This window comes from Anabaena sp. UHCC 0187 (assembly GCF_009712035.1).
Lineage (GTDB): Bacteria > Cyanobacteriota > Cyanobacteriia > Cyanobacteriales > Nostocaceae > Dolichospermum.
On sequence record NZ_VILB01000001.1, the window covers coordinates 57672 to 114285 of the forward strand.

Genomic DNA, 56614 nt, shown 5'->3' on the forward strand with positions numbered 1-56614 from the left:
CAGCAGCGTCATTTGTTTTAGAAGCAGCTTGACGAATTAGAGCTACACCAGTATTTTCGATGTGGTCTTCTAATTCAATTTCTTTAGCGATGGTGACACCATCATTAACGATTTGTGGTGCGCCGAATTTCTTTTCTAAAACTACGTTACGACCTTTAGGCCCAAGGGTAACAGCTACAGCTTCAGCTAGAATATCAATACCACGCTCTAGAGCGCGACGGGCGTTTTCGTTGTAAATAATGCGCTTTGCCATAATAAGTCTAAATCCCAGTAGTAAATTAAATTTTTCTGATTTTCAAAGAAATTGGTGAGTGGTGAACAGGTAATTAGGAAAACTCCCTACCCATCACCCATGCCCAATTAGCTGACGATTGCTAAAATGTCTTTTTCAGAAAGCAATACATATTCTTCTGTAGCCAGCTTGATATCGGTGCCAGCGTACTTGGAGTACAACACTTTATCGCCAACATTAATGTCCATTGTTTGACGAGTACCGTCGTCATTACGCTTGCCAGGGCCAACAGCGGCGATTTCGCCAACTTGGGGTTTTTCCTGAGCATTATCGGGTAAAAACAAACCGCCTGCGGTTTTTTCTTGGGGTGCGCTTACTTTGATGAAAACGCGATCGCCCAGGGGCTTAACGGTGGAAACGCTTAAAGATACGGCTGCCATACAAAATTTCTTGCTAAATTAGCACTCTCGACTCATGAGTGCTAATCTAGCTTCTTATCGGACATAATAGCAATCATGACTTGTGTACGGGTTTCCGAACTAAGGTCAGGGTGGCGATACTTAAGTGCAAATATCCAATTATTTTAGTTGTCAGGGTTTGTTGCGTAAGTAATGAATATTTTTATATGGACAACTTTATTTGCAAACTTGGGAAATTGTTATAGAACTGTAATCAGGGATCTACTCAATGAGTAACAGCACAGTGATCCACGAACAGGCATCTCATCCCTAAAACTACTAGGGAACAGAGAACAGGTGAAAATGACAATTCCCCCTTCACACAAAAACTATAGCTTTTGTGCGGCTAAAAACAGATAAATGCTCAATTCTGTTACAAATCGGCTAGTCTAGAACTTAGGAATGTTGTAAACCAAGGCTGGAGGAGCGATAACTCCATCTTTTACCACACAGTTATTCCATAGGCATCTTCACAGCCCAAGCCAAAAACTTGCGTGTTTGTTGTTCTAGAACGATAATGGTAGTTTACCTAGATGGGGTCTGGTATCGCCAATTAAATCCAGAAGTCATTAGAGTAGGTCATCCAAGACCAGTAAATTGGCAATTAGTATGGTGAAAAAATCTGTATTTTTAACCCATGCTTGGCCAAAGAATTCCCCGGTTGATTTTGAGCCTCTGATAGAGGCCTCACATCCGAAGGATAAGTAAAGCAGCAGTATGCCAATGAAAGCGCGGGTGAGTTTTGAGCTAGGGTCATCTTGAAAAAATATCAACTTGTGAATCACAAGGATGATAATTTAGTCAGGGTTTGTTAGCCTGCATCTTTCAAACGGATCTATAATAGCGCATTATAAAGACTACTGCTATACGTATCCTTACTAGACTTTTTCCATCCACCTGCTAGTCTGTTGAAAGTGACTAACACTTTTAAGACTTCGGAGCGGTAAAAATCAGTTAAGTGGGACAAAAACGACAACATCCGAAGTCATCCACCATACAGGATAACTATATCAATACCTTAATGGATCGAAGCGCGATAAGTGCCACAGTTATGAAAGAACCCAGCATGAAAGACCACAAACGACTTCTACTTATTGATGATGACCCTAACCTCATCTTGCTGGTGAAGGATTACTTAGAGTTCCGGGGCTATGAAGTCATCACCGCTGAAAACGGAAGAGAAGCTCTGGACATTCTCGAAACTGAAGTTCCAGACATGATCATCTGTGACGTGATGATGCCGGAAATGGACGGATACACCTTTGTAGAACAAGTGCGACAAAACGAACGCACTAGTTGGATTCCCGTTCTCTTCCTCTCAGCTAAGGGTCAAAGTGCAGACCGAGTTAAGGGTTTAAATAAAGGCGCTGACGTATATATGGTCAAGCCTTTTGAACCTGAAGAACTCGTAGCACAAGTAGAATCTTCACTTAAGCAAACTGTTCGTTGGAAAGAACACCAAACCAAGGGCGGCGAGAACGGTTCTCGCATCCAAGTTCCTTTCGATGTCCAGTTAACCCCAACCGAACTGAAAGTAGTCCAGTTCGTAGCTAGGGGTTTAGCAAACCGCGAAATCGCTGAAGAATTAAATGTTAGTCAGCGGACTGTTGAAAGCCACGTGTCCAATATGTTGGGCAAAACCAATCTCCACAACCGGACTGAATTAGCACGGTGGGCGATTGAAAATCAAATGGCTTAAACAATTTTAGATTTTGGATTTTGGATTTTGGATGATTCATCTAAAGTCTAAAGTCCAGAATTTTTGATTGGTAATTTGGAAAAAATTATGCTGGAGGTTGAAAATTTACATCTTCATAAAGTTGCACCATTGTTCCCTCAAAGTTAATGCTGTGTAATTGAAATGAACTTTCTTCTCCTGCATAAGACTGTAATACCCAAAGTCCTTGATCATTGCGTCGAAAACATTCAACTCTAGGTTTTTTCGGATTAATTAAAATATATTCTTGTAAGGTTTCTAAAGTTTGATAATCGGCGAATTTATCGCCTCGATCAAATCCTTCTGTAGAATCAGATAAAACTTCAATTATTAAACAGGGAAATCTTTTATATCCAAGTGTCTCTTGATCACGTTGGTCGCAAGTTATCATAATATCAGGATAAAAAAATCTATTTAAAGATTCAATTCTGGCTTTCATATCAGAAATATATACCCGACAACCAGAACCACGCACATGATTACGAAGTAGTGTAAACAAGTTTACAGCAATAGTAACATGAGCTTCTAACGCGCCAGCCATTGCGTAGATATATCCATCAATATATTCATGCTTAACGGGGCTGTTTTCTTCTAATTCTAAATATTCTTCTGGGGTGATGTAAATTTGGGGAGAAGCAACCATATTCAAAACCTCACAAATAAGATTATAAATTATTAACCCCTGCTATTCAAACTAAACTAGCCATTTGTAACAGATTAACAGAATCTTGATTTAGTCTTTGCATAAATTCCTTAGTTAATTTTACCATTGCCTCATGGGTATCACCATATTTTTGTTTATATGTTAAGTGGATACTAAAATCTAAACTTTCAGCAACTTTCGCTCTTTCCGGGATTTTATTAGCGAAAGTTGGGGGGAAAAAAGGATTCACAATAATAAAGTTTAAATTCTGCGTTTGAGCAACTGTTCCATTATAACGAGAAATTAAAGTTCCTATGGGGTTGATGTGATGTTCATAATCTTGATTAAACATAGAATTTTGGCTCTGCCGGACTTAGTATGCTAAACTAACAAGAGTAGGGAACAGGGAACAGTTTCAGCTATCTGGATATCCTCAATTTCCCATATCCGACAAGGAAAAATGCAACTGTTTTGAGACTCCATTTGCCAAAACCTTGCACTTTTTTGTTTAAAAAATCCGCAAAACCCTTATGAATAAACGGTTTTAGCTTTATTCAGCAACCCCTAATTAGTATCTTTTAAAAATTCCAAAATTGCTGCATTCACCACATTAGCAGAACTGGTTAAGGCATCATGATTACAGTTTGGCAGAATTTGTAACCGAGAATTGGAGAGATGTTGATGTAATTTTTCCCCATGACTAGCAGGAAACCAACTATCTTGATCACCCCATAATACCAAAGTTGGACATTCAATATTTTTGAGATTCTTTTGAATATTACTCAGCATACTTGGCTGATTTGTTCGCAAATTCTCAATTTCTTTCGCAGCAATTTGTAAATCTTCGGCAACTTTTACCAAAGTACCAGGAATTTCAATGAATGGGTAAGTAATCCAATAAATATCTTCCTCGGTTAATAGTGAGGGATTATATATTACCTTACGTCGTTCTGTTCCCATAACTTCTCTGACTAAAGGTGCAAACCAATATGCCAGACGTAAATCATCAACTGCATGGATAATCTCTATTGGTGTTTGTGCCAGTAAACCCATAGCCCAGTGAGGTAAGGTTTCTGTAAAAATAGGGGCGTTAATCACTACTAAACGTCCAATTAAATCAGGATTTTTACCAGCTAATCCGAGAGAAATTAATGCACCGATAGATTCGGCCACAATGATGGGTGGTTCATCACATAAAGCTTGAATAATTCGTTTTAATTCAATAATTTGATGTCCATTTTCTTCTCGACGAGATACAGGCTTTTCCGAAAAACCAAAACCTTTAAAATCGCAACAAATTACCCGAAAATGTTGAGATAATGGTTCAATACTATGCCGCCAATTATAACTCCAACTACCTAAACCATGTAATAAAATTAGCGGTTTACCTTGACCTTTTTCCCCATAGGCTATGTGAATTGGATAACCTTGAGAATCATGAATAACTAGATTTTGCCGCCCTTGAGGAAAATTATCTTGCCACCAATCTTTCATAATTTTATAGATAAATAATTTAACTGCCAGTGAAAACTTGCCATAAGATTCTGAGTAATATCACAGGAATGGATATTAGGACAATAGCTAGGAGAAATAAGCCCACACCAAAAATAAAGATAAATGATTGATCTGCTTTTTTATTGTGGTGCGGAGATTTTAAAGATTCTTCCAATAAAATGATATTGTAATTATTGGCTTTCCAAGCAAAATCAAACAAGTCTCCTAGCATGGGAATAGCCCCAACTAAGCAATCTACAATCACATTCATCACCATGCGTCCTAATGTGGCTCTAGATACGCCAATTTGTGCGGCTTCCATGATAATATAAAATGAAAATATTAGTCCTAAAGCATCACCACCTATGGGTAATAATCCCATAATTGGATCTAAACCAATTCCCACTTGTGTTCCAGGAATAGTAACTATATTATCTAATAGTCCACTAAGTTGACGTAAACGCTTTAATCTAGGTGCATAACCATCAGGTGTAATTGCAAACTGTTCAGAAGAATTAGGCATTATTAACGATTTCCAATTGCTTGATGATCAACTTTCTTATTATCTCATTTCTCTAACTCAAATTTTTTCATATTTATCTGGTAAATTTGTAGCTAGATTAACCGTTGCTTAACTACAGTCAAAAATCCGATTTTTAATTCTTAATTTTGAATTTTTAATTGTTTATGTCTTCACCGACAGTTACATTTAATTGGTGTCCAACTAGCAGAACAAAAGCACTCATCCATAACCATAACATTAAAACAATCACAGCCCCCACTGCACCATATACTTTATTATAATTGCCGAAATTGCTCACGTAAAGCCGAAATAATGCCGAAACAATTGCCCAAAAAATGGCTGCTAAAATTGCCCCTGGGATAAGTGGTGTATTCGCTTTCCATTTGCTTGGTCCATAGCGATAGACAAAAGCAAAAGCGGTGGCAACTGTACATAATGCTAAAGGCCAACGTAAAAATTGCCAAATATGCAATAGAAAGACTAAATAAGAATTACTGCCGACGACAATTCCCAAGAGTAAATCACTGATAAATACCAAAAAAGAAGCAACTACTAATAATAATATAGTGCCGATAGTTAAGCCCAGAGATATCAATTTTGAGTGCCAAAAAGGGCGCATTTTTTTGGGGTGAATTTTCTCAATTCTATCTAAGGCTGTCATAGCTGTATTAATCGCCCCGGAAGCAGTCCAAAGGGCAAGGACAAAACTCAAAGAGAATAAACTACTATTTTTAGAGTTGGCAATTTCATCAGTAGCAAAATCACGGATTAATATCCAAGCATCTTGGGGGACAATTTTACTCAGTTCTGTTACTAGTTGAATAAATGTATTTCGTAAAGATGCTGCAAATAAGCCAATTGCTGTTAGCAAAGCCAGAATTGCCGGAAATAATGATAACATGGCATTAAAGGCTATTTCAGCAGCTAATCCTAACAGTCTTGTCTCAATTGTCTTCGCAAAAGTTTTTTTCAATATGCGCCATGTCAGGTGACGAAAAAAGCGAAAAAAACGAGGCTGAAGCATGATTTTCAGTACCCCAATTTTAATAAAAGAACCTGATAAAATTAATTGAAATTCAATATATCTTGAAAATACTTAGGGTGACTCTGGCAGGGTTTCTAGAGGTGACTTTTTCACTGATTTTAATGTGAGTTTAAGTTTTGCATTTGCTTTAGTTTCTGTTCCTATTTGGGTGTTTATTCTATCTTCACCAATTTGCCATTTTAATTGTAAGTATTTTGTCATGGCTTGAAATCGCTGCTGAATAATCACTGCTGGTTCGGTTGCTTCTTTGTTAACTATCACTTCCAGATTTAAATTAGGATATTCCTGTAAAATTTGTCCAGCCTGGTCTAAAATCTTAGTATTAATTGGCGTTACTAATGATTTATTTCTTTCAAAAGAGATAATTCCTAAATCAGTGCTTATTCTTTGCATAGAAACTTTAGCAGACTGATAATCAAGCTTACTTCTAATATTGTCTGCCACAAGAATTTGAGCATCTCTATCAATATTTCTTGGACTCAGATAAATTAACCGAATTCTTAATGGTTGGAGGGGACTGGTAATTAACTCATAATCAATTAATTTCGCTGGCTGGGGCAGTTGGATATTACCCAAAGAAGATTCAACTTCTTGAGAAAAATTTGCTTGGGACTGAGCAATATTAATCACAGGTTCAACGGGCTTTTTCTCGGCTAATTTCCGTAAAAGTTCGTTTGATGCCGTGGGAATTTCAACTAACTTAAAACCTAATAATTCTGGTGATTTATGCAAACGTTCTGCTAACATTTGAATATAACTTTTTTGTTCTTCTTGTGTATATTCTTTACTACTAAATATCTGAAGTTGAACTGTCAATTTATTCTTTTGCTGTAAAGTAGAAATATTACTGATATAAGAACGTTGTTCACCATTGGGAAAAGTTGCAAAGTTTTTCTGCCATATTTCTGTTGCTGCTCCCCGAATTGTATTTTCCTGTTGTTGTAAAGCAATTTCTCGCCTGAGTTGGTTGAGAGATTGATTGAGAGGAAAACTAATGATGCCAATGGTAGTAAAAATTAATAAAAATCTGCCTGGTAAACTGCCAATCTTTTTGATCTTATTGTATGCAGGTAATTTCTCTAAAATATTCTGCATCCACAAACTTTCTTTATCTGTTGCCCGCCATTCCTTAACTTTTGCTTTGACATAATTATTATCAATATCTAAACTCAAAAATACCAGCATAGAGGTAAAAGTAATTGCTACTAAGTTGGTAAAGAATAGTAATCCCCCACCACTAGCTACCTGTAGCCCTTTCACGGAATCTAGGCTAATTGCTATACCAATACCATAACCAACTACACATAAGGGTGGCATTAAAGCTACGGCAATAGCTACACCAGGAATTGAAGTTGCTACCCCTCTTGGTTCTTTACAAATTGCCACTGAACCCACAGCACCGGAAAATAAAGCAACTACCAAATCTAAAATATTGGGACGAATTCTAGCGGCAATTTCGCTAGTCATTTCTTTAAATGGTAATAAGGAGACAAGTAATACAGCAAAGGAAATAGCTACAATACAACTCAAAACCAGATTGACAAGCGCCCGCATAGCTAAGATCACATCACCGGTAGCTAATGCTAGTCCATTGGCCAGAATACCTCCCATTAATGGAGAAATTAACATTGCCCCAATAATTACCGCTGGACTGTTTAACACCAATCCCAGGGTAGCAATACCGGCTGCAAACAAAACCTGAATCCAATAACTGACATCTTCCAGGGTTACGGATCTACATATATCCAGGTATACTTGTTCTTTACGAGCTTGACTAATCCCCAAGTTGTTTGCAAACTTATCTCGAAACATATTTATTTAAGTGCTGACTAGATTCAGTTATCAGTGAAAATGAAAATTGATAATTTTTTCTCTAGTTTACTACCTTATTCGTTTTACCAAAAAGGTTAACCTAGCTACTACAAAAACCTTCTATGACTCAAGACCTAACACAAAAATGGTTAACTGAAATTCAGTCTCTGACGCAACAGATGACGCAATTTCAGCGGGAACGAGATGAAGCTTGGGAAAGTTCACAAAAATGGCGACAACTTTATAACACCGAAGCAGAACAACGGCGTGCAGATGCAAAAATGCACCAAGAAGCCATAGTATCTGTCAAAGCTGAAGTAAAAAAGTTTTCAGGTATCAATTCTGAAGCAGGTGCTGACAACACTATAGCTATTCAGCAACAAATTGCCCAATTTAATTCTATAGAAGAGCTACAAACCCAATTATTAGAGGTTATTCAAGAACGTGATTGTCTATTACAAGCTTTGAAACTTGAACAAGAAAACCACGCTCAAACTCGGAAAAGTCTAACTACGGCTTTAGGTGATGCCATTGATAGTTTAGCTAAAGCCCGTTCTGAAGGAGAGGGAACAGGTAACAGGTAAGAGGCAGGGGGCAGGGAATAGGTAAGAGGCAGGGGGCAGGGGGCAGGGGGCAGGGAGAAGATGTTTCTCAATTACCAATTACCAATTACCAATTACCAATTACCCATTACCTATTTAAAATCCCATTGCTTCAGCTACAGCTTTAATATCTGCGGGAATGCCCTGTTTAAATTGGGCATGACTGTGTTTAATGGCTGTATCTGGGTCTTTTAAACCATTACCAGTGAGAACACAGACTACCGTTGCCCCAGTGGGAACTTCGTCTTTTACCTGTAACAATCCTGCCACAGAAGCCGCACTAGCAGGTTCACAGAAAATCCCTTCCGATGATGCTAATAGACGGTAAGCGTCGAGAATTTCCTCGTCAGTGACAGCCCGGAAACTGCCTTGGCTGGCTGTTTGGGCTGCTATAGCTTTATCCCAACTGGCTGGATTACCAATTCTAATGGCTGTGGCTAGGGTTTCAGGATGTGCCACTGGTTGACCATTTACTAAAGGTGCAGCGCCAGCGGCTTGAAAACCCATCATTTTCGGTAGGCGATCGCATTTACCATCTTGATGATATTGACAAAAACCCATCCAATATGCTGTGATATTGCCCGCATTTCCCACGGGAATACACAACCAATCGGGAGCATCACCTAAAGCATCAACAACTTCAAAAGCGCCAGTTTTTTGCCCTTCTAAACGGTAGGGATTGACAGAATTCACCAAAGTGATGGGATATTGATCTGCCATTTCCCGGACAATTTCCAGGGCGCGGTCAAAATTGCCTTTAATTGCCAAGACTTCAGCCCCATAAAGTAACGCTTGGGCTAACTTACCCAAAGCCACATAGCCATCAGGAATCAGCACAAAGGGTTTCATTCCCCCACGTCTAGCATAGGCAGCAGCGGCGGCGGAAGTGTTCCCAGTGCTGGCACAAATCACAGCCTTAGCACCTGCTTCTGCTGCTTTAGAAATTGCCATGGTCATCCCCCGGTCTTTGAAGCTACCAGTGGGGTTCAGACCATCATATTTGACATACACCTTGACCTGTCTGCCAATACGCTCGGCGATCGCTGGCACGGGAATCAAAGGTGTGTTACCTTCCAACAGTGTCACCACGGGGGTTTTGGCGCTGACAGGCAAGTATTGACGATAGGCTTCTATCAGCCCTGGCCAGGGTTGGCAATGAGATTTAGCAGCAGACAGGCTCAAAGTCACGGGATTTTTAAATTTCTTAATTAAGGATTTGGAATTGGGAATGCTTTCGGTATAAGTATCCCACTTTTCAAGTCTATATGTTAGTTGTGGAACAGCGTCATAATGATCGGAGTCCCTTATCACTACATTTGTAACCTATTAGAGTATATGATGAAAACTATACAATATTTTAACAAAGCTTAAGATTAGTATATTATAGTATAATCTCTAATGGTGTGAGCTAAGTTTGTAATGCCAACAACTATGTCTACTATGTCATCCAGTGTTTCCGAATGCGAATCCCACGCTAACTTAGTCAAGAAGTTAACAAGGGCCTACTATCGAGACGATCAGCAAGCGAAGTTCATAGACTTGCAAGCAGAGGTAGATTCCCTTTTAGAGCAATTGCAAAATCTCAAAAGCGAACGAGTGGAAGCTCCTAGCGACGAAGAATAAATTACCTATCGGGTAACTATTCAAATCCCTGATTAGTTTGTGACCAACGTTGCAGACTATAGCCCTGTTTCTTTTCTACCAGTAACGCTAGAGATTGGTCATCAGTAAGTTGAGCGATCGCTATTAGCGTTTGCTGGTTTGCACGGGCAAAATCACTATAAATTACTTTGCTATCCGCCGACAAAATCACAGTCCGGGGACGTTTTTCCTGTTCTCCTGGCTTGGAGTTATTACCATCGGACTGATTTAAAGATGCTATAGCTGTAGCAGAAATGGTCAGGACAATCTCCTGCTGTTGATCATTAGTTAAATCAGCCAACTGAACTGGCCAATCAGCCATTTTTGCTCGCATTTCCTGTAAATCAGGAATAGTATTAGCAGTAATATCACCTGATTGTTGTAAAGTTCGCCAGATGGTTGGTAGCATTGACTCTACTAATTGGGGTTGTTGTTGATATAAATCTTTGACAGATATCGGTGAAGGTTCTACCCATTTTAAAGCATCCACAGTTAGGGCTAAAGGTTGAGGTTGGAGAGACTTAACCTGACTTTCAGGAAGACTAGAACCAGCAACTAACAGGCTTAAACCTTGATCATGAACTTGTACAGCTTTAATAGTAACAGTAGTAACTTCTTGTTCTCCATTAGGTTTCCAGACAATAATTTGCATACTTGGGTCAGACCTAATACCCAGAATTTTTCGCCAAAATTTTCGAGGTTGATTCTTGAGTTGGTCAAAATTAGTAAATGGATAACGTAACCAACTTGTACCATCTTGAAATGCACTAACTTCCACCTGATACCACACTTGATTATTAGTAATTTTCAAATCAGTTTGCAGAGATATTGGCAACCAATCCTGCTCATTAATCTGACTAATTTGGTGTACAGTCCCAATAATGCGACTTTTATGATCATTAATTGTGTCATCATCAAGTTTAGTTAAAAGACCTTGAATATAGTTCAATGTTTCCGCGTCAATATTTGGTTGTGCTTGCAACCAAGCATTAGTTCTTTCTTCCCCCCGTTGGACTTTAAAAATTAGTGCTACCCAAGCTAAAACCGCCCGACGATTGGGATTGAGTCGCAAAGCTACAGCAGCCCGATTCCAAATTCTCCCTTTATCGGTTTGTAGTAAATTAGCAATTTCTTGAGCATAACCAGGTGAAGTTTCAAATACCTGTAAAGCCTTTTCCCAACGACCATCAATAATATCTGCTGTCACTTGTTGATTAGGACTTGCCCAATTTTTATCAGCTTGACTTTTCGTTAATTCCGAATGTAAACGAATTACATCTATTTGTGCCTGTGCTGCTGCTGAAAAAGGCTGTTTACGCTGTTTTTCCATAGATTTTAACCATGTAAAAGCAGGAGTCCAGAGTCCATTTCTAGCTAATAATAGAGATTGTTGAAAAGCAAATTCATTAACTGCGGGTTTCTGGAAGTTAATCGCTTCTAAATAAATAGAATTAGTAACTAACTGACTAGGTTTGACTTGATAGACTTGCAAATTTGGTTCTATATCCACCGTTTGATCAATAATTAACTCTTTTGTATTATTACCCGTTATCTGTTGCCATTTAGGTAATTGCCCGTTACGGGTTTTCCAAAGCAACATCTGTTGTAAACTTTTTAAAGTAGGATTATAATGGACAATTTGACCATAGATAATATTATCTTTCTCCTTTTTGTGTTCACCCCGCAAATAAAACCAAAATCCTGGGGACAGGTTAGCATCTACAAAAGCTTTCACCTTAGTTAAAGGTAAATATATCGGTGCTTCCTGATTATCAGATTCAGAAATGGCTGTAACTGAAGGGGACTCTATAAAAGTTTTTGATAGCCCAATAATAGGCAATTTGGTAATTAAATAGTAATATTTTTCTGACTGAAATTTATATTCTAAATCTTGGGAAAGTTGATAAATCCTCAGTTCTACCAATTCTTGACAATTAGATTGGCAATTAGTCCGTTTTTGGAAAATTGGTAATAAAAAAGAATCTTCTGACTTACCATCTAAAGGCATAATTTCGCCAGCTAGGCGTTGTTTTTGCGTTAAACTGAGTTGAATAGCTGGGAATGTTTGGGGTATTTCCCGCTTACCTGTAGATATTTTTGCCCATTTTGGTAAATATTCATTCACCCAGCTAATCTGTGCGGGGTTGAAGATAAATAAAACACTAATCCAACCAAAACCAATAATTGCACCAGCAATGCTAAACAAGAGACTCAGCGCTAAAGTAGAGGACAACCAACTACGCCATTGAGAACGTTGTGACGTTTTTTTAACATTCTTCTTTGTGACACCTGGAGAAGCCTGATTCAGCTTAGTATCTTTTGGTCTGCGTTTGCGGGGTTTATTCGTCATCTGACTATCACTAGCACTGGTAATTTGAGGTTGTTCAAAATCATCAATGATAGATTTTGACAAACTTTGTGCAATTTTGCCAGTGTAATCGTGTAAAACTTAAAACTTCGTGGAGATCCCCGATTCTTGAAGAAGTCGGGGATCTTATGATCTTATTGTTGATTAATAATATAGGAATCATAAGTGATATTTGATAGCTTGCGTGGCGTAGCCATAAAATTTTAAGTATTGTAGGTTGGGCAATGCCCACCGTAGGGAGTTTTTGGTGGGCATTGCCCACCCTACGTATATTTCAAAAATAAAATATTAGTCCTAGAGAAAATGGGTATAGTTTTTTTTCCTAAATTATCAACAGGGGAAAAATAAGCAATAAAAAAGGTTTGGTTGACAACCAAACCTTGACTTAAATCCAGTGCATAACAACATCCCGAATTAATCTAACCTGTATGATCTATTCTTCGCATCTTCCTATAGTATGTATGCAAATTTCCTAAAATCTGATAAGAAATCATAATTTATAGCCAAAAATAAAGGACGGGTTTGATCCCGTCCGCAATCATAGCTTGAAAGTAGTAGTACACCTTAAAATTTCCAAAAATATTATGAATAGAATTCAATAGGTTGTGAGGAGAGGAAATGAAGCCAAAAATAACAAGAACGTGATTTAGTTCTTGCTCGTTTTGCCAGCATTATCTATCCATACAATTATTTAAACCTATCATAGATATATTTTTTCGTCTTGCCAAAATGGCAAATTGTAATGGGTAATTGGTAATTGTCAATTCTTTTTACGGGATAAATCCAGGAAATTCGCTAACTTGTAAACTATGCGCGCACCAACATTACCATCCCATTCAGCATCACCAACTTCACAAACATCAAAACCAATAATTTCTCTACCACTATTTGCTACTTCCCGGAATAGACAATAAACTTGTTCTAATTCCAGTCCTCCAGGAACAGGAGTACCTGTATTCGGGCAAAGTTTAGGATCTAAACCATCAACATCGAAGCTAATATAAACTTTTTCTGGTAAATGACTGATGATTTCTTGACATAAATCTAGCCAAGTTTTACCAGAATATAGTTGTTGTTTAATGGCTGAATCATAATAACCAATAATCCGATCATTTGATTGATTAATTATTTGCACTTCATCATGACAAATATCCCGCACACCTACCTGCACCAATTTAGAAATTTGCGGTATTTTCATGGCATTGAACATAATTGAAGCATGGGAAAATTCAAATTCCTCATAGGCATTACGTAAGTCTGCGTGGGCATCAATATGTAAAATTCCCCAATCATCATATTGATTAGCTAAGGCTTGGAAGTAACCTAATGGTGAACTGTGATCACCACCAATGACAGCAACTCGTTTACCTTGATTCATTGCTGCTTGAGACTGAGTAAATAACCATTGATTTACCTGTTCTCCGGCTTGGTTAATGGCTGCAAGGATAGGAGTTAAATCTGGTGAATCCGTGAGGGATTTACCTTGGGCTTGACGTTCAATAATTTTCGCTGCTTCCTGACGATAATAGTTATTTTTTTCAATCATTTCCTGGGGAATTTCTCCCATAAATATGCCCTGTTTCCAACCATCAGGATGATCAAAATCAAATAAATCTATTTGCAAGGAAGCATCTAAAATCCGCTGTGGTCCGTTCGCAGTTCCTGCACCATAGGAAACGGTGACTTCCCAAGGGATAGGGAAGATAATTAAATTAGCAGCATCATAATCATGAGGTAATCCGAGGAAGTTACCATTTATTTCGGCTACGCTATTGGGATTATATTCTTGTAGTTGGTTATTCATTGCTGAGAGGATTTGATAAATTTAAATTACAAAGATGCAAAATTACAATTATAGAGTTTTTAGTGATAATCCTGTTCCCTGCTATATAATATTTCTTTGCATTTAGATTAAGAACGACGGGCATTTAAACAACACCATTCTTTTCTTTTCCAGAGAGTAGCCACAATCCAACCATTCTGTTCTAAAGCATCAGCAACAGCTTTGGATTGTTCAAGTAAAATACCACTGAATATACCCCAAGTTGTAGATTTGGTAATTGCGGTCATTTCTGGGAGTAATTCAATAATTACATCAGCTAAAATATTACAAACAATACCATCTACTGGCCGATCAATTATTTTCCTGACCATGTCTACACTCCCTTCAATGGGGATTAAACAATCAGGACGGATATCATTAAGAGCGCGATTACTAAAAGTGGATCTTACCGCTAAAGGATCGTTATCAACAGCATAGACTTTACCAGCACCTAATAATATTGCTCCAACCCCTAGAATACCTGAACCACAACCAATATCGGCAATAACTAAAGGTTCTCGTTTTTCTTCCGTACCTACAAAGGATTGGGGAACTTCACTGAAGCGCATTTCTAGGGATTCCAAACATAATTGAGTGGTAGCGTGATTACCCGTACCAAATGCTACACCCGGATCTAAACGAATTACCAACCGATCTAAGGATTCCGGTAAAGGTAGCCAAGCGGGGTTAATGAGGATGCGATCGCCAATTTCTTCGGGTTGCCAATGTTGTTTCCAGCTACTAGACCAGTCTTCCTCGTCAATTAAACCCCAATGGAGCATGGGTGAAGGGAGTCCTACACATATTGCATCTTGACGCAGCCATAGTGATAAGGCAGCTAAATCTAATAATTGTGCTTTAAAACTAGGCAAATAAGCCTTGACTAATGAGACATTGCCTTTAATTTCCACTGCTGTACCACGACAGCCAAAGTTTTCTAACCGCCAAAATATAGTATCTTCTAAATCTGGTTCAGATAAAATATTCAGTTCCCACCAAGTGTTTGCCATAGAATTTTAGATTTTAGATTTTAGATTGGTAAAAACAAACTATGATTTTTATGACTAGGATAATTAAGATAATCATCCTAATCAAATAAATCACAAAAATCATAGTTAAAGATGATTTTTATAATTCTCAAATTATTTAATCATCTTCATCAAATAAATCCCAAAAATCACAGTTAAAGTGCGACTGTATAAGCGTCCCGAATGCCGTCTACTTTTTTAATTTCTGTTAAAATGCCATCGGGTAAGGGATCATCAATGCTCAGAGCCATCACAGCATCACCACGCACGATCTTCCGACCTACCTGCATACTGGCAATATTGACATTGAAACTGCCGAGTAGAGAACCAAGTTTACCAATAATACCTGGCATATCCCGGTGTAGGGTAAACAGCATATATTTGCTAGGAGGGACATTAATGGGGAAACCATCAACGTCTGTTAAGTGAATTTCCTTGTCACCCAACAAAGCACCAGTAACAGAATGTTTACCTAAAGTCCCCGTGGCTTCTAGATGCAATGAACCAGCATAATCTCTTGCTGAAGCGTCCCTTGTTTCAATGACTCGAATTCCCCGTTCTTTGGCTTCTATGGTAGCGTTGACATAATTTACCCGTTCCCGCAGGGCTTGGTAAAGTAGTCCTTTCAGGGCGGCGATAACTAAGGGTTGACTTTTATTAGTTGCCAGTTCTCCTTGTAGTGTAACATTAAGTGTTTCCACTCTGCCACCTGTGAGTTGACCAACTAAGTTCCCCAAGGTTTCCGCTAATTCCATGTAAGGCTTGAGTTCTTCTAGGATATCGGGACCAAGTCCAGGAATATTCACAGCGGAACGGGCAGGTAATCCTAATAACACATCCCGAATTTGTTCAGCCACATCTATGGCTACATTCACTTGGGCTTCGGCAGTGGAAGCACCGAGGTGAGGAGTAAGAATAACATTTTTACCGAGCGATCGCAATTCAGAATCACCTAAGGGTTCAGAATCGAACACATCCAAAGCAGCACCAGCAATTACACCATTTTTAATTGCCACTGCTAAAGCCGCTTCATCTATAATGCCACCACGGGCGCAGTTAATAATTCTGGTGGTGGGTTTCATTAACGCCAAAGTTTTAGCATTGATGATGTTGGCAGTTTCCTTAGTTTTGGGAATGTGCAAGGTGATATAGTCGGCTTGCTGGAATAGCAAATCTAACTCTACCAATTGACAACCTAGTTGTTCGGCTCTTTCGCTGGAGATAAATGGATCGTAAGCTAGGAGTTTCATACCCATTGCTCTAGCTACACTGGCAACATGAGAACCAATTTTCCCTAACCCGACAACGCCGAGGGTTTTTTTGTATACTTCCGAACCAACAAATGATTTGCGATCCCATTCACCACGTTTTACTGAAGCGTTAGCATCAGGAATGTGACGAGATAGGGATAACATCATGGCTAAAGCGTGTTCTGCGGCAGCAATGGTATTACCTTCGGGAGAATTGACGACGACAATCCCTTTGCGAGTAGCTGCGGGAACATCAACGTTATCCACACCCACACCGGCACGGCCAATAATTTTTAATTTGGTGCCAGCTTCTATAATTTCTTGAGTAACGCGAGTTCCTGAACGGATCATCAGCGCGTCATACTCACCAATGATGGCTTTGAGTTCATCTGGCTTGAGGCTGGTTTTGACATCAACGGTGGCAACTTGGGAAAGAATATCAATACCAACTTGATCAATTGGATCTGAGACAAGAACCTTAGACATAATAACTTGATTTTGGTTGACAGGGTTTGCTGTACAAGACTTTTTAGTTTAGTGCTTATCTGTGGCACTTGTGCAAAAATTATCTATTTTTTGAGGAGTCAGGAGTCAGGAGTCAGGAGTCAGGAAGAATAAAGAAGAAAGAAGAAGTTGGAAAAAATACAAATATTCTCCTTATTTACCAATTAGCAAACTTTGGTAAATTCTCCTTTCTCCAGATAACATCTCTTTTTCTATTTGTCTTTACCTCTAAAACCCTAATTCCCGTTTTTGGTAATTGCTTTAACCTATTTTTCAATTCCTCCCAAGAATTAACTAATTCATGTTGCACATTATAAGTAGCGCATAATTGAGCAAAATCAATATTTTGAGGAGTGGCAAAAAACTCTTCAAAGGGAGGATTGAATTGAGCAATGGGTAACATTTCAAAAATACCTCCTCCATTGTTATTAATTAAGACAATCGTTAAATGTCCAATAAATTTATTTTTAATTAAAAAACCATTGGTATCATGTAATAAGGATAAATCTCCTGTTAACATTACACTACTTTGCTGATGATGTGCAATTCCTAAAGCTGTGGAAAGTGTCCCATCAATGCCATTTGCACCCCGGTTAAAATAAGGGTTAATTTTTAAATTATTGGGTTTCCAGAAAAATTCTATATCTCGCACTGGCATACTATTAGCAATAAATAGGGGTGTTTCTGGTGGCAGGATTTGGGAAATTAACCAAGCGGTTTTACTTTCAATTAATTCATCTAGATTTTCAAAATAATCATCAATATTTTTTCTGACTTGCTTTTCTGCTTTACACCATTTTTGTAAATATTCACTTTCTGTTAACTTCCCAATTTCCAATTTCCCAATTTCTGTGACTGACATTCTTAAATGTCTAGTTTTTCCATGTAAAGGATCTAAATTTTGATCACAATTATCAATTATCAAACGTTGCGGTTTAGTCGTATTTAACCAATTGCGTAATTCTTTACTTGTGGGCATTTCTCCAATTTGAATTACCATTTCTGGGGTTAATTCTTTCTTCAGTTGCTGATTTCTGAGAATAATATCATAGGTAGAAATTAAGTAGGGATTTAAGTCTGCGTAATTTCTCACAGGGGAAAGTCCTTCAGCTAAAACAGGCCATTGGAGAGATTGACTTAAATGTGCGATCGCTTTACAATACTCTTCCGGGTCTTGTGGTTGAGCTACACCAGCAATAATAATCCCTTTTTGCTGATATGTAATGGGTAATTGGTAATGGGTAATTGGTAATGGGGTGGAAATTATTCCCGCAAAGAAATCTTCCACATCTAAAGTAAAATCCGTACCATCGGGAATGGGCGCGAGGGGATCACGAAAGGGTATATTTAAATGTACTGCGCCGGAATTAGGAAATTGACAACGTTCCCAAGCGTGAATTACCGTTTGTCTGAGATAACCTAACATTCCTATATCTACGGAAGGTGTAGCTAATTCCCCTTGCCAATTGGGATAATTACCGTATAATTTTACTTGGTCAATAGTTTGGCCAGAATGACAATCGCGTAATTCTGCTGGTCTATCGGTGGTTAATATTAATAAAGGTACGCGACTTTCCCTAGCTTCAATTACCGCTGGATAAAAATTTGCTCCCGCAGTTCCCGAAGTACAAACTAATACTACAGGTTTTCCCGTTGCTTTAGCTCGTCCCAACGCAAAAAAAGCCGCTGAACGTTCATCTAAAATCGGAATAGCTTCAATATGCGGTATTTGTTGGACAAAAGCCACAGTTAACGGTGTAGAACGAGAACCAGGACAGATTACAGCACAATTTAAACCCAAACGTTTCAGGGTTTCAGTTAATACATAAGACCAAAGTTGATTAAGATTATTAAAAGTAAGCTGCATTGATTAGAGATTATGGACTGTATTCATTTAACAGGAATTCGTTGCTACGGCTATACTGGGTTTTTACCAGAAGAACAGGTATTAGGACAATGGTTTGAGGTAGATGTTAAATTATGGTTGGATCTTTCTCAACCTGCTAAAACAGATAATATTGAACATACTATAGATTATCGCCGCACCATTGGCTTAATTCAAAATTTGGTGAAAACCTCAAAGTTTGCATTGGTGGAAAGACTCGCTGGGGCTATAGCTGATGGTATTTTAGAGGATAGCGACGATATTAATCAAGTTCAGGTGATTCTTAGTAAACCCGCTGCACCTATTCCTGATTTTACTGGCAAAATTAGTATTGAATTGACTAGAAGTAAAGTCTAGTATGTGAAAAACTTTTCTGTCAGAATCAGGATGTCCAGGATTTAAGGATTTACAGGATTTTTGGAATACACATATTCCAACTTCTTCGATAAATTCGGGATTTATTGCTAAAATTGCGGTTTACCTGTAGAACAGTTAGAAAATTTAGGTGCTGCGTTGTTTAATATTTCCGAAGTTGCTGATTTAGTAACTTGGTTAAATCAACAAAATCATTAGAACTAATAATTTGTGGTGTTGGGTTAAGAAACCCAACCTACTTTATAACCTACGAAAATGCAAAATTGGCATAGCAAATAAACCCCAAGCCAAACCAGTAATCAAACCAAAAGGAGTAACAATATAATTATTAAAATCCCATAAACCGAAAATCTGCGCTGCTAATTCCAACGGATAAGCCATCATCAACACACTAGCAAAAGCCGCACCAGTCCAACCATATTGACTTAACCAAAAAACACCTTTTCCATTAGTTAAACCATACAAAATTCGAGTTATCAATAAACCTGATACCGTTCCATAACAGCGCATACAAACCGCCATAATAAAAGGTGGAGATAACTCCAAACCCATAGTAGGCTGCGGACACACATGATTACCCATAAAGTAAATAATGTCCGCAATCCCCGGAAGCAAAAACACACCGGACGCAGCCAAAAAAGGAGCAAGAGGGGGACCAAAAACCATACCAGCTAACAGGAAATCAGCAAAAAAACTCACCCAATTAACCCGTAACCCTCTTAACAAAACTACACTTTCCATATTCTCTCTGCGTCCTCTGCGCCTCTGCGGTTCGTTCCCTAACTTATATTAGCAACATAAGGACTCGTTAACTTATCCAACTGCTGAGTTAACAAACTGAGGAATAAACCCACATCTGTAACCACACCTACAGACTCTATTGAACCGCGATCGCTCAACTTTGTCACCACAGCCGGGTTAATATCCACACAAACCATCTTCACACCTGCGGGAGTCATATTCCCCACACCGATAGAATGCAGCATAGAAGACAGCATCAAAATCATATCCGCACCTTCAATGATTTTAGAATATTCCTGTTGTGCTAAAATCAAGTTCATTTGGGTATCGGGTAAAGGACCATCATCCCGAATTGAACCAGCGAGAGAAAATGGAATGTTATTTTTCACACATTCATACATCACCCCACTTTTCACTACTCCCGCTTCTACAGCTTTAGCAATGCTACCAAAACGGCGAATAGTATTAATAACCTTCAAATGATGTCGGTGTCCACCACGTACAGCCACACCCCTCTTCATATCCACACCCAGGGATGTTCCTAGCAGGTTTTGTTCCATGTCATGAACAGCGATCGCATTTCCGCCCAAAAGACCTTGAACATAGCCTTCTCGCACCAAGCGACAGAGATGTTCACCACCACCTGTATGAATTACCACGGGTCCAGCAGTGACAACTACTTTACCGCCACTATCCTTAATTTTACGTAATTCCCAAGCCACTTGTTCGACGACTAATTCCACCCGTCTTTCGCTGGAAACACCGGAAGACATAAAGCTGAATTCTTGGGAGTTGCGTTGTTCTCGTGATTCGGCTTTGCGGACGGTGCGGATACCAAAGACATCAACAACTACTTTGTCGCCGATTTCTAAATCACGGAGGAGTTTACATTTTGCTACTATACCATTGGCAGTTTGAGAAATAGCGATCGCCCCATCCATGCGTTGATTTTGGACTTTCAGCCATTCCCCATTTACCCGAATTTCAGTCGGATAAATCGTGCTTACATAGAAATCATCAGGAGCTACACCCGCTTGAATGACAGGTTCTAACTTAGTATCGCGCTCATCTTGGGGTAAATCCACCGCACCCAAATCAATCAATTGGGAGATGATTTCTTCCATCACTTCGTGAGATGGTGCAGATACCCTCACCTCAGCCGCAGATGTACTTTGACGTTGTTCTCCCAAATTGAATTTGAGAACTTGGAAACTTCCCCCCATTTCCACAATCAAATCTAAAGCGCGGTTAATCAAACCTGCATCTAGCAAGTGTCCTTCCATGCGAATGACACGGCTTTCTACAGATACATTAGCGTGAATTTCCTCACCAATAGGTTCTGTTACCCGCAAAGTCAAGCATTTAGCCGCACCACCAGCTTTGAGAAATTCTGTTAATGGTGTTTCAATGACTTGGAAACCAACTTCCGCTAACCGTGATTTTAAACTCTCACTGGCTTTGTTCATAATCACGATGCTATCAACATTCACCGCATTACAAGCGAAGTTAACAGCATCAGCTTCTTCAATAGCAATTCGCTTTTCTGGTGCGACGCGCATTTCAATCACGCGGTTAGAGTAGGAATCAAATGCACCGGGATAATACAGCAAATAACCATTTGCCAAAGGACAGAAGCAGGTATCAAGATGATAAAAACGCTCATCCATTAAGCGCAGAGAAATCACCTCAATGTCCAGCCATTTAGCCAAGTAGGGGTGAGAATCTAATTCTGACCGAAAACCATATCCAGCCCATAACCAGCGCCCTTCTCGGTCTAGGAGTGCGTCACCAGCACCTTCAAAGGGAAGGTCTTTGGGAAGTGTGTAAACATTATAACCATTTTGTTCAAACCACTGTTGAAAATACGGTTCTTCACCCTGACGTTCTTTATGTAAGAAGCGGCTGAGAACGACGTTTTCACCAAGGACTAAACCCGCATTGGCACTGAATACCATATCAGGCCAGCCTTTTTCCGGGGCAACTAAATCAACAATGGCGTGATTTTTGATAACATTGTATAATTTATTCCATTGCTCTACGGCGCGATCGCGTGAGGACTTATGAATATTCCCTTCCATCCAAGGATTAATCACATAATCCACATCATAATGGTCAGGAGCGCACATCAAAAAACGAATTTGGGAAACCATAAAAATCTTACTAACTTCTAAAATGCTACTAATGTCTTCTGGATACAGAGTTTTGGTGATCCAATTCTGTCAAATCTGCTACTTAACCTCTACCTTTTGCTCTTGGTAGGCTTTACAAGGATATCGTTATTATTCTATTACTACTAGGGACAATGTGAGCGGTAGGAGGGAAATGGTTGTGTTTGAATGCAATATTAACTTGTTAATTGATGGGTGACTCTGATTGTTGGCTGGACTTGCTCTACAATAATTAAATTATGGAGTTTTTTATTATGCCCCCTACCCTAAAAGCAGTCTATCGTAACGGCACATTCATTTTGGAAACAGCCTGTAATTTACCTGAAGGTTCTGAGGTGGAATTACTCATTCAATCAAGTTCTATTGTTTCACCTCCCATTTCCGATGTAGAAAGCAAACAACGTTTTCTCAATCTTCTAATTTCACGAATGCAGCAAAATCCAATTCCATTAAATGCACCTTGTTTCACACGGGAGATGCTGCATGAACGCCGTTGATACTAATATTTGGATTAATGAAACATACAATATCAGCAATCAAACTCTTACTGAAGCCATTTTGGATTAGTTGAATCAACTTTAAAAAAATCTATAATCTTTTCTTTTTCAGAATCACTAATATCATCTTTAATGTTTTGTATAAATTTTTCTTCAAGTCTATTATTAGCACTTTTTACAAGCCTATGCATTCGTTTCGATAGTTCATATATAAATTTATTAGTTAAAACGATATTTTTTCCAGAAAACTTACTTAACTGATTCTTCTTAACTTTTAGTGCATCTGGTCTTGTGATAGTTCCGGCTGTATGAACTATAGAGTGGCGTAATTGCCAAAGACATTCCAAATCTTCTATATCTTCAGAACTATAAAAATTAAGATTATCAAACCCAAAAGCTTTTATATATTTATTTACCTGATCTGGAGTGTGCCATCCTTTCAAAGTATCAGCTAGTATAACTCCTGTAGATGCACTATCTTCTCCTCTATATGCCAGCAGATGATTTGAGCCTATTTGTACAACTCCCTCATTATCTTTGTACCGACTATCCACATTTCTAAAAAATTTATCTCCGTTGAAATCTTTTAAATATACACTTCTCTCAAAAACTCCTGCGAAAAGATATTTTTGGTATGTTTCAAAATGCCCCATCAGAGACGCTAAAATTGAATTTAAGAAAATCTGAATCATTACATGACTTTCTTTAGTTAGTTTATTATATGCTTCAGGAGATTCCGGGTCAGGATACCTGGGAAAATTGCTTTTACAATGCTCAATAGAGTCTTTAGCATTCATACAAAATTTTAGAAAAGCAGTAGCAGGACAATTAATATAATCTTCGTGTTTTAAATGTCCTTCTGCTTCGTTAAGAAACAGATATTCTTTTATGGGCTTTTCTCCGATCATAATTTAAGTGCTTTGATACTAAACAGTATTATTTTTATCATTATATTCTAAGGTTAAATTTTAGTCAATTTCAATGAAAAACCTCTCGTAATTCAAAATAATAGCTGAGTGGTGTTTGTGTGACACCGTAAATGGTGCTATAGTAGTGTCATGTCTACCGCACCACTACTTCATGTTGTTATAGATACTAACGTTGTATTCGAGGGCTTAACAAAACAGGGATGCGCTGCTGGTTTGGTCGTTGATACATGGTTAGCTGGTTTACTTGTAGTTCATGTTTCTAATGCCTTAGCTTATGAATATGAAGATGTTTTGTCTCGTAAACTCTCAGAATCTCGTTGGTACAAACTGCAACCCGTTTTAGGGACATTGCTCAGTTATGCTCATTTCACAACAATTTACTACACATGGCGACCAAGTTCACCAGATGCAGGAGATGATCTTGTAATTGACTGTGCTATGAATGCAGGTGCAACAGTTATTACATCTAACATTCGTGACTTTCAAAATGCAAAACAATCTTTAGGTTTACCAGTTATGACACCCACACAGCTAGTAATTAAATTAGCCTCTGGAGAAATTTAGCAATGAGTAGATTAACACTGAGATTACCAGAAACACTACACCAACAGTTAATCCAGTTAGCTGAAACTGAAGGTGTTTCTTTGAATCAATATATAGTTTATGCTTTAACTCGTCAAGCCGTATCCACAGAGTTTATTCAAGCAACACCAGAAAAAGAAATAATTGAGCAAGAACAGAGTTTTAAAACACTGTTACAAGGTTTAGGAACAGCTTCCAAAAATCAAATTAAATCAGTTTTAGCTGAACGTGAAGTAGTACAACCAGAAGCAGAATTAACTCCTGAAATTATTACTTCTCTTCAACAAAAAATAAGTAATGCAACAAGAGTTTAAAACAAAAAACAAGTAATGGTGGGTTACACCGTTGCTAACCCACCCTACCAAGATTGAAATATTTGCTGTTATGAAAACTTACTTGTTAGGTTGAGGAGTCATCCGCAAATAAGGTTTAATTTCTTCATAACCTTTAGGAAACTTAGCCTTGAGGACTTCAGGATCTTTCAAAGAAGGTACAATCACCACATCTCCACCATCTTTCCAGTCTGCGGGAGTAGCAACGCTGTAATTATCAGTTAATTGCAGAGAATCAATGACGCGCAAGATTTCATCAAAGTTGCGTCCAGTGCTGGGAGGATAGGTAAAAGAAAGACGGAGTTTTTTATTGTTGTCAATAATGAAAACTGAACGCACGGTGACAGTAGCCGCTGCGTTGGGGTGAATCATATCATAAAGTTCAGAAACCTTACGATCTGGATCTGCTAGAATTGGGTAATTAAGAGTGGTGCTTTGGGTTTCTTCAATATCCCCCACCCAGCCATTGTGAGATTCTACATCATCAACGCTGAGAGCGATCGCTTTCACATTGCGTTTGTCAAATTCTGGTTTTAGTTTGGCAACAGTTCCTAGTTCGGTGGTGCAAACTGGTGTAAAGTCAGCGGGGTGGGAGAATAGCACTACCCAGCTATCACCAGCCCAGGAGTAAAAGTCAATTTCCCCATGGGTAGAGGCTTGAGTAAAGTTAGGTACTGTATCACCAAGACGAAGAGTCATGCAAGATTCCCTGTATTTTAAAAAGACATTTATATTCTACTGTGACATGATCACATAGAAAGCCAATTATTCCATTGGGCTGTCGCGGTTTGCAACAAAATTTTAAGTTTATTAAGAAATAACCTCTTGATATGCTTGAATCATTTGCAGGGCGATCGCATCCCAGCTAAAATTTTGTAAAGCGTATTTTTGGGCATTTAATCCCCGGCGTTGAAGTTCTTCGGGATTTGCCAAAGCAGTTTTTAATAAATCCACAATTGAGTTCACATCTGTAGTTCCCACCCAACCAGACTCACTATCTATCACTTGCTGATATATATGCACTTGGTCAGAAATAACCACAGGTGTTCCTGCTACCATGGCTTCAGCGACAGCAATGCCAAAATTTTCGTAATAAGAAGGTAATACAAATAAATCCGCAGCTTTCAACAAACTTCTTTTCGCTTCTCCCGTGACAAACCCTGTAATTGTCGTCTGAGAATTTAAAGGTGAATTGGCAATTTGTGATTTAATTTTATCTTCATAAATTGGATCTTGAGGATTTGTCCCTGCTAAAACAAAATGAAAATCAAAACCTGCTATTAATAATTTCTCTAATGCTGGAATTAATAATTCTAAACCTTTTTTAGGATCAATACGAGACATAAATAAAATCACAGGTTTATGACTAGGAATATGCCATTGATTAACTAAATCACTGCTATTTTCTAGGGGAGGAATCACACCCAAAGGAATAACTAAATCTTTTGTAGTTACTCCAAATCTGTTGGAGATTTTAGACTCTTGGGCGCTAGTAAAATGAATTGCTGCTGCATTTGCTAAATTATCATGTTCTATCAATTGCACATAAAGCCGTTTTAATTGTTTTTTCTTTTGTAAATCAGCAGGATCTAGAGTTCCTAAAGGACGTAAAATATAAGGTAACTTTTGTTGACGACATACTATAGCTGCGGCACTACTTATAGGAGAAAACAAGGCATGAATATGGGCAATATCAAACTCATTAGCGTGTTTTTTTAACCATTTTAATAAATCCAGTGAAAACTTATATCTGCGAAATGGTGAACAACGAAAATAAATTATTTCATAACCATCTTGTTTGATTGGCTGATTTAAAGGGACATTCAGGGGTTTTTGTCCAGAATCACCATTACTATCGGTGGTGAGAATGGTAACTTCTACACCTGCTTTTACCAATGCTGGGGCTAATCCTAATACCATTTGACTAGGACCACCATAAATCAGAGAAATTGAGGGGAGAATTTGGAGAATTTTCATGATCTATTGATCTAACTTGCTGTAAATTTGTCCATTATTCCAGATTGATTGGATAATAGTCCCTAAAGTTTTGAAAAACCCTAAAATATAGAAAAGACTGCGAGATAAAATTTTAATAGGAGAACCACTTTTATTACAAGGTGGATTTCCCAGAACATGACAATCAAATATCCGAGAACCAAAACGTAAACCTTGGGTAAAAGTGAGGTTTTTCAGACACAATAAAAAATGGTTATGGTAAAAATTTAGTTGATACTCAAGGGATTGGGTACTAATATTATGACAACCGCCACTTTCTTCTCCTAAATGTACTAAATAAGCCTCTGGATCATACCAAATTTTATATCCTGTCTTTCTTACTTGCAAACAAAAATCTGATTCTTCCCGAATGGCATTACCGCGAAATCTCTCATCAAACCTTAAATTGTATTTAGTAAATATTTCCCGTCGAAAAGACATATTACATCCTCTAGCAGTCAAAACTTGCTGAGGTTTAGTAGTATGGACTAAATCAAGATGATATAAAAAAAGTGCAGGATCAATTGCTGCTGGTGGTAAATATTCAATTTCTAATTTTCCCCCAGATGTAGCCAATTTTTCTCTATCTAAAACCCGTCCGGCTACAGCACCTATTTCTGGATTTTCTAGATAATTCTTGACATGGGTAGTTAAAAATTCTGGACGTAACTGCACATCATCATCAATAAATAAGATAATATCACCGACTGATCTTTTGATGGCATAATTTCGCGCCCCTGGTAAACTTGCCCAATCTAAGTTAAATAACTTAATTTTGCCAGCGGTGGCCATTTCCTCTAGAAAAACTTGAGTTTCAGGTTCATGGATTTTGGTTTGATCTACCACCAAAACTTCAAAGTTGGGATAGTCTTGTTTTAAGATATCTATAATGCTATCACAAAGGAGTTTTTCTCTTTTGTATGTGGGTATAATGACTGAAATCAAAGGATGATTATTCATATTTTTTTTATTTCAGTAAAACTCAACTACTTTTTTATTTTTAGGCGCTTTTTCTCAACAGGTGCTTCAGAAATAATATCTTCTGTTTCCTGTCGATCAAGTAATGGTAATTTAAAGAGAACTCCGGCAAAAAACCAATAATAAACAGCGACGGGATCGACATCTAGAGGATAATAGTAAGTATTATAACTGATAAATAGAATAAAAGTTGCCATAGAAGCCCCATAAATGCGGAATACACGGTTTTTAAGCCCTCTATATGTCTTAAAGGCACTGACTGTTAAAGTAGTAACTAAACCTAGAAATACGAGTACACCAACAATGCCTACTTCATACAAGACTTTGGGGTAATAAGTTTCTACAAGTTTAGTATCACCTAAGACACGAGCGGAATTAGTAGCTCTTCCTAAACCAGAACCGATAAGGGTATCGACATTTTTCCAATTCTCATGAAATTGATCAACAATAAATGCTTGAGGTGGTGAGGCTTCCCAGCGCGTGGTAAAACTATCTAACCTTTCTTGGACAACAACGGGGTTAGTGGCTATTGCTATTCCTAAAATCAATGCCAGTCCACCACCTAGGGGAATAAACCGCTTGAGATTGCCAATTTGACCAGTTAACAATAGTAGTAGTATGAAGCAAACTGGTACTAAAGCTAAAGCAATTCTCTGTCCCGAAATAACGGCATTGACAAAAACTAATGCTAAAGAACCTAAACTAATCAGTCTCCAGAGAATGGAAGGATCACTAAAACCGGTGGCAAAGGTGAAAAAAGTGCTAGAAATTAAAAACCATGCCCACTGCCAAGGGGCGACAAAAGTACCTGGAAGGCGAATTACCCCTTGTTGGGGACTATAGACAAGCGCACCGCCAAAATAACACCGGGCATCTAGGGTAGCTTTAAATAAGGCTGCTCCCTCCAAATCAGTTGTGCCTTTACATACGCCAGTTATTAATAATGTGTATTGAATAAATCCCAGCACACAACAAACGAGAATCAGAACTACTTGCAGCCGAGTTAATAATAGAAAATCCCGTTTATTGCGAATAAGATGATAAGCACAAGTAATTAGGGGTATGTAACCCATAAATACTTTTAACCCTAGAATTCCCACTCCTATAGGTACTTCCCCTGGTGGGTGTTTTGCTAATTGCTGGCCACCATTAATAAATACTAGTGTCAATAAACAACAAATCCAGAGAATTAGTAGGGGGGTTTTAATGGCTTTAGGAATTACAAAGGGTTGATTCTGTTTTTTATAAGTTTGCCAGATAGAAATTAGAGCGGGAACGTAAAAAGCATCTTTAGCCAATTGCATGATGGGACTATTGCCCAAGGCGTAGATTATTGTGCCACCAAAGGGTACGTAAATAATGAAGGCATATAGAGCAGGACGAGGGTATTTGTAGGAGAGGGTGATGATAATGATGCCTAAAGCGGCAGGAATGGCTAATTTAACTCCCGCTGTGAAAAAAATCATCATTCCTAAGAATAAAGCACATCCTGTGGTACTACTGACGATGCTGGTGAATTCTTTGCGGGCTTTGGTAGCTTGGCGTTTTTGGGCTAATTGTTCTTTGAGACTAAGGGTAGGAGCCTCTACTTTGGACTGTTTTTTTGATTTAGGGGATTTTTTAACTTTTGCCATATTTACAGTCTCCTGACTCCTACCTCCTGGGTTTTTAAGCTAGGTGTTCCTGAACTTGTGAGACTAATTCATTTGTCCAATGGTTGACAAGTTCGGCATTTGCAGCTTCTACCATGACTCTAATCACAGGTTCTGTCCCAGAGGCACGGACAAGGATTCTGCCATGATCACCCATTGCTACTTCGGCTTTAGCGATCGCTTGTTGCACGGGTTGACAACTTTCCCATCCTAGTCGTCGCTCACGATCTAATACTCGCACATTCCGTAATATTTGGGGGTAGGTTTGGAAACTTTGATCTACCATTTCTCCCAGGGAAAGATTAGCCTCTTTGACGACGGCAGCAATATGCAAAGCTGTTAATAACCCATCCCCAGTCATGGCATAATGACTGCAAAGGATATGTCCTGATTGTTCTCCCCCCAACATTCCCCCAGTTTTCCGCATTTCGGCATGGACATATTGATCACCGACAGCGGTACGAATTAATTTACCACCTATTTGTTGCCAAGCCCGTTCAAATCCTAGGTTAGCCATGACGGTGGAAACTATCAGGTTATCTGGGAGTTGTTGCTTTTGTTGTAAATGGCGACCCCACAGGTAAAGAATGTAATCACCATTAACTGATCTGCCCGTATTATCCACAGCTAAAACTCGATCTGCATCACCATCAAAGGCAAAACCCATGTCGGCGTGATGGGCTTTAACAGCGGCTTGGAGAATATCTAAATGTGTAGAACCGCAATTAACGTTAATGCGATCGCCATCTGCCTCATTATGTAAGCAAATAACTTCCGCACCCATTTCTGTAAATACCGCTGGTGCTAAACCTACCGCTGCACCCCAAGCTAAATCTAAAACAATCTTCATCCCCTGGAGAGTGAGTCCAGATTCTAAAGGTGTTTGGATGGCTTGGCTATATGTTTTAATTAACTCTGGGCGGGAATAATGTCTACCGCAATTATTTATACTAAAACTTGGGGATAATTTACCTCGTAATCCCGCTTCAATTTCGCCTTGCAGGGCTTTGGATAGCTTACCACCATCTGCATCAAAGATTTTAATTCCGTTGTCTTCTGGGGGATTGTGGCTGGCGGAAATCATGATTCCCCCAATGGCATTAGTAATGCTGGCCAGATAGGCTACGCAAGGTGTGGGACATAATCCCAAATACCACACTTCTAAACCGGCAGCGGTTAACCCAGCACTCAAGGCCATGGCTAACATATCACTGGAGTTTCGGGAATCTTGTCCGAGGATAATCGGACCCGAATGGGTTGCATGACTACGAAGGACAATCCCTGCCCAAAAACCCACTTGTAAGGCTAAAGGGGCATTTAGCAAGTCTCCCACTTTCCCCCGAATTCCATCTGTACCGAATAAAGCGTTGGTTGGTAGCGGTATGGAATTTAACATCCAACTATTTTCCACATTTGTCACCAATTCTGAAATACAGCCTTGAGTCCGAGCCATTGATGAAACCATAAATTTAATACTCCACACAATCACACAGGAGAATAGCACTTTCTTCTATCATTCTCGACGTTGGTGAAACGCCAGCGCAACTTATTGCTTAATGATTTTTAATATAAATTCTCATCAAATAGTTTTAATGTAACGTTTTAATGGGGTTTTTTAATCATTGTGTACAGAAAACTCCAACAGTTAATTTTTTTACAGTTGAGAAATTTATTATGAGCAGCAATTTAGCAAGCAAATTACGTGTGGGAACTAAGAAAGCACACACTATGGCAGAAAACGTGGGTTTTGTCAAGTGTTTTTTAAAAGGAGTTGTGGAAAAAAACTCCTACCGCAAGTTGGTTGCTAACTTTTACTTCATTTACTCGGCTATGGAAGAGGAAATGGAAAAACACAAGCATCACCCAATTCTGAGTAAAATTTATTTTCCTGAACTTAACCGCAAGCATACCTTAGAGCAAGACCTTCATTACTACTATGGTTATAATTGGCGAGAGCAAGTTAAATTATCTCCTGCGGGTGCGGCTTATGTAAACCGGATTCGGGAAATTTCCGCTACTGAACCAGAATTATTAATTGCTCATTCTTATACCCGTTATCTAGGTGATTTATCGGGGGGGCAAATCCTCAAAAACATTGCCCAAACCGCGATGAAACTGGGTGAAGGTGAAGGAACTGCTTTCTATGAGTTTGCAGATATTACCGATGAAAAGGCGTTTAAGGCTAAGTATCGAGCCAATTTAGATGCTATGCCTATTGATGATTCTACAGGCGATCGCATTACAGAAGAAGCAAATGCCGCTTTTGGTGTGAACATGAAGATGTTCCAAGAGTTGGAAGGTAATTTGATTAAAGCTATCGGGATTATGGTTTATAACGCCATGACACGGAAGCGGACAAAGGGTAGCACTGAATTGGTAACTGCTGAGTAATGAGTTGAGAAATATTAATTTTTCTCAATTTAAAATATATGGGGTAACAGCCTTGTGATTGTTTTCTATGAGTGAAAGCAACCGGAGGGATGTCACCCCAATTTAGAATCATCTAAATCACATTCAGCCATAAATTGCTCAATACTTTCAGGAAAATCACCATTTTCAACTTTTTTCGTAAATACTTGATAACAATCTTTTTTATCACCTTCCTTGCGGGGAAAACCTAACCAGAGAATAATAATTATTTTTTGTTCTTTAAATGCTCTAAAAAACAATCTATATCTTTCTGGAAGTCCCATTTTCTTGAGACGACCATATTTTTGTAAAGGTTTCTGTAAAATAAAGTGAGATGCAAAAGGATCTTGGGTAATTTTTTCTTTAATACCTATATTCAACGCTTTTAATAATTTTGCATCTTGATGTTGGATAAATTCTTCTTTGGGTAATTCATCTTTTAATTTCTTGATCTTTTCGCGCAAGTCTACCCATTGAGTGTTAAACAACGGGTAGAAAAATATTTGCCAATCATTACAAGTAAATACAGCCATTAATCTAAAACTACATCAGCTAATAAATCATCTATTTCTGCACTCATTTCTTGAGTGTATGCAACTAATTGGGAAGGATTTTGGATAGCATCCTTCATGAGAAAATCTAAAAAGAGGCTTAACATTACGCTTTCATCCTCGTTATTTTCTGCAACATCTTTCGTGTCTAATCTCACTAAAAATGTGTTATCCGATAACACTTCTATATAGCCTGAAGTATTAGCTAAATGGGGATAGTCTTTAAAAAAAGAACGAGGGAGACGAAAACCATCTTGATTACCGATTTTCGCAGGGTTGATGGCATAAATTTTATCAGCCATAAGATAATTCTTGAGCTAAGTTATAATTTATGTTATAACATATATTTGATGAACTCTTGTTGTAAATCATCAAAATCTACAAAAAACACATCTATTTCTTGACGGGAAAGGGCTAAAATAAAATCACGGCGGTTTAAGATGGCTATTTGTGCGGCTTTTGAAAAATGATATTATATATAGTATCAAGTTTTTTGAGAATGAGAACTACTTACAAATGGAAAATTGTGATCTTATGACTAAAGTAGAATTTACTCTTCCCATTGATAGCATCACAGATACTATCAGACAAGAAGCAGAAAATAAAGCCAAACAAGCTTATATTATGACACTTCTTCAATATGGAGAAATTAGCAGTGGTAAAGCTAGTCAATTATTAGGAATATCTCGATTAGATGTTATAGATTTAATGTCTAAATATGAAATATCTCTGTTTGATGATAGTATGAGTTTAGAGGAATTTCAAGCAGAAGTAAATCAGGCAAAAATGAAGTTACAAGCCAATAATTTATGATTATTGTTTCCGATACAACCCCATTAAGTGAACTTTCTAAAGTTGGTAAATTAGATTTACTTCATGCTGTATTTGGAAAAGTAATAATTCCTCAACAAGTATATGAAGAATTGACTACAGGTAATCATCCCGCCGTTTTAGCTGTAAAATCAACTTCATGGCTAGAAGTTCGTTTTATAAGTAATATCCAACTGATTGAACAATTGCAATTAGAAACAGATTTAGATTTAGGAGAATGTTCTGCAATTATTTTGGCAGAAGAATTAAAAGCAGGTCAACTTTTAATTGATGAAAAAGCTGGTAGAAAAGTTGCTATTAGTAGAGGTTTGCCAATTATTGGTTTAGTTGGAGTAATTATTTTAGCAAAAGACCAAGGATTGATTGATAATGTCAAAGATATTTTAGATGATTTAATCAGTAAAGGAACAAGAATCAGCCCCAAAATTTATAATTATGCTCTAATTACAGCGAGAGAAATTTAAAATACACTAAATTGATTTTTTTGGGGTAAGTTTTAACGAGCTTAGTTTTATCTTAATGAAATTAGGTTAAAATCCGAATATTAGCTATTTTAGGTATAAAAACTAGATTATGGCAAATCCAGAGCATTTAGCAATATTGAATCAAGGGAAAGAGTTTTGGGACGAGTGGAGATATGAAAATGAGCAAAATCCAGATATAAGACCTGATCTTAGTTCTGCTGACCTGAAAGGGGCTGACCTGAGTGGTCTTAGACTGAGTGAGACTAACCTGATAGATGCTAACCTATGTGATGCTGACCTGTGTGGGGCTAACCTGTGTGGGACTAACCTGAGTTATGCTAACCTGAGTGGGGCTGACCTGAGTGATACTCTCCTGTGTGGGGCTAACTTGTGTAGGGCTAACTTGAGTGGGGCTAACCTGTATATAGCTGATCTGAGTGATGCTAACCTGAGTAAGGCTAACCTGACTGAGGCTAACTTGCGTGATGCTAACCTGTATGGTGCTAACCTGAGAGAGGCTAACCTGAGTAAAGTTGACCTGAGTGGGGCTAATTTAGCCATGTCCCAAGTAATTGGTACAAACTTTCACAATGCAAATTTGACAGGTACTTCTATAAAACATTGGCAAATTGACAGTGAAACCAACCTGGATGGAGTAATTTGTGAATATGTTTATTATAATTATGAGTATCTGTCAGTAAAGACAGAAAGACGACCCATAAATGGTAACTTTGCACCTGGAGAATTTGCCAGTTTATATAAAAAAATCATAGAAAATACAGATTTAATTTTACGCAAAACTCTTGAAAATGATAATACTTTTAATAAGCTAGAAAAAAATATTGATGTAGATAATACTTTTAATAACCAAGGAGTTCAATTTTTTTCAACGCAAAAACTTCAAACTTGGAAAAGGCTAAGATTTAGATCAAAACACGAAATCAAAATTGCTGAAGCATTAGACAGAACTGGAGTTTTATTTTTACCCAACTCATTAGCACGACTTACCACGGCTAAAGGTAGAGAAAATAAAGAAGCTGATTTTCTCATTTGTTATAACGGTAAATGGGGAGTTTTAGAAGTTGATGGACCATTTCACACCCCAGAACGCAGAGTTGAAGAACAAGAAAGAGAACGCATTTTTAAAAAAAACGGTATCAAAGTTGTAGAAAGATTTGATTTTGAAAGATGTTATAACAATCCTGATGAAGTAGTGCAGGAATTTTTCAAAATGATAGAAATTGGATATTCTTAAAACTTCCTTCCTTCTTCCTTCTTCCTTCTTCCTTCTTCCTTCTTCCTTCTTCCTTTCTTCCTTCGTGTACTTCGTCCCTTCGTGGTTCATTTACTCCATATTCTTCCATCACAACGGAAATAGTGTAAAATTGAATTCAAAACCATACACAAAACATGGCTACAAAAATCCCCGTTACCGTCATCACAGGCTTCTTAGGAAGCGGTAAAACCAGCATTATCCGTCATCTCCTCCAAAACAACCAAGGACGACGCATAGCAGTATTAGTCAACGAATTTGGCGAACTGGGGATAGATGGTGAATTATTGAAATCTTGTCAAATTTGCCCCGAAGATGAAACAGCAGAAAATCAAGAAACTAATATATTTGAACTGACAAACGGCTGTTTATGCTGCACCGTTCAAGAAGAATTTTACCCGACAATGCGGGAATTAATTAAACGCCGCGATAGTATAGATTATATTATCATTGAAACCTCTGGTTTAGCTTTACCAAAACCCTTAATTAAAGCCTTTCGTTGGCAAGAAATTCGCAATGCTGCTACAGTAGATGCAGTAATTACAGTAGTAGATTGTGCTGCTGTTGCTGCGGGAACATTTGCTAGTGATTTAGATGCGATCGCTGCCCAACGCCAAGAAGATGATAGTCTAGAACATGAAACACCATTACAAGAATTGTTTGAAGATCAACTTGCTTGCGCTGATTTAGTAATTTTGAATAAAACTGATTTAGTTGACGCAGAAACCCAAGCACAAGTTTTAGAATTAGTTAAAAAAGAATTACCTAGAGAAGTGAAAATTGTCTCTAGTGATTATGGTAAATTAGACCCATCTATCTTATTAGGATTTGCAGCCGCAGTTGAAGATAATTTAGATTCTCGTCCTAGTCACCACGACACAGAAGAAGACCATGATCATGATGATGAAATTAACTCAACTCACGTCATTTTAGACCGGACATTTGACCCAGAAAAGCTACAAGCAACCTTAGAAAAACTGGCACAAGAACAAGAAATTTACCGCATTAAAGGATTTGTGGCTGTTGAGAATAAACTCATGCGGTTAGTTATGCAAGGTGTAGGAAATAGATTTGATAAATTTTATGATCGTCCTTGGAAACTAGAAGAAGCAAAACAAACCAGTTTAGTTTTTATCGGTCGTAATTTACAATCTTCAGAAATAGAATCTCAATTAGTAGCTTTGTAATATGAATATCACAGATTTATTTAACGTTGCCAATGTTTTTGTTTTGCCTTTTTGGGCTTTGATGATTCTTTTACCTAACTGGAAAGTAACTCGCAAGGTAATGGAATCTTATCTGCCTTTTGTGGTTTTAGCTGCTGCTTACTTGTATTTATTCGTCACCAGCATTACTCCAGAAAACGCCGCTGCTTTATCAAATCCTCAATTAGCAGATATAGCCAAGTTTTTTAGTAGTGAAACGGCTGCTGCTACAGGTTGGATTCATTTTCTGGTAATGGATTTATTTGTCGGTAGATGGATTTATTGGGAAGGACAAAAAACCGGAATTTGGACAATTCACTCGATAGCTTTGTGTTTGTTTGCAGGTCCTTTAGGTGTGCTTTCTCATATTTTTACCTATTGGATTTCTAAAGCTTTTTCTAAAGGTTCTGAAGGGGTGACAGAAAAAGCTGCTGTTAATTAAATTAATGTAGGGGTTTAGCAATGCTAAACCCCTACGAAATACTGTAATTAAAATTAAGCTGCTACAGCTTCTCTTTCTCTAAATTTGGCATCTAACCAACAGCGCGGTAGTTTTTCCCCAGAAGGAAATACTAGTTCTTCCTTTTTATAAATGTCTGTTTCCTGTTCTTCTTGTCCTTCTTGGTCTTGGGCGTGGACAGTTTCACTGGTGGGGTCTAATAGTTCTTGAACATCAACTATTTTCACCAAATCACGGCTATCTTTGATTTGTAAAAACATCTTGATCAACCTCCATTATTGAAATATGTAAATTTGCACAATGGGAATAGAAACCAGATCCCCGACTTCTGAATATTGGTTCATAATTTATTGACATTATCGAAAAAGAAGTCGGGGATCTTAAATTAGATTTCCCGTTGATATTTTTCGACAATATCTACTAAGGTAACTTGACATTGCAAAGGCAATAAATTAATTAAAGATAGTTCATTTCTGCCACCACCAACTTTGACAGTGATAGATTCTAAAGCGGCAATTACCTTATCTTCATTAACGCTTTTAGAAGTAATTAAAGGATACAATTTTTCAGCCACAACATTATGCAATTTGGCATCTGATAGATAAAGATGCCATTTGGCAATATCTATATAAACACTTTCACCAATTTCTGCGGCTAGGGTTTCTAGTAATTCTGTGGTATTAGTTTTAGCCATAAATATAACCTCATTGTTAGTAACATCGGGATATCTTAGCTTATTTCATATTATTACTCAATTAGCTAGACTTGATCTACTACCACAGGTGAGAATTCCCTAGCTTGTTTTTCTTTCTTTAGGTAGATTTCGGTGGTGTCGGGTCGTAATTAGCGATCGCACCAATGTAAATTAGATGCAGCAGCAATACTCCTACCCAACCAATTGTTAACCCAGGTAGCCATTCCCAGGAAGTAGTTTTCAAAATGTGGAAAAACCACAACCCAGAATTGACAGTTGCACAAATACCGACATGAACAGCGAAATTCATGCGATCATCTAGTTTACGGAAATCTGGATCTTTGCGATCTGGTTTGCGAGGCCAACGAGGAGGCATAAATATAAATGTTTGTAACAGCAGTTAACGCACCTTATTCATTGTAAGGTGTTTGGGGTTGACTTGCTCAGGTACGCAAATAATTGTTAACTGATGACTCTTATCACTAATCTGGGGATTACAGCAATTTTCGGATAAATAAATCCATTTTTTGGCTCACGCAGAGGCGCAGAGACTCAGAGAGGAATTAAGAGTTTGGTCTATTTGAAAATTGCTGTAAAGGATGTTGATGGTGTTCCCCAGATGGTAATATAGGCTATGAACTCTGCACAGTTGACTCTGCATAGCAACTATCACCAAATTCGCTACCTCTGGCGCTAGGTACTAAAGTCCAACCTGCTTTAAAGAGTTTTTGATAGGTTGCCCAACCCTTAGAACCACGAGGAACGCGATAATCTGGAACTGAAAATTGCGGAAAAGCTGTGTAAGGCCGCCAAGGTTGTCCAGGTGCAGTTTGCAAGTACAAAATCTTTTCATCATCGCCGCTAGACTTAGATAACCAGCACATTTGTCGAAGCATAATAAACTCCTTGATTGTTTAGCTGAAATATCACAAGGACGCTAACTGCGGATATTTAGTGGTGTGGGAAGTTGCTGTAAAAATGTTTTTCATTCCCAATCTAAAATCCCGAATGGGTATGACAGGTTTTTGTGATGTCATACTGGATTGTGATAAAGTTGTTTTGTCCTTATATTTAAGGCAGTAAAGATTATTTTTGTCGGGTGAATTATTTAGGAAGGCAAACTCCTGTAGGTTGCTGTTTATGAAGATGGAAAGATGAACAAGAACAATGGTTTTTTGGGTTCTTGGTGTTTTTTACTATGTGAATATTTTTATCATGTTATCCACGGTTGCCAGAATTGGATGTATCCATAGTTACGATTTTACAAAAATTATTAAAAATTTATGGGCAAGGGAATTTATCAGTTAGGAGTTAAGAGTCAGAATGCTTGTCAAATCAGGATTTAAAAGATTTGAGCTTTTTTGAATATCAACCATCGCCGTTATGATTTAAGATAGCTATATATTTGTTTTTCTATTGATATAGATAAGCGCAGATAATGAATAAACCAGTTATTTGGATCAATGGAGACTGTCTGAGTCCCCAAAACCCTGCACTCCAAGCATATCCCCAAGCCCCAGCCCTTTGGGTTTGGGATGATGCTTTAATAGGAGAATGGCAAATTGGGCTAAAACGCCTGACTTTCATTTATGAATGTTTGCTAGAATTACCTGTAGAAATTCGCCGGGGAAATGTGGCAGCAGAAGTTTTAGCTTTTGCAAAAGAACATAATACTAATCTAGTTGTAACTACAGATAGCCCCAGTCCCAGATTTGATGATATTTGTCATCAAATAGAAAAGTCTGTAAAATTAGAAGTTTTGGCTAGAGAACCGTTTTTTGAATATGATGAATATATTGATTTAAAGCGGTTTTCCCGGTATTGGAAAGTAGCCCAAAAATATGTTTTTCAATAAGAAAATAAATCTAGTTTATCGTCAATTCAAGTTTCTCAATCTGTTTAGAATTTTAAATTGTTTATAGTTGTATCAGTTGAATGACATACAAAATTTATCACAAAAATCATGTAGCACCTTTACTGTTTCTTTCTTCTTCTTTTCTCCTGACTCCTGACTCCTGACTCCTGCTATATTATAGCGATTTATAAAATGACAACTAAACTTACTGACGTTCAAAATCTCCTCTCAGATTTAATTTCCCGTTACTCTTCTCGTGTGGATTATTTGATGATTCGTTTGGAAGAAGCCGAGGGAACAGATATTGTTTTGCGTGGTGATAAAGTGGAAACTCTCAGCGAAGGGATTTCCATTGGTGGCCATGTTCGCACTTGTTATAAAGGTGGCTGGGGTTTAAGTAGTTTTAATAAATTAGCAACCATTGAAGAACGTATAGAAGAAGCCATTGCCGCAGCCCGGATAGTGGGTGATGAAGAGACTATACTTGCAGCGATTGATCCCGTGCAAGCCGTATGTAAATTACCTCTATTGGGTACTGATCCCCGTCAGGTTTCGCTAAAGCAGAAAAAGCAATTATGCGATCGCTATACTGACCTTTTGAAAACAGTTGATCACCGCATTACTACTACCTCCGTTCATTATAGTGACAGTACCCAAAGAGTAATTATTGTCACTTCTGAAGGAACTTTCATTGACCAATCTTGGGTAGATATGGAAATGCGCTTTGCTGCTACAGCCAGGAATGGAGACACTGTTCAAACTGGCAGAGAAACCACAGGTTCTCGCAAAGCCTACGAAGACTTAACTAATTTAGACAAGCAAGTTAAAGGTGCAGCAGAAAGAGCAGTTACGTCTTTATCTTTACCGCCTGTCAAAGGTAATACTTACACCGTAGTTATTGATCCCATTCTCAGCGGTTTATTTGTTCATGAAGCTTTCGGACATCTTTCGGAAGCAGATATGGCCTATGAAAACCCCGATATTCTCGAAGTTATGACTTTAGGAAGACGTTTTGGACCCCAAGAACTGCAAATATTTGATGGTGCTGCACCCCAAGGACATCGCGGCAGTTATTTTTACGATGATGAAGGTACACCGGCGACGACTACCCAATTAATTGAAGATGGTGTATTAGTTGGTAGACTCCATTCCCGTGAAACTGCTGGTAAATTAGCAGAAAAACCCACAGGAAATGCCCGTTGTCTCAATTATCACTATTCCCCCATTGTGAGAATGACAAATACCTGGATTGAACGGGGTAAAACTCCCGTCGCGGATTTATTTACGGGGATTAAAGAAGGTGTTTTTGCCCAAAATTGGTTAGGGGGAATGACGAACGGGGAAATGTTCACTTTCAGTGCTGGGGAAGCTTGGATGATTAGAAATGGCAAAATTGCTGAACCTGTGAAAGATGTCACCCTTTCCGGTAACGTATTCCAAACCCTCGCAGATATAGAAGCCATTGGTGATGATTTTTACTGGGATGAATCGGGGGGTTGTGGTAAAGGTGGACAAAATGGTTTACCTGTTGGTTGCGGTGGTCCCAGTTTGCGAATTCGGGATGTTGTGGTGGGGGGGGAAAGTTAAATTTTAGTCTCACGCAAAGGCGCAAAGGCGCAAAGGAAGAAAGAGGGTATTTAAATACCCTTTTTTATGACTACATCTATTTGTTTTAATAGTGATTCTAGGGTTGAGGAATTATCTAGATTTATGTTAGCACGAGCGATTTTTTCAGCAATGGGTAATTGACTGTTAATTCTCGCTGTTGCTTGTGCTGGGGTTAAATTATTTCGTTCTATTAATCGCTGTTGTTGCTGTTGTGCTGAACAAGATACAACCCAAATTTCATTAACTAGATTTTCTAACTTGGCTTCAAATAATAGGGGAATGACCAAAATTAAAGTATTTGCAGAGGATTCGTTAATAGCTTTATCAAAACAATTTCTTACATAAGGATGAATTATACCTTCTACCCAATGACGTTCTTCTGGATGATTAAAGATAATTTCTCCTAATTTTGCTCTATTTAAATTACCATCATTTAATATAATATCCTTACCATATTTTTCAGCAATTTGTGACAAAATAGGAGAACCTACAGATACAGCATCTCTCGCATAAATATCTGCATCTAAAATCGGTACATTGTAAGCCGTAGCTAAATAATTAGCAACCGTACTTTTACCCGTCGCAATACCACCAGTTAAACCAATTAAATTTCTACTCATTAGTCAGTTATCAGTTGTTAAATAAAGATATTTAAACCTCTTCCTTTTCCGTCTCTGCGACCTCTGCGTCTCTGCGGTTCGTTACTCTTTTATTACATATTTAATTATAGCATTAGTTAACCCTTCTAAAGTATATTCTTCCGCTTCAATATCTACCCTTCCAAAGACAGAATGACAAGTTTTTGAAGTTTGAGGACCAATGGAAGCTATACAAACTCTGGCTAAATTTTCCGGGTTGTAGGTAAAAATATGTGCTGTTAATTGAGAGAAAAATAAGACAGTTTTAGAACTAGCAAAAGTAATGACATCTATGGTATTATTAACCAAGGCATATTCAGCCGCAGCCGGGATACCTTGAGGACAGCAAGATTCATAAGCAGGAACTTCAATTACTTCTGCACCTTTCGCGGTTAATTCTTTAACTAATACTTCCCTTCCACCACTTTCAACCCTGGGAAATAATATCTTTTTATCTGTTAGTGATTCGGGAAAGTTTTCCACTAAGGAATCAGCAACAAAGTTAGGAGGAATAAAATCAGCTTGAATATTTTGCTTTTGCAAACTTTGGGCGGTTTTTTCACCGACAACGGCAATTTTTACCCCAGCTAAAGCAGTTTTATCTTGACCAGATGTTTCTAATCTACTAAAAAAGTATTCTACACCATTACTAGAAGTGAGAATTAGCCAATTGAACGTTGATAAATTTAAAATTGCCTGATCTAAAGCTTCCCAACTGCTAGGGGGGCCAATTTCCAAAGTTGGCATTTCTATGACTTTAGCACCTGCGGAGGTTAAGCGATCGCTAAATTGATTTGATTGTCCCACGGAACGGGTAACTAAGATGGTTCTACCAGCGAGGGGGAAAAGATTTTGATTCACGGTTGTTGCATTAATAATTTTTGATTTCGCGCAAAGACGCAAAGGGGCAAAGACGCTAAGAAGAGATTTTTTTATATTACAGGTAGTCACGTAATCGGACAACTTCACCAATGACTATAACTGCGGGAGAGAGAGATAAACCAGCAGTTTGTTGGAGGATATTTCCCAGTTCTCCTGTCCAGATTTGTTGGTTTGGTGTTCCAGCCCAACGGATTATAGCAATGGGTGTAGAATAGGATTTTCTATATTTTATCAGTTGATGGATTATTTCTGATAAATTTTTTCCTCCCATCAAAATTACTAAGGTTTCTAGGCTTGCTAATGCTTCCCAGTTTAAGGTTTCTGGTTCATGGGCTGTACAGACGGCAAAACAACGACTAAGAACGTTATCTGTGAGGGGAATTCCGGCTAATAGCGGTGCGGCTAATGCAGAAGAAATTCCGGGAATTATTTCAAATTCACAACCTGCTTTTTTTAATGCTTCAATTTCTAAAAGACAGCGACCAAATATAAAAGGATCTCCTGATTTTAGTCTAATAACTTGTTGTCCTTCTAAGCAATATTTTACCAGTAAATGATTAATTTCAGTTTGGGAAGTGCTGGGTTTACCACCCCGTTTACCAACATCTATTTTTAGACAATCAGCGGGGACACAATCTAATAATTGACTATCAACTAAAGCATCATAAACTAATACTTGAGCAGTTCCCAAAAGCCGATAGGCTTTAACTGTTAAATATTCCACATCTCCAGGGCCAGCACCAACAAGATAAACTTTACCCATTTCTGTAATCATGTTTAGTAGTTACTCCTAAATAAAGGTTGTTATATTATAATAAAGTTACTCAAACATGATATAATCCTTATGAAGTCTTTACAAGACTACACCACAGTTATTCGTCCTGATGACAATGGTACTTATGTTGCTTATATCCCAGCAATTTCTGGTTGTCACGCTTGGGGAAAAACACCAGATGAAGCACGTCTTGAACTGAATTATGTATTTGAAATGATTCAAGAAGAATACACAGAAAAAGGTTTAGTTATGCCAGATGATATTGAATTAGTAATAGCAAATGCCAGCTAAAGCAAGTGAATTAGAAAGAGTTGCCAGAAAACTCGGTTTTAAAAAAGTCCGTCAAAAGGGTAGTCATGCACGTTGGCAACATTTAGACGGACGTGCAACCACTATTCCTATTCATCGAAATTCAGAAATTGGTGGTTGGTTATTTCATGAAATTCTCAACCAGTTGAATATTACAGAGGAAGAATTTAATCAACTCAGATAATTTTCACCTACACCTTACCGTATAATTATACTGAAATGATTAGCCCCAACGAGTATCTATGAGTCAGTGTCTTAACCCCGACTGTTTACAGCAAAATCCACCAGCGACGATATTTTGTCAACGTTGTGGGAGTAAACTAGTATTACAAGAACGGTATCGTGGTGTGCGGGTTATTGGAGAAGGTGGATTTGGGAGAACGTTTTTAGCAGTAGACGAACAAAGATTAGATACTCCCTGTGTGATTAAGCAATTTTTACCCCAACAGTCGGGAAGTGCGGCTTTAGAAAAAGCGACGGAGTTATTTAAACAAGAAGCTTTTCGACTGCGAGATTTAGGGAAACATTCACATATTCCTGATTTACTAGCATTCTTTCCTCAAGAAGGAAGATTATATTTAATTCAGGAATTTATCGAAGGTAAAAATCTGTTAGATGAATTACAACAAAAAGGAAAATTCAGCGAGTCGGAAGTTAAACAGATATTAATTGAATTATTACCTATTTTACAATTTGTCCATGATAACAAAGTCATTCACAGAGATATTAAACCAGAAAATATTATTAGAAGTTCTCAAACTGGTGCTTTATTCCTAATTGATTTTGGAGTTTCTAAGGAAGTTGGTGGCAGTGTTCTGACTAGAGTGGGGACGATTACGGGAACGCCGGGATATGCACCACCAGAACAATTTCGCGGGATGGTTTTTCCTAATAGTGATCTTTATAGTTTAGCTGTTACTTGTATTCGTTTATTAACGGGATGTTTCCAAAAAGCTGATGATTCTGATGCACTTTTTGATTCTATGAGAATGCAGTGGATATGGAAACAATATGTTTCTGTGAGTCAGGAGTTAGAAATAGTTTTAGATAAGATGTTGCAAGATTTACCGATTAATAGGTTTCAGTCAGCAAATGAGGCTTTAGCAGAATTACAAACTCAGAAATTTCCAACACTATCAAAATTATCAGTTTCTTCTAAACCTGTACAAACAGTTTTACCAAAAATTAATTCCCCAAAAATACCCTCATCCTTTATAGAAAATTTAGGTAATTATGTATTTTTAGAAATGGTAAAAATACCAGGGGGAAAATTTATTATGGGTTCACCACATGGGGAAGGAGATGATTCTGAAAAACCTCAACATCAAGTTATAGTTCCACCTTTTTTTATGGGGAAATATCCTGTTACTCAAGCACAATGGGAAAGAATAGCAGCTTTACCGAAAGTGAAGATTGATTTACACCCTCAACCCTCCCACTTCAAAGCTAAAGGTGTAAATCTTCCAGTTGAAAGAGTATCATGGCATGACGCGCAGGAATTTTGCGCCAGAATAAGTAAACATACAGGTAAAATATATCGCTTACCTAGTGAAGCAGAATGGGAGTATGCTTGTCGTGCTGAAACCACAACTCCTTACTATTTTGGTGACAGTATTACCTTAGATTTAGCAAATTATAGTAAATTTATATTCGGAAAAACCACAGATTTAGGAAAGTTTCCTCCCAATAATTTTGGCTTGTATGATATGCACGGTAATGTATGGGAGTGGTGTGAAGATGGCTGGCATGAAAATTATATAAATGCGCCTATTTGGCCTAATAACAGTATTCCTTGGATTAGTAGCAATGATGTCCATGTAATGCGCGGTGGTTCATGGGGTAGTGATGCTGAGACTTGCCGTTCCGCATATCGTCACTACAGCAACCCATACGACAGGTGTTATGACTACGGTTTTCGGTTGGTAGTTTCGGGTGGAGGGACTCTTTAATTCTTTACCCTTTCAAATACTTTTAATCGAAAATGTCAGAATCAGGATATCCAGGATTTTAGGATTTACAGGATTTGATTTTCAGCTAAATCCCTACACTGGTTTAAAAAGAAAATCTCTTCCTTTTCTTCTTTGCGTCTTTTCTTCTTTGCGACTTTGCGCGAAATAATTGTCTGATAGCGAAGCGTGGCGTAGCCATATCAGGATATCCACCGATTAAAGGATTAGCAGGATTTTGTGTGAAGTTTGATTTTTGGGGATGTGAGAATTTTTGGATGTTACCTGAATTATGATGTAGGAAAGATATGATAGTTCATCAAATAAAAATCCTGTAAATCCTCAAATCCTGAGTATCCTGATTCTGACAATTAAAAGTTATAGACTTCAAGAATGTATTTATTATATTTTGAGGTTATGTTATTTTAAATTTGTACCCATAATTGGAAAAACAAATGCGTAAACAAACCATTCAATATACATCACCATTAGATGCTTTAGTTGCGGTTACAAAACGGTTAAGTATCTATGAAAACCAACAAAAAATGGATTCTGAAGAATTTTTTTACCAATATAATCAAGGTATATTATCAGATGATGCCCTATTTATAGAATGGGCAAATGATTACCGTCACTACCTTGCTTTACGTCAGGAAATAGAGCAAAGATTTAACTATGCTGCCTAATATTCTATCTGATTACCTCAATCAAGTTGAGCAGGCAGTTCTTATGTACAGTAATGTTTATGTCGAACGTTACGAAGAGGAAATTTTGACTCCCAACCGAGCTAATATCAGAATTTGATTGCGTTTCAATCAGACACATTTACTGGAAATAAATGAAGCTATCGTAGTCGCAGACAATCAATTACAATTTCTCGATTACCGTTACCATTTTAAAAACGAACATAATCACCTGATTTTTCGTTATGATAGCACCCCTCACTTTCCTAATCTGCCGAACTTTCCCTATCATAAACACTTACCAGATGATGTAATTGCTTCTGATAAACCTGAAATCTCTCAAGTTCTAAAAGAAGCAAATGGACTATTAATTTAACATCAATAATCCCAAAAATCATCAAAATCCCAAAAATCACAGTTTAGACATTTTATCCAACAAAGCACTAACCTTTTTAGCCCTTTCTGGTTGACGCTGTTTTTGCAATAACTCCTTTGCTTGAACTAAATTACTTTTCGCTTCTACTTCCTGTTGTTCCTGCATGAGAATATTTGCTAAACGTAAATAAGCATCAGGATTTTTAGGACTGCTATCAATTACTTCACAAAATAACGCTTTTGCTTCGGCAATTTGTCCCTTCTGATTTAAAATATCTCCTAACAGCAAACGTACCATATCATTGGTAGAGTTGATAGCAATAACTTTTCTTAAAGCTATTTCGGCATTTTCAAAATCTTTGGCTTGATAAAAGTTGATGCCTTTCTGAAATAAATTCGAGGTAATCAATGTTTTGATACTCAAATAACCAAGAATAGCAAGACCAAAAATGACTACAGAAATAGCGATAATATTGGAAGTGGGAAATGTTTCTAACATGAATTTAAGCTAATAAACAGGAGACGGGAAAAATGAGATATTCAATGAAAAACAATTTCCAGATAAATTGATAGAAATTAGTAATGGCTTGTTTGTCTTGTAAATCAACCCCATTACCTTGCCACCACATCACAATTAAAGCTACTGTATGGGTAATTAAGATGAAGATAGTGTTAACTTCCGCAAGATGGAATAACGCTACTAAAATCATGCCTACATAACAGATTGTTAATACCCAAAGTGCGAGACTAAATACTTTTTGTTGTCCGAGTTGGAGAGTGAAAGTTGTGATATTATAAACTCTATCTCCTTCCATATCAGGAATATCTTTGAAAATAGCGATCGCAAATGTAAATATCAAGATAAACACAGTTAAAGCCCAAACTGCACCCGGAATACCTTGGCTTCTTTGCAATACCCAGCTAAAATGCAAAAACAAACCTAAATTAACAATTGTTCCCCGTACCGAAAAAATACATAAAGCAGCCCAAAAAGGAAACTGTTTTAACCGAATTGGTGGTAAAGAATAAGCCGTACCAATTGCTAAACTTATCCCTACCATTCCCAATAAAAATGGTCCCGTTAGCCATGCTAAAGCTAAAGCGATAATACCAGTAATAATAACAATTAATTGTCCTTGTCCTCTGGTAAATTCTCCCGAAGCTAAAGGTAAATCAGGTTTATTGATTTTATCAATATCAATATCTTCCAATTGATTCAAACCAACAATATAAATATTGCCACAGATACAAGCAATCCATGTTGCTAAAATTTGACTAATATGCAAACCAGAAAACTTTGTCGAAGTGACACCCAGGGTAATTAAATATAAACCCAAAACACTCAAAGTTGTTCCCATAATTGTATGGGGACGGGAAAACTTCCAAAAAGCAGAAAACCAACTTCCTGGAAAAATAGCAGAACTTTGTTTATAAAATTGATTCATCTTTTGCTCTTTTTTATTCTTAAGCACCTAAAGGAATAGAACTGATACCATTTCCTTAAGAAACTGCACCAAATTTCCTAACCTTGTCTTTTTCTTCTCTGTGTCCTCTGCGTCTCTGCGGTTCGTTCATCTTACATAATTAGACTTACTTTGTCCCGCGTAATAATCCAAATCTAACTAGTCCAGTTTCATAACCTCGACGCATTAAACCTAAAGATAATGCCCCCTGAATTGTAGTCCAACCAGCCATTAATAAACCGATAAATGCTTGGGGTGTAAAAGCCGAATCAATGACCACATTCCAAAAAGGTGCAACAGCGGTTGACCAATCAGCCGTGCGAATATTATTTAATGGTAATTGCCAAGTGATCGCTTCATACTCCGCTAAAGAGATAACATAGGGTAAACAATAGACTCGATAAATATCTTCTAAGTGCTTTTGCTCATCCGTTGTGAGTGGTGACTTATCCGTATTCCGATGACACCATGTCACCATAATCAAAGTCCCACCCGGCTTTAACACGCGATAGCACTCTTGTAAAAACTTAGTTTTATCTGGCATATGCTCACCACTTTCCAGTGACCATACCAAATCAAAAGAATTATCTTCAAAAGGCATTTCCTGGGCATTGGCAACCATGAATCTAGTCTTCTGACTCAAATTCATTGCCAAAGACCTTTCAGTGGCTCTAGCCGCTTGTACAGGACTCAATGTAATTCCCGTGGCATTTGCCCCAAACTTCTCAGCTAAGTATAAAGAACTACCACCGATGCCACAACCGACATCAAGAATATTTTCCGCATTTTTCACATCTGCCCATTTTAGCAACTCTTCAATTAAATCAATTTGTGCCTGACGGCGTTCTTTTATCTGTTTTCCATCTACACCATAATAACCGTGGTGCATATGTTCCCCCCAAATCTGTTCCCACAAACTGGAAGAAGCATCGTAAAATTCCTGAATTTGCTTGTAAAGTATTTGACTCATTGATTTAATAATAAAAAGATGACAAGAAATTGAAAAAAAACTTATTCTTAGGCTACCATCTATGTTTCTAATTAGATAGGGATATTTTTCTGCCTGGGAATAACTCATTAATTCTACCTTGGTAAGATGTCAAAATAGCCTAATTGCACAAAGTTTATTCATTGTTCATTTTTAATTACTTATGACTGTTGCTCGGACAATTTGTTTGGGATTTATCGCTGTCATTCTCTTGGGGGCAATTCTCTTGACAATGCCTTTTTCTACTGGTAGTGGTAATTGGAATGACCCCATTGTTGCATTATTTACTTCAACTTCCGCGGTTTGCGTCACAGGTTTAGCAGTGGTGGATACTGGTACTGATTTCTCCTTTTTAGGTCAGTTGTTTATTGCCCTATTAGCGCAAATTGGGGGTTTAGGTTATATGACAACTACCACATTTTTAATATTGTTAATTGGCAGAAAATTTGACCTGCGACAAAAAGTAGCAATTCAACAGGCTTTAGATCGTCCGGGGATGAGTGGTAGCACGCAAATTATCCGCTCTATTATTGCGACTACCTTATTATTTGAACTCACGGGAGTGTTTTTATTAATGATAGCCTTTGTTCCCGAAAAAGGTTGGCAAGAAGGAACTTGGTTGGCTATTTTTCATAGTGTAAGTGCTTGGAATAATGCTGGTTTTAGTCTATTCAAAGACAATTTAATGAGTTATCAATCTTCTCCTTTAGTTATTGTCACAATTGGCTGTTTAATTATCTTTGGAGGTATTGGTTATCAAGTAATTTTAGATATGTATTTGTGGTTACGCGATAGCTTTACTTATCAAGGTAATCGCATCATCAGAAAAACAAGTTGTTTAATATTTTCTCTAGATTTTAAAGTTGCAACTAGCACAACTTTAATATTATTAGTAGTTGGCACAATTGCACTTTTCTGTATAGAAGTTAGGAATGGTAGCACCTTTAGGCAATTAAGTTTATCTGACAAAATATTAGCCGCTTGGTTTCAGTCAGTCAGTACCAGAACCGCTGGTTTTAATAGTATTGACATTGGCAAAATGACTAATGCCGGATTATTCATTATGATTGCGCTCATGTTCATTGGTGCAAGTCCTGGAGGTACAGGAGGAGGAATAAAAACCACTACTTTACGAGTTATTACCAGTTGTACAAATGCAATTCTCCAAGGCAAAGAAGAGGTATTATTGTATGAACGCAAAATTGCCATTTCCTTAATTTTAAAAGCCGTTGGTGTGGTCTTTGGCTCACTGGCAACAGTAATTATTGCTACGGTTATAATTAGTATTACTGACCCCAAATTGGCTTTTATTCAAATCCTTTTTGAAGTAGTATCAGCTTTTGGTACAGTCGGACTTTCCACAGGGATTACAGCTACTGTTTCTACCGCAGCAAAATTAATTTTAATTCTCATGATGTATATTGGTCGAGTTGGTGTTTTATTATTAATGTCATCTATATTAGGTGATCCTCGTCCTACCAGAATTCACTACCCCGAAGAAAATCTCCTTGTTGGATAAAAGGATTTAGTCATTAACAACTGACAACTGACAACGAACAACTAACAACTGACAACTAACAACTGACAACTGACAAATTATGAATCTTTCATCCTTAAAATTTCTTCGCAGTTTACGTAAAGATAACCAGCAATTTGCTGTAATTGGGCTAGGTCGTTTTGGTCGTTCTGTTTGTTCAACATTGCATAATTTAGGTTATCAAGTGTTAGCTACAGATATTGACGAAAAACGGGTTTCCGAAGCCTTAAATGAAGAAATAGTTGGTCATGCTTTACAACTCGATTCAACCGAACCAGCAGCCCTTAAAGAAGCCGGAATTTTTGAATTTGATACCGTAATTATAGCCATTGGTAACTACGTTCAGGAAAGTATTATTACTACCTTAAATGTCAAAGAAGGTGGTGTACCTCACGTAGTTGCAAAAGCCTCTAGTGAAGTTCACCGTAAACTATTAAACCGAGTAGGAGCAGATCATGTAGTTTTTCCTGAATATGAAGCTGGTTGTGCTTTAGCACGAACACTTACTAAACCGGGAATTTTAGAAAGATTTGATCTTGACCCAGATAATAGCATTGTAGAGTTGATTGTCCCTGATGAATTTAATGGAAAAACCATTGCTGAACTTCAACTTCGTAACCGCTATGGTTTAAATATGTTGGCCGTGAGTCATGATAGTAAATTTATCATTAATCCCGAACCAAGTAAACGGTTAGAAAAAGGTTCTGCAATGGTAGTAATTGGTTGCAATAAAGATATAAATCGTTTACCAATTTGAGGGAATAGAGAACAGGGAATAAGAATTTCTCAATCACCAATTTTTAGAGATTTGTCATCTATTTTTTTGGTGTTAAATCAGGTAAAGTGGTTTCTCCAAATGTCGAAGTAGTCGCAGGTGCTTGTTCTACAGGGGGAAGATTTGCGGGTGCTTGTTCCACTGGTGGAGTAGTAATAGCTGTTTCACTACCTGGTGGATTTACTGGAGATTTCTTGGGTGCTAAAGACTGGGCAATTTGTTGCATTATTTGTTCAGTTTTAGCAATTTGCTCAGTATTTCCCTCAGTTCCATACTGTTGACGAGCGCGTCTAAATGCTTGAGCAGATTCCTTTAAAGCCCCCTGATTATATAAAGTTACTCCTAGGTTATAGTAAGCTAAGGCATTTTTAGGATTTTGACGAACTGCTTGTTGATAAATACTAATTGCTTCGGAAATTTTGCCTTGAATTACTAAAAGACTCCCTAAATTATTGTAAGCTACAGCATTTTCAGGATCTATTTTTAAGACTTCCCGATAGGCAGAAATTGCTGGTTCTATTTGCCCTTCTTGTTGTTGAACAATGGCTAAATTAAAGTAAGCATTTTCATGATTTCTATCTAGATTAATTGCTTGTTCATAAGCAGCAATTGCATCTTGACGCTGTTCTTGTTCATAAAACAAAACTCCCAAATTATAATGGGCATTAGCCAATGTGGGAGTGACTACCAAGGCTTGACGGTAAGCAGTAATAGCGGCTTCTTTTTGTCCTTGTTTTTGTAAAGCCACCCCCAAATTATAATAAGCTTCTCCCAAATTGGGATTTAATCTAATTGCTTCTCCATATTCTTGAATAGCTAAATCTAGACGATTTTGCTGTAAAAGAATATTACCTAAATAATTTCGGGCTGTACCAATATTAGGATCTCGCTGTAAGGCTTTCCGAAAAGCCATTTCCGAACCCTGTAAATCTTGACGATTATAAAATGTTACTCCCTGTTGAAAAGACATAGCTGCATCTAAATCTTGAGAAACAACTTCTGCTGCTAACAGCTTGCTACTTGGAGAATTAATAATTGCAGGTAAAGTCAAAATTAAAAATGCTGAAGAAGCAGAGATAATTCCCCTTAATACCTGTTTATGTGCGGCCTTGGTTACGGTTATCCACTCATGTCTGTGATATTTTTGATACATAACTTGCAACCCTTTAGTTATATTGATCTAATCCAAATTAGATTATCTATCACTACATCAAAAATTCACAATTGCCAATTGAAAATTCATAATTTAATGCTTTTGCCTTCTGGTAGAATCACCATGGCATCACCGAAAGAATAAAAGCGATATTCAGAAGCAATTGCTTCTTGATAAAGATCCAATAATCTTTGTCTACCAATCAAAGCACTAACCAGCATCAATAAACTAGAACGGGGTAAATGAAAATTGGTGATTAAACCCTCTACAACTCGCCATTCATACCCAGGATAAATAAACAAGTTAGTTTTACCCACAAATGGCTGTAAATCGCCAAATTGCGCCGCACCTTCCAAAGCTCTTACCGCTGTTGTTCCCACCGCAATAATTCGCCCACCAGCAGCCTGAGTAGCCCGAATTTGCTTAACGGTATCAGCGGGAACTTCTATCCATTCTTCGTGCATGGCGTGAGTAGTGACATCTTCTACCTCCACTGGGCGGAAAGTACCAACACCGACATGAAGGGTAATGAAGGCTTGGTTAATGCCACAGTTACGCAATTTTTCCAATAATTCTGGTGTGAAATGTAACCCTGCTGTTGGTGCAGCGATCGCACCTTCTTCTTGAGCATACACCGTCTGATACTGTTCATCAGCAGCCGTAGAAGCCGTGATATAAGGAGGTAGGGGAATCTGTCCAAATTTTCCTAACACCTGCACTAAAGGAACTTCTGCGGGCAAATCAAACTGCAATAATCGTCCTCCAGTTTCCGGATCTGATTCTACAACTACCGCCCTCAATTCCTGTTTTTTCCCGTCTTCCCCATCTGTAAAAATAATCTCATTGCCCACCTTAAACCGCTTTCCTGGCTTCACCAAAGCCAACCAGCAATTATGTCGCCGTTCTTCTAACAGCAACACCTCCACGCTCCCACCGGTAGACTTATAGCCATACAAGCGAGCGGGAATAACTTTGGTATTATTCATGACTAGCAAATCCCCCGGTTTTAGCAGTTCCGGTAAATCACGGAAAATGTGATTTAGAGGTGGTATCGTTTTAGCGGTTTCGGGAGAATTTACCACCAATAACTTAGAACTATCTCTAGGAACAGCAGGGTTTTGGGCAATTCGTCCTGGTGGAAGTTCGTAATTATAACCAGACAAAGAACAATCTAAATTCACATCTTGCGCGTTAGGTTGTAGTATTTGTTGCTCCATATTCATTGGGTAATTGGTAAGAGTTTGCTTGAATTTTGAATTTATGGGTAAATCTCCCCATAGAAAGACGGGTGCTTTTACCCTACCGGGAACGCCACTCCATTAGTGAAGATAGAGAGGTAGAACTAAATTTAATCCCATAACATGATGATGGAATACTTATACTACTTAGGAAATGCCAGTCTCACTTTGAGAATTGTTCAATACTTACACGGTAGACCTCAACTCCCCGTTTCTTTTGTTACAGTCATTCATCAAATTGATGGTTGGATAGTGAGAATTAAATTCAGAGAACCATTATCAGAGCAACAAGGTGGCGATTTTCGGGCTTTTCTGAATGAATTAGGAATCAGCTATCAGCCACCAATGAGAGTCCAAATGGCGTTTTGGAGTTTAGAAGCCGGACAAACTCCGGTAGATGTAATGCGTCGTTATCAAGTAGCAATTGTTTCTCACGGTAGCCCAGAAAGAGAAGAAATTGAAGCATTTAGACAACAGTTTGTGCGCGGTTTAGGCTACTGTCCCGAAACCCTCGCTTAAACAATTCAAAATTTAAAATTAAGTGTCGCAAAGTGAAAAATAATTTTGCAATCATGGTTATTATTTGTCAAAAGCTGCCTCAATATATTGTAGCAGCTTAAATTCGTATCCAGATATAGATAAACGCTCTAAAAATTCTGCCCCAATGACTTTTTTAGTTTCTAGTTGATAGTGAACAAGCGCCACATCAAAGCGACAAGAATAATCAGCTTTTTGTGGATATTCAGCTAAAAATATTTCCGCTGTTCGCCAGATTTTTGCTTGTTTTTGCAGAGTAATGGCATTTTTTCCCCCTTCATCCCAATTACCAGAACTGCGGGTTTTCACTTCGATAAATGCCACTGTTGTCCCTTGATATTCGGCAATAATATCAATTTCTCCCCAACGACACCAAAAGCGACGGTGCAAAATTTTCCAACCTGTAGATTGTAACCAGTTGGCTACCAGGTCTTCACCTATGTTACCAATATCTGCATAATTAAATGGAGAAGGATTAGCCATTCATTAACAATACCATGAATACTACGGATCGCAATTGGACAAGTATACTCAGTTTATTGCTTTGGGCAATCATTTCCACCACAGCCTTAGCAGGTTTTACCCCTCCGGCTTTTGCACTGGAATATAACAAAGAAATTCTTGTCCAAGCTGATTTTTCTGGACGTGATTTATCAGACTCCAGTTTTACTAAAGCAAATCTTCGCTACAGTAATTTTAGTAACTCTAATTTAAGTGGTGTCAGCTTCTTTGCTGCTAACCTGGAATCAGCAAATTTGCGGGGAGCCAACCTAACTAATGCTACATTAGATTCAGCGCGTCTGATTAAAACCGATTTAACCAACGCCATTTTAGAAGGTGCATTTGCGGCCAACGCCAAATTTGATGGTGCTATAGTTGACGGAGCAGATTTTACCGATGTGCTACTACGTTCAGATGAACAAAAGAAACTATGTAAGCTGGCAAAAGGCACTAATCCCGTGACAGGTAGACAGACAAGAGATACTTTATATTGTCCTTAGAAGATGTCATATTTAGATCCCTGACTTCTTTGAGAAGTCGCGGATCTATAAATCATACTGGAGAAAACAGTAAATGCTAAAGCCGGTAAAAATTTGCCTAAAACTCTTTCAAGCAAAGCTGTCACGGTATATAGTTGCCTGGGTATTTACTAGCATTGTTGTCATTGAAATCGCAATTTTAATCCCGTCTTATTTTCGACGAGAACATGAGCTACTTTCTAATTTAGAAAATGTTTCTAATGAAGTTTTTTCTTCCCTGGTTTACCGCATTCAACAGGGAGCAAATTCTCAAGAAATTCTCTACATGACAAGTCGAAAAATAAAACCTGGTTCTGTGATTTTAGGTGGAGCAATTTACCAAGCTAATGGCAAGTTAGTGGGAACATTTGGCGAAAAACCCACTATTTCTCACATTCAGTTAGGTAAAGCTAAAATGATTCGGGTACAAAGCCAAAATGGCACACGCTATGATGTAGCTTGGTCTTCTGTCATGTTGGAGGGAAAATATATATTAATTATTCGTCATAATTCTACTGCGGTCAAAGAGGAATTATTTGCTTTTTCTTTGAGGGTAGCAGGTTTAATATTTATTATTTCAGTTTTTGTAACTCTGACTACAATGTTAACTTTAGGAGTAACAGTAATCAGACCAATTTTACAATTAAGAGATGATTTGATAATTGCGGGAGAAGCTATTAGTAATAATGGTGATGATCCGATTTTTTCTACCATGTCTAAGGAACGTCGGGATGAAATGGGTGAAGTGATATTAGCATTTTATCAAATGTTTGCTAGAGTCAGACAAGAAATCCGTGAGCGACAAGAAGTAGAAATTAGTTTACGCAATGAACAAGAAAAATCCGAACGCTTATTATTAAATATTCTGCCCGCAGAAATAGCTCAACAATTAAAGCAGCAACAAAGTGCAATTGCTAATCGCTTTGATGAAGTGACAATTCTTTTTGCTGATCTTGTCAACTTTACAGAATTAGCTGCTCAAATTTCACCCATAGAATTAGTTAATTCTTTAAATCAAATTTTTTCCAGTTTTGACTGTTTAGCAGAAGCCTACGGTTTAGAAAAAATTAAAACTATTGGTGATGCTTATATGGTAGTTGGTGGTTTGCCAAATCCCCACCCAGATCATGCTGTAGCTGTCGCTAAAATGGCACTGGATATGCAGCAGGAAATTACAAAATTTAAACCCGCTATAGGTGAATCTTTTCAATTAAGAATTGGTATCAATACGGGTTCTGTGGTTGCTGGTGTTATTGGTTTGAAAAAATTCAGTTATGATCTATGGGGAGACGCAGTAAATCTAGCCAGTCGCATGGAATCTCATGGGATTCCGGGGAAAATTCAAGTTTCGGAAGCTACTTATTTATTAATTAAGGATGAGTTTAAATTAGAAGAACGGGGGATAATTAAAGTTAAGGGTAGAGGAGAATTAATTACTTATTTTTTGATTTCTTGATTTCTTGGTTTTTTTATTATATTATTTTTAACGAACCGCAGAGGCGCAGAGAACGCAGAGGTGGAGACAGAAGAGATGTTTACATCTTATTTGGGATTGATATATAATAACAATTTGTATTAGTAATAAAGCGAATTTTAGAAAATATGAATCAGGGAAAAATCCTACTTGAACCAGGTACATTATGGACAAGTATCAAAAAAACAACGGAACTGGC

At 37.8% G+C, this 56614-nt stretch carries 62 protein-coding genes and 3 pseudogenes (2 of these 65 only partly in view); 28 read left to right on the top strand and 37 right to left on the bottom strand.

Annotated features, from left to right (window positions below; translation table 11 throughout):
- Positions 1-253 carry the beginning of a chaperonin GroEL gene (gene groL / locus FJR11_RS00300; RefSeq protein ID WP_168501740.1) on the bottom strand. 1382 nt of this gene lie to the left of the window's left edge, so the window shows 253 of its 1635 coding nt (coding positions 1-253); the start codon lies at positions 251-253; its stop codon lies beyond the left edge, outside the window.
- Positions 254-360: 107 nt separating this feature from the next.
- On the bottom strand, positions 361-672 hold the full coding sequence (groES, locus tag FJR11_RS00305; RefSeq protein WP_015083039.1) for a co-chaperone GroES: 312 nt from the start codon (positions 670-672) through the stop codon (positions 361-363).
- A gap of 1039 nt (positions 673-1711) precedes the next feature.
- Here groES and FJR11_RS00310 point away from each other — a divergent pair.
- Positions 1712-2389, top strand: coding sequence for a response regulator transcription factor (locus FJR11_RS00310; protein WP_168501741.1), 678 nt, complete (start codon positions 1712-1714; stop codon positions 2387-2389).
- An 85-nt stretch (positions 2390-2474) separates the two neighbouring features.
- Here the strand turns inward: FJR11_RS00310 and FJR11_RS00315 are convergent, their stop codons facing one another.
- From FJR11_RS00315 to FJR11_RS00340, 6 genes are all read right to left on the bottom strand, one after another.
- On the bottom strand, positions 2475-3050 hold the full coding sequence (locus FJR11_RS00315) for a Uma2 family endonuclease (RefSeq protein ID WP_168501742.1): 576 nt from the start codon (positions 3048-3050) through the stop codon (positions 2475-2477).
- Between the two features lie 46 nt (positions 3051-3096).
- Complete coding sequence (locus FJR11_RS00320; protein WP_254444633.1) at positions 3097-3402, bottom strand: hypothetical protein; 306 nt, start codon at positions 3400-3402, stop codon at positions 3097-3099.
- A gap of 212 nt (positions 3403-3614) precedes the next feature.
- Positions 3615-4544, bottom strand: a complete 930-nt coding sequence (locus tag FJR11_RS00325) for an alpha/beta fold hydrolase (RefSeq protein WP_168501743.1) — start codon at positions 4542-4544, stop codon at positions 3615-3617.
- A gap of 19 nt (positions 4545-4563) precedes the next feature.
- On the bottom strand, positions 4564-5067 hold the full coding sequence (locus tag FJR11_RS00330) for a DUF4112 domain-containing protein (RefSeq protein WP_168501744.1): 504 nt from the start codon (positions 5065-5067) through the stop codon (positions 4564-4566).
- A gap of 154 nt (positions 5068-5221) precedes the next feature.
- The gene (locus FJR11_RS00335; RefSeq protein WP_168501745.1) at positions 5222-6091 is read right to left on the bottom strand and encodes a YihY/virulence factor BrkB family protein; all 870 of its coding nucleotides are present in this window, start codon (positions 6089-6091) and stop codon (positions 5222-5224) included.
- A gap of 72 nt (positions 6092-6163) precedes the next feature.
- Positions 6164-7924, bottom strand: a complete 1761-nt coding sequence (locus FJR11_RS00340; RefSeq protein ID WP_168501746.1) for a DUF389 domain-containing protein — start codon at positions 7922-7924, stop codon at positions 6164-6166.
- 122 nt (positions 7925-8046) lie between these two features.
- Between FJR11_RS00340 and FJR11_RS00345 the strand changes: the two genes are divergently transcribed.
- Positions 8047-8508, top strand: coding sequence for a hypothetical protein (locus tag FJR11_RS00345; RefSeq protein WP_168501747.1), 462 nt, complete (start codon positions 8047-8049; stop codon positions 8506-8508).
- 114 nt (positions 8509-8622) lie between these two features.
- Here the strand turns inward: FJR11_RS00345 and thrC are convergent, their stop codons facing one another.
- Positions 8623-9714 carry a threonine synthase gene (thrC, locus tag FJR11_RS00350; RefSeq protein ID WP_168501748.1) on the bottom strand — a complete coding sequence of 364 codons (1092 nt, stop codon included), beginning with the start codon at positions 9712-9714 and terminating at the stop codon, positions 8623-8625.
- A gap of 231 nt (positions 9715-9945) precedes the next feature.
- Here thrC and FJR11_RS00355 point away from each other — a divergent pair, with 231 nt between their 5' ends.
- Positions 9946-10149 carry a hypothetical protein gene (locus tag FJR11_RS00355; RefSeq protein ID WP_254444634.1) on the top strand — a complete coding sequence of 68 codons (204 nt, stop codon included), beginning with the start codon at positions 9946-9948 and terminating at the stop codon, positions 10147-10149.
- A 16-nt stretch (positions 10150-10165) separates the two neighbouring features.
- On the opposite strand, the gene FJR11_RS00360 is transcribed toward FJR11_RS00355, so the two are convergent.
- The 5 genes from FJR11_RS00360 to menD form a co-directional block, all read right to left on the bottom strand.
- Positions 10166-12580, bottom strand: coding sequence for a hypothetical protein (locus tag FJR11_RS00360; RefSeq protein WP_371417415.1), 2415 nt, complete (start codon positions 12578-12580; stop codon positions 10166-10168).
- A gap of 715 nt (positions 12581-13295) precedes the next feature.
- Positions 13296-14339 (bottom strand): agmatinase family protein, encoded by a 1044-nt coding sequence (locus FJR11_RS00365; RefSeq protein ID WP_168501749.1) that lies wholly within the window; start codon positions 14337-14339, stop codon positions 13296-13298.
- Between the two features lie 107 nt (positions 14340-14446).
- Positions 14447-15367 carry a 50S ribosomal protein L11 methyltransferase gene (gene prmA / locus FJR11_RS00370; protein WP_168501750.1) on the bottom strand — a complete coding sequence of 307 codons (921 nt, stop codon included), beginning with the start codon at positions 15365-15367 and terminating at the stop codon, positions 14447-14449.
- Positions 15368-15540: 173 nt separating this feature from the next.
- The gene (gene serA / locus FJR11_RS00375) at positions 15541-17121 is read right to left on the bottom strand and encodes a phosphoglycerate dehydrogenase (protein ID WP_168501751.1); all 1581 of its coding nucleotides are present in this window, start codon (positions 17119-17121) and stop codon (positions 15541-15543) included.
- 175 nt (positions 17122-17296) lie between these two features.
- Positions 17297-19006, bottom strand: coding sequence for a 2-succinyl-5-enolpyruvyl-6-hydroxy-3-cyclohexene-1-carboxylic-acid synthase (gene menD, locus FJR11_RS00380; RefSeq protein ID WP_168501752.1), 1710 nt, complete (start codon positions 19004-19006; stop codon positions 17297-17299).
- 12 nt (positions 19007-19018) lie between these two features.
- On the opposite strand from menD, the gene folB reads away from it, so the two are divergent.
- Both folB and FJR11_RS00390 read left to right on the top strand, forming a co-directional pair.
- Positions 19019-19381: a dihydroneopterin aldolase gene (folB, locus tag FJR11_RS00385; RefSeq protein WP_168501753.1), complete on the top strand. Its 363-nt coding sequence runs from the start codon at positions 19019-19021 to the stop codon at positions 19379-19381.
- 129 nt (positions 19382-19510) lie between these two features.
- Positions 19511-19597, top strand: a pseudogene (locus FJR11_RS00390) (DUF4351 domain-containing protein); the annotation flags it as partial.
- A gap of 42 nt (positions 19598-19639) precedes the next feature.
- Here FJR11_RS00390 and FJR11_RS00395 read toward each other — a convergent pair.
- Both FJR11_RS00395 and FJR11_RS00400 read right to left on the bottom strand, forming a co-directional pair.
- On the bottom strand, positions 19640-20140 hold the full coding sequence (locus FJR11_RS00395; protein ID WP_168501754.1) for a DUF2085 domain-containing protein: 501 nt from the start codon (positions 20138-20140) through the stop codon (positions 19640-19642).
- A gap of 38 nt (positions 20141-20178) precedes the next feature.
- Entirely contained in the window at positions 20179-22290 is a 2112-nt protein-coding gene (locus FJR11_RS00400; protein WP_168501755.1) for a TIGR00300 family protein, read from the bottom strand.
- Between the two features lie 272 nt (positions 22291-22562).
- Here FJR11_RS00400 and FJR11_RS00405 point away from each other — a divergent pair, with 272 nt between their 5' ends.
- Complete coding sequence (locus FJR11_RS00405) at positions 22563-22805, top strand: antitoxin family protein (RefSeq protein WP_168501925.1); 243 nt, start codon at positions 22563-22565, stop codon at positions 22803-22805.
- Positions 22806-22852: 47 nt separating this feature from the next.
- Here FJR11_RS00405 and FJR11_RS00410 read toward each other — a convergent pair whose 3' ends face one another.
- The gene (locus tag FJR11_RS00410; RefSeq protein ID WP_168501756.1) at positions 22853-23713 is read right to left on the bottom strand and encodes a hypothetical protein; all 861 of its coding nucleotides are present in this window, start codon (positions 23711-23713) and stop codon (positions 22853-22855) included.
- Positions 23714-23863: 150 nt separating this feature from the next.
- On the opposite strand from FJR11_RS00410, the gene FJR11_RS00415 reads away from it, so the two are divergent.
- Positions 23864-24298 carry a putative toxin-antitoxin system toxin component, PIN family gene (locus tag FJR11_RS00415; protein WP_168501757.1) on the top strand — a complete coding sequence of 145 codons (435 nt, stop codon included), beginning with the start codon at positions 23864-23866 and terminating at the stop codon, positions 24296-24298.
- Positions 24299-24300: 2 nt separating this feature from the next.
- Positions 24301-24630 (top strand): YlcI/YnfO family protein, encoded by a 330-nt coding sequence (locus FJR11_RS00420; RefSeq protein WP_168501758.1) that lies wholly within the window; start codon positions 24301-24303, stop codon positions 24628-24630.
- A gap of 78 nt (positions 24631-24708) precedes the next feature.
- On the opposite strand, the gene FJR11_RS00425 is transcribed toward FJR11_RS00420, so the two are convergent.
- From FJR11_RS00425 to glmM, 5 genes are all read right to left on the bottom strand, one after another.
- Positions 24709-25347, bottom strand: coding sequence for a peroxiredoxin (locus FJR11_RS00425; protein WP_168501759.1), 639 nt, complete (start codon positions 25345-25347; stop codon positions 24709-24711).
- Positions 25348-25458: 111 nt separating this feature from the next.
- Complete coding sequence (hpsP, locus tag FJR11_RS00430) at positions 25459-26625, bottom strand: hormogonium polysaccharide biosynthesis glycosyltransferase HpsP (protein ID WP_168501760.1); 1167 nt, start codon at positions 26623-26625, stop codon at positions 25459-25461.
- Positions 26626-26628: 3 nt separating this feature from the next.
- Positions 26629-27603, bottom strand: coding sequence for a hormogonium polysaccharide biosynthesis glycosyltransferase HpsN (hpsN, locus tag FJR11_RS00435; RefSeq protein ID WP_168501761.1), 975 nt, complete (start codon positions 27601-27603; stop codon positions 26629-26631).
- A 26-nt stretch (positions 27604-27629) separates the two neighbouring features.
- Positions 27630-29255, bottom strand: a complete 1626-nt coding sequence (hpsL, locus tag FJR11_RS00440; protein WP_168501762.1) for a hormogonium polysaccharide biosynthesis protein HpsL — start codon at positions 29253-29255, stop codon at positions 27630-27632.
- A gap of 34 nt (positions 29256-29289) precedes the next feature.
- Positions 29290-30738 (bottom strand): phosphoglucosamine mutase, encoded by a 1449-nt coding sequence (gene glmM / locus FJR11_RS00445; RefSeq protein WP_168501763.1) that lies wholly within the window; start codon positions 30736-30738, stop codon positions 29290-29292.
- Positions 30739-30947: 209 nt separating this feature from the next.
- On the opposite strand from glmM, the gene FJR11_RS00450 reads away from it, so the two are divergent.
- On the top strand, positions 30948-31664 hold the full coding sequence (locus FJR11_RS00450; RefSeq protein WP_168501764.1) for a heme oxygenase (biliverdin-producing): 717 nt from the start codon (positions 30948-30950) through the stop codon (positions 31662-31664).
- A gap of 92 nt (positions 31665-31756) precedes the next feature.
- Here FJR11_RS00450 and FJR11_RS00455 read toward each other — a convergent pair whose 3' ends face one another.
- The 3 genes and pseudogenes from FJR11_RS00455 to FJR11_RS23715 all read right to left on the bottom strand — a co-directional run.
- Entirely contained in the window at positions 31757-32215 is a 459-nt protein-coding gene (locus FJR11_RS00455) for a type II toxin-antitoxin system YhaV family toxin (RefSeq protein ID WP_168501765.1), read from the bottom strand.
- On the bottom strand, positions 32215-32535 hold the full coding sequence (locus tag FJR11_RS00460; protein WP_168501766.1) for a hypothetical protein: 321 nt from the start codon (positions 32533-32535) through the stop codon (positions 32215-32217). Before FJR11_RS00460 ends, FJR11_RS00455 begins: the two co-directional genes overlap by 1 nt.
- A gap of 32 nt (positions 32536-32567) precedes the next feature.
- A pseudogene (locus FJR11_RS23715) lies at positions 32568-32687 on the bottom strand (hypothetical protein); the annotation flags it as partial.
- Positions 32688-32767: 80 nt separating this feature from the next.
- Between FJR11_RS23715 and FJR11_RS00470 the strand changes: the two are divergent.
- The 5 genes from FJR11_RS00470 to FJR11_RS00490 all read left to right on the top strand — a co-directional run bounded on the left by FJR11_RS00470 (position 32768) and on the right by FJR11_RS00490 (position 36448).
- Positions 32768-33046: a UPF0175 family protein gene (locus tag FJR11_RS00470; RefSeq protein WP_168501767.1), complete on the top strand. Its 279-nt coding sequence runs from the start codon at positions 32768-32770 to the stop codon at positions 33044-33046.
- Positions 33043-33528 carry a DUF3368 domain-containing protein gene (locus FJR11_RS00475; RefSeq protein WP_168501768.1) on the top strand — a complete coding sequence of 162 codons (486 nt, stop codon included), beginning with the start codon at positions 33043-33045 and terminating at the stop codon, positions 33526-33528. Before FJR11_RS00470 ends, FJR11_RS00475 begins: the two co-directional genes overlap by 4 nt.
- A 109-nt stretch (positions 33529-33637) precedes the next feature.
- Positions 33638-34783 carry a pentapeptide repeat-containing protein gene (locus FJR11_RS00480; protein WP_168501769.1) on the top strand — a complete coding sequence of 382 codons (1146 nt, stop codon included), beginning with the start codon at positions 33638-33640 and terminating at the stop codon, positions 34781-34783.
- 155 nt (positions 34784-34938) lie between these two features.
- Complete coding sequence (cobW, locus tag FJR11_RS00485) at positions 34939-35988, top strand: cobalamin biosynthesis protein CobW (RefSeq protein WP_168501770.1); 1050 nt, start codon at positions 34939-34941, stop codon at positions 35986-35988.
- Position 35989: 1 nt separating this feature from the next.
- Positions 35990-36448, top strand: coding sequence for an ABA4-like family protein (locus FJR11_RS00490; RefSeq protein ID WP_168501771.1), 459 nt, complete (start codon positions 35990-35992; stop codon positions 36446-36448).
- 53 nt (positions 36449-36501) lie between these two features.
- Here FJR11_RS00490 and FJR11_RS00495 read toward each other — a convergent pair whose 3' ends face one another.
- The 4 genes from FJR11_RS00495 to FJR11_RS00510 all read right to left on the bottom strand — a co-directional run bounded on the left by FJR11_RS00495 (position 36502) and on the right by FJR11_RS00510 (position 38056).
- Complete coding sequence (locus FJR11_RS00495; protein ID WP_168501772.1) at positions 36502-36726, bottom strand: acetyltransferase; 225 nt, start codon at positions 36724-36726, stop codon at positions 36502-36504.
- A 125-nt stretch (positions 36727-36851) separates the two neighbouring features.
- Positions 36852-37160, bottom strand: a complete 309-nt coding sequence (locus FJR11_RS00500; RefSeq protein WP_168501773.1) for a DUF3181 family protein — start codon at positions 37158-37160, stop codon at positions 36852-36854.
- Positions 37161-37278: 118 nt separating this feature from the next.
- Positions 37279-37536 (bottom strand): hypothetical protein, encoded by a 258-nt coding sequence (locus tag FJR11_RS00505; RefSeq protein WP_168501774.1) that lies wholly within the window; start codon positions 37534-37536, stop codon positions 37279-37281.
- Between the two features lie 256 nt (positions 37537-37792).
- On the bottom strand, positions 37793-38056 hold the full coding sequence (locus FJR11_RS00510) for a hypothetical protein (RefSeq protein ID WP_168501775.1): 264 nt from the start codon (positions 38054-38056) through the stop codon (positions 37793-37795).
- Between the two features lie 542 nt (positions 38057-38598).
- On the opposite strand from FJR11_RS00510, the gene FJR11_RS00515 reads away from it, so the two are divergent.
- On the top strand, positions 38599-39015 hold the full coding sequence (locus FJR11_RS00515; protein WP_168501776.1) for a deoxyribodipyrimidine photo-lyase: 417 nt from the start codon (positions 38599-38601) through the stop codon (positions 39013-39015).
- A 192-nt stretch (positions 39016-39207) separates the two neighbouring features.
- Positions 39208-40602 (top strand): TldD/PmbA family protein, encoded by a 1395-nt coding sequence (locus FJR11_RS00520; RefSeq protein ID WP_168501777.1) that lies wholly within the window; start codon positions 39208-39210, stop codon positions 40600-40602.
- Positions 40603-40652: 50 nt separating this feature from the next.
- Here the strand turns inward: FJR11_RS00520 and coaE are convergent, their stop codons facing one another.
- Both coaE and cobA read right to left on the bottom strand, forming a co-directional pair.
- Positions 40653-41243, bottom strand: coding sequence for a dephospho-CoA kinase (gene coaE, locus FJR11_RS00525; RefSeq protein ID WP_168501778.1), 591 nt, complete (start codon positions 41241-41243; stop codon positions 40653-40655).
- Positions 41244-41324: 81 nt separating this feature from the next.
- Positions 41325-42918: pseudogene (gene cobA, locus FJR11_RS23830) on the bottom strand (uroporphyrinogen-III C-methyltransferase).
- Between the two features lie 69 nt (positions 42919-42987).
- Between cobA and FJR11_RS00540 the strand changes: the two are divergent.
- The 6 genes from FJR11_RS00540 to tumE all read left to right on the top strand — a co-directional run bounded on the left by FJR11_RS00540 (position 42988) and on the right by tumE (position 46232).
- Positions 42988-43209, top strand: a complete 222-nt coding sequence (locus FJR11_RS00540) for a type II toxin-antitoxin system HicB family antitoxin (protein ID WP_168501781.1) — start codon at positions 42988-42990, stop codon at positions 43207-43209.
- The gene (locus FJR11_RS00545) at positions 43199-43411 is read left to right on the top strand and encodes a type II toxin-antitoxin system HicA family toxin (protein ID WP_168501782.1); all 213 of its coding nucleotides are present in this window, start codon (positions 43199-43201) and stop codon (positions 43409-43411) included. Before FJR11_RS00540 ends, FJR11_RS00545 begins: the two co-directional genes overlap by 11 nt.
- A gap of 58 nt (positions 43412-43469) precedes the next feature.
- Positions 43470-45176 carry a bifunctional serine/threonine-protein kinase/formylglycine-generating enzyme family protein gene (locus tag FJR11_RS00550; RefSeq protein ID WP_168501783.1) on the top strand — a complete coding sequence of 569 codons (1707 nt, stop codon included), beginning with the start codon at positions 43470-43472 and terminating at the stop codon, positions 45174-45176.
- Between the two features lie 452 nt (positions 45177-45628).
- The gene (gene tumA, locus FJR11_RS00555) at positions 45629-45859 is read left to right on the top strand and encodes an antitoxin TumA (protein ID WP_168501784.1); all 231 of its coding nucleotides are present in this window, start codon (positions 45629-45631) and stop codon (positions 45857-45859) included.
- Positions 45849-45977 carry a hypothetical protein gene (locus FJR11_RS23720; protein WP_256366763.1) on the top strand — a complete coding sequence of 43 codons (129 nt, stop codon included), beginning with the start codon at positions 45849-45851 and terminating at the stop codon, positions 45975-45977. The genes tumA and FJR11_RS23720 overlap by 11 nt, the downstream gene beginning before the upstream one ends.
- Entirely contained in the window at positions 45978-46232 is a 255-nt protein-coding gene (gene tumE, locus FJR11_RS00560; protein WP_254444640.1) for a toxin TumE, read from the top strand.
- Between the two features lie 36 nt (positions 46233-46268).
- On the opposite strand, the gene FJR11_RS00565 is transcribed toward tumE, so the two are convergent.
- The 3 genes from FJR11_RS00565 to FJR11_RS00575 form a co-directional block, all read right to left on the bottom strand.
- Entirely contained in the window at positions 46269-46730 is a 462-nt protein-coding gene (locus tag FJR11_RS00565; RefSeq protein ID WP_168501785.1) for a M48 family metallopeptidase, read from the bottom strand.
- 4 nt (positions 46731-46734) lie between these two features.
- Positions 46735-47676: a homogentisate phytyltransferase gene (locus FJR11_RS00570; protein ID WP_168501786.1), complete on the bottom strand. Its 942-nt coding sequence runs from the start codon at positions 47674-47676 to the stop codon at positions 46735-46737.
- A 145-nt stretch (positions 47677-47821) separates the two neighbouring features.
- Complete coding sequence (locus tag FJR11_RS00575) at positions 47822-48664, bottom strand: methyltransferase domain-containing protein (RefSeq protein WP_168501787.1); 843 nt, start codon at positions 48662-48664, stop codon at positions 47822-47824.
- A gap of 181 nt (positions 48665-48845) precedes the next feature.
- On the opposite strand from FJR11_RS00575, the gene FJR11_RS00580 reads away from it, so the two are divergent.
- Positions 48846-50201, top strand: a complete 1356-nt coding sequence (locus FJR11_RS00580) for a TrkH family potassium uptake protein (RefSeq protein ID WP_168501788.1) — start codon at positions 48846-48848, stop codon at positions 50199-50201.
- A gap of 79 nt (positions 50202-50280) precedes the next feature.
- On the top strand, positions 50281-50976 hold the full coding sequence (locus FJR11_RS00585; RefSeq protein WP_168501789.1) for a TrkA family potassium uptake protein: 696 nt from the start codon (positions 50281-50283) through the stop codon (positions 50974-50976).
- A gap of 58 nt (positions 50977-51034) precedes the next feature.
- On the opposite strand, the gene FJR11_RS00590 is transcribed toward FJR11_RS00585, so the two are convergent.
- Together FJR11_RS00590 and queA are read right to left on the bottom strand one after the other, a co-directional pair.
- Entirely contained in the window at positions 51035-52147 is a 1113-nt protein-coding gene (locus FJR11_RS00590; protein ID WP_168501790.1) for a tetratricopeptide repeat protein, read from the bottom strand.
- A gap of 86 nt (positions 52148-52233) precedes the next feature.
- Complete coding sequence (queA, locus tag FJR11_RS00595; protein WP_168501791.1) at positions 52234-53364, bottom strand: tRNA preQ1(34) S-adenosylmethionine ribosyltransferase-isomerase QueA; 1131 nt, start codon at positions 53362-53364, stop codon at positions 52234-52236.
- Between the two features lie 150 nt (positions 53365-53514).
- On the opposite strand from queA, the gene FJR11_RS00600 reads away from it, so the two are divergent.
- The gene (locus FJR11_RS00600) at positions 53515-53904 is read left to right on the top strand and encodes a hypothetical protein (RefSeq protein ID WP_168501927.1); all 390 of its coding nucleotides are present in this window, start codon (positions 53515-53517) and stop codon (positions 53902-53904) included.
- A 60-nt stretch (positions 53905-53964) separates the two neighbouring features.
- On the opposite strand, the gene FJR11_RS00605 is transcribed toward FJR11_RS00600, so the two are convergent.
- Entirely contained in the window at positions 53965-54405 is a 441-nt protein-coding gene (locus tag FJR11_RS00605) for a YraN family protein (protein WP_168501792.1), read from the bottom strand.
- Positions 54406-54419: 14 nt separating this feature from the next.
- Between FJR11_RS00605 and FJR11_RS00610 the strand changes: the two genes are divergently transcribed.
- From FJR11_RS00610 to FJR11_RS00620, 3 genes are all read left to right on the top strand, one after another.
- Positions 54420-54923, top strand: coding sequence for a pentapeptide repeat-containing protein (locus FJR11_RS00610; protein WP_168501793.1), 504 nt, complete (start codon positions 54420-54422; stop codon positions 54921-54923).
- 73 nt (positions 54924-54996) lie between these two features.
- Entirely contained in the window at positions 54997-56397 is a 1401-nt protein-coding gene (locus tag FJR11_RS00615) for an adenylate/guanylate cyclase domain-containing protein (protein ID WP_168501794.1), read from the top strand.
- Between the two features lie 146 nt (positions 56398-56543).
- Positions 56544-56614: the 5' end (the start) of a DUF4922 domain-containing protein gene (locus tag FJR11_RS00620; RefSeq protein ID WP_168501795.1), read on the top strand. The gene runs 820 nt beyond the window's last position; 71 of the gene's 891 nt are visible here — the first part of the coding sequence; its start codon is at positions 56544-56546; its stop codon lies beyond the right edge, outside the window.

What these genes read in the sequence shown, in the direction of transcription:
- groES (WP_015083039.1), bottom strand. Translation starts at nt 672, where the DNA reads ATGGCAGCCGTATCTTTAAGCGTTTCCACCGTTAAGCCCCTGGGCGAT.
- FJR11_RS00310 (WP_168501741.1), top strand. Translation starts at nt 1,712, where the DNA reads ATGGATCGAAGCGCGATAAGTGCCACAGTTATGAAAGAACCCAGCATG.
- FJR11_RS00315 (WP_168501742.1), bottom strand. Translation starts at nt 3,050, where the DNA reads ATGGTTGCTTCTCCCCAAATTTACATCACCCCAGAAGAATATTTAGAA.
- FJR11_RS00320 (WP_254444633.1), bottom strand. Translation starts at nt 3,402, where the DNA reads ATGTTTAATCAAGATTATGAACATCACATCAACCCCATAGGAACTTTA.
- FJR11_RS00325 (WP_168501743.1), bottom strand. Translation starts at nt 4,544, where the DNA reads ATGAAAGATTGGTGGCAAGATAATTTTCCTCAAGGGCGGCAAAATCTA.
- FJR11_RS00330 (WP_168501744.1), bottom strand. Translation starts at nt 5,067, where the DNA reads ATGCCTAATTCTTCTGAACAGTTTGCAATTACACCTGATGGTTATGCA.
- FJR11_RS00335 (WP_168501745.1), bottom strand. Translation starts at nt 6,091, where the DNA reads ATGCTTCAGCCTCGTTTTTTTCGCTTTTTTCGTCACCTGACATGGCGC.
- FJR11_RS00340 (WP_168501746.1), bottom strand. Translation starts at nt 7,924, where the DNA reads ATGTTTCGAGATAAGTTTGCAAACAACTTGGGGATTAGTCAAGCTCGT.
- FJR11_RS00345 (WP_168501747.1), top strand. Translation starts at nt 8,047, where the DNA reads ATGACTCAAGACCTAACACAAAAATGGTTAACTGAAATTCAGTCTCTG.
- FJR11_RS00355 (WP_254444634.1), top strand. Translation starts at nt 9,946, where the DNA reads ATGCCAACAACTATGTCTACTATGTCATCCAGTGTTTCCGAATGCGAA.
- FJR11_RS00365 (WP_168501749.1), bottom strand. Translation starts at nt 14,339, where the DNA reads ATGAATAACCAACTACAAGAATATAATCCCAATAGCGTAGCCGAAATA.
- prmA (WP_168501750.1), bottom strand. Translation starts at nt 15,367, where the DNA reads ATGGCAAACACTTGGTGGGAACTGAATATTTTATCTGAACCAGATTTA.
- serA (WP_168501751.1), bottom strand. Translation starts at nt 17,121, where the DNA reads ATGTCTAAGGTTCTTGTCTCAGATCCAATTGATCAAGTTGGTATTGAT.
- menD (WP_168501752.1), bottom strand. Translation starts at nt 19,006, where the DNA reads ATGCAGCTTACTTTTAATAATCTTAATCAACTTTGGTCTTATGTATTA.
- folB (WP_168501753.1), top strand. Translation starts at nt 19,019, where the DNA reads ATGGACTGTATTCATTTAACAGGAATTCGTTGCTACGGCTATACTGGG.
- FJR11_RS00395 (WP_168501754.1), bottom strand. Translation starts at nt 20,140, where the DNA reads ATGGAAAGTGTAGTTTTGTTAAGAGGGTTACGGGTTAATTGGGTGAGT.
- FJR11_RS00400 (WP_168501755.1), bottom strand. Translation starts at nt 22,290, where the DNA reads ATGGTTTCCCAAATTCGTTTTTTGATGTGCGCTCCTGACCATTATGAT.
- FJR11_RS00405 (WP_168501925.1), top strand. Translation starts at nt 22,563, where the DNA reads ATGCCCCCTACCCTAAAAGCAGTCTATCGTAACGGCACATTCATTTTG.
- FJR11_RS00410 (WP_168501756.1), bottom strand. Translation starts at nt 23,713, where the DNA reads ATGATCGGAGAAAAGCCCATAAAAGAATATCTGTTTCTTAACGAAGCA.
- FJR11_RS00415 (WP_168501757.1), top strand. Translation starts at nt 23,864, where the DNA reads ATGTCTACCGCACCACTACTTCATGTTGTTATAGATACTAACGTTGTA.
- FJR11_RS00420 (WP_168501758.1), top strand. Translation starts at nt 24,301, where the DNA reads ATGAGTAGATTAACACTGAGATTACCAGAAACACTACACCAACAGTTA.
- FJR11_RS00425 (WP_168501759.1), bottom strand. Translation starts at nt 25,347, where the DNA reads ATGACTCTTCGTCTTGGTGATACAGTACCTAACTTTACTCAAGCCTCT.
- hpsP (WP_168501760.1), bottom strand. Translation starts at nt 26,625, where the DNA reads ATGAAAATTCTCCAAATTCTCCCCTCAATTTCTCTGATTTATGGTGGT.
- hpsN (WP_168501761.1), bottom strand. Translation starts at nt 27,603, where the DNA reads ATGAATAATCATCCTTTGATTTCAGTCATTATACCCACATACAAAAGA.
- hpsL (WP_168501762.1), bottom strand. Translation starts at nt 29,255, where the DNA reads ATGGCAAAAGTTAAAAAATCCCCTAAATCAAAAAAACAGTCCAAAGTA.
- glmM (WP_168501763.1), bottom strand. Translation starts at nt 30,738, where the DNA reads ATGGTTTCATCAATGGCTCGGACTCAAGGCTGTATTTCAGAATTGGTG.
- FJR11_RS00450 (WP_168501764.1), top strand. Translation starts at nt 30,948, where the DNA reads ATGAGCAGCAATTTAGCAAGCAAATTACGTGTGGGAACTAAGAAAGCA.
- FJR11_RS00455 (WP_168501765.1), bottom strand. Translation starts at nt 32,215, where the DNA reads ATGGCTGTATTTACTTGTAATGATTGGCAAATATTTTTCTACCCGTTG.
- FJR11_RS00460 (WP_168501766.1), bottom strand. Translation starts at nt 32,535, where the DNA reads ATGGCTGATAAAATTTATGCCATCAACCCTGCGAAAATCGGTAATCAA.
- FJR11_RS00470 (WP_168501767.1), top strand. Translation starts at nt 32,768, where the DNA reads ATGACTAAAGTAGAATTTACTCTTCCCATTGATAGCATCACAGATACT.
- FJR11_RS00475 (WP_168501768.1), top strand. Translation starts at nt 33,043, where the DNA reads ATGATTATTGTTTCCGATACAACCCCATTAAGTGAACTTTCTAAAGTT.
- FJR11_RS00480 (WP_168501769.1), top strand. Translation starts at nt 33,638, where the DNA reads ATGGCAAATCCAGAGCATTTAGCAATATTGAATCAAGGGAAAGAGTTT.
- cobW (WP_168501770.1), top strand. Translation starts at nt 34,939, where the DNA reads ATGGCTACAAAAATCCCCGTTACCGTCATCACAGGCTTCTTAGGAAGC.
- FJR11_RS00490 (WP_168501771.1), top strand. Translation starts at nt 35,990, where the DNA reads ATGAATATCACAGATTTATTTAACGTTGCCAATGTTTTTGTTTTGCCT.
- FJR11_RS00495 (WP_168501772.1), bottom strand. Translation starts at nt 36,726, where the DNA reads ATGTTTTTACAAATCAAAGATAGCCGTGATTTGGTGAAAATAGTTGAT.
- FJR11_RS00500 (WP_168501773.1), bottom strand. Translation starts at nt 37,160, where the DNA reads ATGGCTAAAACTAATACCACAGAATTACTAGAAACCCTAGCCGCAGAA.
- FJR11_RS00505 (WP_168501774.1), bottom strand. Translation starts at nt 37,536, where the DNA reads ATGCCTCCTCGTTGGCCTCGCAAACCAGATCGCAAAGATCCAGATTTC.
- FJR11_RS00510 (WP_168501775.1), bottom strand. Translation starts at nt 38,056, where the DNA reads ATGCTTCGACAAATGTGCTGGTTATCTAAGTCTAGCGGCGATGATGAA.
- FJR11_RS00515 (WP_168501776.1), top strand. Translation starts at nt 38,599, where the DNA reads ATGAATAAACCAGTTATTTGGATCAATGGAGACTGTCTGAGTCCCCAA.
- FJR11_RS00520 (WP_168501777.1), top strand. Translation starts at nt 39,208, where the DNA reads ATGACAACTAAACTTACTGACGTTCAAAATCTCCTCTCAGATTTAATT.
- coaE (WP_168501778.1), bottom strand. Translation starts at nt 41,243, where the DNA reads ATGAGTAGAAATTTAATTGGTTTAACTGGTGGTATTGCGACGGGTAAA.
- FJR11_RS00540 (WP_168501781.1), top strand. Translation starts at nt 42,988, where the DNA reads ATGAAGTCTTTACAAGACTACACCACAGTTATTCGTCCTGATGACAAT.
- FJR11_RS00545 (WP_168501782.1), top strand. Translation starts at nt 43,199, where the DNA reads ATGCCAGCTAAAGCAAGTGAATTAGAAAGAGTTGCCAGAAAACTCGGT.
- FJR11_RS00550 (WP_168501783.1), top strand. Translation starts at nt 43,470, where the DNA reads ATGAGTCAGTGTCTTAACCCCGACTGTTTACAGCAAAATCCACCAGCG.
- tumA (WP_168501784.1), top strand. Translation starts at nt 45,629, where the DNA reads ATGCGTAAACAAACCATTCAATATACATCACCATTAGATGCTTTAGTT.
- FJR11_RS23720 (WP_256366763.1), top strand. Translation starts at nt 45,849, where the DNA reads ATGCTGCCTAATATTCTATCTGATTACCTCAATCAAGTTGAGCAGGCA.
- FJR11_RS00565 (WP_168501785.1), bottom strand. Translation starts at nt 46,730, where the DNA reads ATGTTAGAAACATTTCCCACTTCCAATATTATCGCTATTTCTGTAGTC.
- FJR11_RS00570 (WP_168501786.1), bottom strand. Translation starts at nt 47,676, where the DNA reads ATGAATCAATTTTATAAACAAAGTTCTGCTATTTTTCCAGGAAGTTGG.
- FJR11_RS00575 (WP_168501787.1), bottom strand. Translation starts at nt 48,664, where the DNA reads ATGAGTCAAATACTTTACAAGCAAATTCAGGAATTTTACGATGCTTCT.
- FJR11_RS00580 (WP_168501788.1), top strand. Translation starts at nt 48,846, where the DNA reads ATGACTGTTGCTCGGACAATTTGTTTGGGATTTATCGCTGTCATTCTC.
- FJR11_RS00585 (WP_168501789.1), top strand. Translation starts at nt 50,281, where the DNA reads ATGAATCTTTCATCCTTAAAATTTCTTCGCAGTTTACGTAAAGATAAC.
- FJR11_RS00590 (WP_168501790.1), bottom strand. Translation starts at nt 52,147, where the DNA reads ATGTATCAAAAATATCACAGACATGAGTGGATAACCGTAACCAAGGCC.
- queA (WP_168501791.1), bottom strand. Translation starts at nt 53,364, where the DNA reads ATGGAGCAACAAATACTACAACCTAACGCGCAAGATGTGAATTTAGAT.
- FJR11_RS00600 (WP_168501927.1), top strand. Translation starts at nt 53,515, where the DNA reads ATGGAATACTTATACTACTTAGGAAATGCCAGTCTCACTTTGAGAATT.
- FJR11_RS00605 (WP_168501792.1), bottom strand. Translation starts at nt 54,405, where the DNA reads ATGGCTAATCCTTCTCCATTTAATTATGCAGATATTGGTAACATAGGT.
- FJR11_RS00610 (WP_168501793.1), top strand. Translation starts at nt 54,420, where the DNA reads ATGAATACTACGGATCGCAATTGGACAAGTATACTCAGTTTATTGCTT.
- FJR11_RS00615 (WP_168501794.1), top strand. Translation starts at nt 54,997, where the DNA reads ATGCTAAAGCCGGTAAAAATTTGCCTAAAACTCTTTCAAGCAAAGCTG.